This window comes from Streptomyces sp. NPDC007095 (assembly GCF_040634475.1).
In the GTDB taxonomy this organism is placed as follows: domain Bacteria; phylum Actinomycetota; class Actinomycetes; order Streptomycetales; family Streptomycetaceae; genus Streptomyces.
This window is the reverse complement of sequence record NZ_JBEYFS010000035.1, coordinates 20,557-64,560: the sequence shown is the minus strand read 5'-3', so window position 1 is coordinate 64,560 and position 44,004 is coordinate 20,557. Positions and strand designations below refer to the sequence as shown.

The following is a 44,004-nucleotide window of genomic DNA, read 5'->3' as shown; positions in this document are numbered from 1 at the left end:
TGGAGGCCTCCCGCATCTACCGCGATCTCACCCGCGCCGCAGGCGAGATGACGACAGCCCTCACTCTGCTCAGGACCTCCGTGGAAGGCCTCCGGCGTCCCGGCCCACCCCGTCACGACTGCGGATGCCGGCGAGGCCGCCGCTGGGCCCACCACATCCCCGCCGCCCCGACGGAGACGAGGGCCGCCCCCGCCGCGCCGAGCGGCAGAAGGTCACTCCCGGCGCCGGTCTTGGGCAACTGGTCGCCGCCGGGTGTCACCGGCTTGTTCTCGGTGTCGAGCAGCAGCGGAGTGGCCGGCGCGTTCGGCGACGGGTTCGTCGTACCGAAGGGCACCGGGCCCTGCTGCCAGAACGTCTTCTTTCCGTCGCTGTCCTGCACCGGCAGGCAGATCTTTCCGGTCTTGCTCAGATCGAAGGTCGCGGCGACGGCGTACGACTGCGACTTTCCGGCCGCGAGATTGCCGACATCGCACACGAATCCACTGTTCGAACCCTTGGGCAGATCCTTGTCCGCCATGACGGAACAGCCTTTGACGCTCTTGACCTTCAGGCCGTCGAATCCGACCACCAATAGCCGGATCTTTCCGCTGTCCTTGGTTCCCTCATTCTTCACCGTGGCGGTCAGCGCCGTTTCGTGCGTGCTGTTGTCCACCGAGATCTTCTCGGGCAGCGACGTGGTCAGCTTGACGCCCGCCGGTGCCGGGTCCACGGCCTTTCCCCCCTTGCTGCTCCCCGGTCCCTGGTCGTCCGCGACGGCGGTGAAGGAAAGGATCATCACGGCCGAGAAAGATGCCGTGAGCAGCGATCCCGCGATGGTCGTCGTGTGACGAGAACTCATGTTCGCCCCCCTTGGCTGCGCCTGAATTCGCAGTACTTGAAGAGGTACCACAAGATTTCTCCGCACTATGCTGGTACGGCATGAAGTGTGACCATTGTGTTTCTCCTGTGGCGGACGATTGTGGCGGGTGTTGAGGGGGTGCAGGGGTTTGACGGGGAATGCGAGTGGCGGTGTTCCGGGATTATTGGTGACGGGTCGATATCGGCTGGCCGAGAGTATTGGCCAGGGGGGAATGGGGCGGGTGTGGCGGGCCACCGACGAAATGCTCGACCGGCAGGTCGCCGTCAAGGAAATGCGGATCGACGGACTCGACCCGGAGGACACTCGAACCCGCCGCGAACGCACCCTGCGCGAAGCCAGGGCCACGGCCCGGATCGACCATCCCAATGTCGTGCGCATCTACGACGTCGTGGACCAGGGCGAGCGGCTGTGGATCGTCATGGAACTCGTCGCCGGCCGCTCCCTCGAACAGCTCGTGGTCGAGGACGGACCGCTCGACCCGCCCGCCGCGGCCCGTATCGGGCTCGAACTGGTCGCGGCGCTGCGCCAGGTGCACGCCGGGGGAGTACTGCACCGGGACATCAAGCCGGGCAACGTCCTGGTCGAGCGGCGGGGCCATCGGGTCGTCCTCACCGACTTCGGCATCGCCGCGCTCCAGGACGCGGAGGCGCTCACCATGGTCGGGATGCTGGTCGGCTCCCCGGACTACATGGCACCCGAGCGTGTCTCCGGACGCCCCCAGGGCCCGCCGTCCGACGTCTGGTCCCTGGGCGCGACGCTCTGCGCGGCCCTCGGCGGCCGCTCTCCGTTCTCCCGTTCGACCACCCTGGCGACGTTGCATGCGGTCCTGTACGAGGAGCCCGAACTCCCCACCACAGTCGGTGACTTGGGGGAGATCCTGGCCGCCCTGCTGGAGAAGGAGCCGTCGACCCGACCGGGTCTGGAGGAGCTGGAGACGGCGCTGCGCCCGATCGCGTTCCCCCGACCGGAAGAGACCGAATCCCCGGAAGCGGGGCCCGTACCCGAACCAGCGGAGGGAACACCGGAAGCACCGGAAGCACCGGAAGCACCGGAAGCACCGGAAGCACCGGAAGCGCCAGGGACACAGGAGACATCGGAAGCGTCAGAGACGCGGGAGGCACCGGAGGCACCAGAGGCATCCGAGACGCCAGTGGTGGGAGGGACGGCTGAGGCTCCGGATGCGCCGGAGATGCCGGAGACACCGGAATCCGCGCCGCCCCCCGTCCCCCCGTTCCATCAGGAGTCGCCCACGCGCGCGCTCCTGGACGTGAGCCTCATACGCGCCGCGCAACACCCCCCGCCCCAGCGGGACCCCGAACCGACCCCGGAACCGGACTCCGAGACGGACCCCGTACAGGACGCCATCCCGGAGCCCGCCCCCACACCCGATCCAACGCCCGAACCCACACCCACTGTCGAACCCACGCCCGCCCTCGAACCCACGCCCAAACCCGCCGCCGTCCCCCAACCCGCCCCTGAAACCACACCCACGCCCAAACCCGCCCCCGTCCCCCAACTCGCCCCTGAAGCCACACCCACACCCGCCCCCGTCCCCCAACCCGCCCCTGAAGCCACACCCAAACCCGCCGCCGTCCCCCAACTCGCCCCTGAAGCCACACCCACACCCGCCCCCGTCCCCAAACCCGCCCCCGAGCCCAGCGCACCCCCGGCGCTTCCCGAACCCCCCTCCCTCGCCACGCACACCACGGTCTCCCGCGCGGTGGTCATGCCGCCGGGCGAACTCCCCGGCCCCGCGGTGCCCTCCGTCCCACGCCGGGGCCGGCGCCGGATGGGCCTGGCGGCCGCCGGTGGTGTGGTGATCGTGGGAACCGTCGTCGGGCTCGTCATGGCGCAGACCGGCGGCTCCTCCCACGACACGACCGGCGCGTCCGTCTCTACCTCTACCTCCGCCTCCGCCTCGACCTCACCATCGGCCTCGTCGACGTCACCGAACTCCGCGCAGACCTCATCCACCGGCCCCTCCTCCCCACCCCCCACCGTCGAAGGCACATCACGCCCGCCGAGCCTGCCGGCGGGCGCCCGGAAGGAGGCCGGGCTGTACGCGTGGGTGCCGCCGCAGGGCTGGCAGCGGGTGGCGGAGAGCGGTTCCGAGGTGCACTACACCTCGCCCGACCGTGCGCAGGAGATCGTGGCCAACGCGACCCCGGCCCGGGGTGATCTGCTGGCGCAGTGGCAGCAGGCGGAGGTGGGCACCAGCAAGGGCCGCAACTACCGCAGGATCCGCCTGGAGCGCACCACGTTCCGCGGCGCGCCCGCGGTCGTGTGGGAGTACACCGTCACGGCCAGGGACCGGCTCTGGCACGTCCGACTGCTCGGTTTCCGCTCCGGCGGCACGTCGTACGAGATCAGCACCTGGTACCACCCCGACATCGAGGCGACCGCGCTCCCCGTCTACGACGAGGTCAAAAAGAGCTTCACGCCCCTGTGAACAGATGGGGAGGGGCCCGGCGGCAGCTGCCGCCCCCCGCCCCCCCCCAAGCCGAATACCCGCGAAGACCGGCCCCGGCGGGACGCCGGCCGCGGAAGGCACGGCGGCCGGCCCGCTTGATGACCACGGAACCGAGGACGACACCGGCGACCAGCAGCAGGAAGACCGCCGGGCCCCTCCCCGTTACCGATTCCGCCGGATTCGGCGTCCGGGTGCTCAGGCCTCCGACGTGGCGTCGACCGGTTCCCCGGCGCCCACCGGCGCGCTGACGCCCGCCGGCTCGGTCGCCGCGGAGCCGCCGAGCTTCTGCTTCACGAAGGCGATCACGAGCACGATCGCGGCGACGAGCAGCGACAGCAGTACGGTCTCGCGTCCGTCGTGTTCCGTGTCGGTCAGCATGTAGCCGAGGACGAAGACGATCAGTGCGGCCGTCGCCCAGGTCAGGTAGGGGTACAGCCACATCTTCACGACCAGCTTCTCCGGCGACTCGCGCTGGATGATCTTCCGCATCCGCAGCTGCGAGAAGCAGATGACCAGCCAGACGAACAGGGCGACCGCGCCGGAGGAGTTGACGAGGAAGAGGAAGACCGAGTCCGGGAACTTGTAGTTGAAGAAGACGGCGACGAAGCCGAAGACGACCGAGACGACGATCGCGGCCATCGGCACACCGCGCGAGGTGGTCTTCGCGAACACCTTGGGCGCGTCGCCGCGCTCGCCGAGCGAGAACGCCATCCGGGAGGCCGTGTAGAGCCCGGAGTTCAGGCAGGACAGCACGGAGGTCAGCACGATGAAGTTCATGATCTGACCGGCGTGCGCGATACCGAGGGAGTCGAGGGCGGCGACGTAGGAGCCCTTGTCCTTGATGGAGGGGTCGTTCCACGGCAGCAGGGACACGACCACGAGGATCGAGCCCAGGTAGAAGACGCCGATGCGCCAGATGATGCTGTTGGTGGACTTGGTGACGGCCCGCTGCGGGTCCTCGGACTCACCGGCGGCGAGGGTCGCGATCTCGCTGCCCATGAAGGAGAAGACGACCAGGAGCACACCGGTGAGGATCGCGCCGGGCCCGTGCGGCAGGAAGCCGCCGTGGTCGCTCAGATTCCCCAGGCCGGCCTTCGGGGCGTCGACACCCGGCAGCACGCCGAAGATCGCGAGCGCGCCGACGATGATGAACGCGCCGATCGCCACGACCTTGATCCCGGCGAACCAGAACTCGAACTCACCGTAGGAGCCGACGGAGACCAGGTTGGTCGCGGTGAGCACGATCATCACAATGAGCGCCCAGCCCCACTGCGGTACGCCGGGCATCCAGCTTTCGAGGATCTTGGCTCCCGCGGTCGCCTCGACGGCGAGCACGACCACCCAGAAGAACCAGTACAGCCAGCCGATCGAGAAACCGGCCCAGCGCCCGAGCGCGCGGTCCGCGTGCGCGGAGAACGAACCGGAGGTCGGGTTCGCGGCGGACATCTCGCCCAGCATCCGCATCACCAGCACCACGAGCGTGCCGACGAGGGCGTAGGAGAGGAGGATTCCGGGGCCCGCGGTGGCGATACCGGAGCTGGAGCCCACGAAGAGGCCGGCTCCGATGACGCCACCGATGGCGATCATGGTCAGATGGCGGTTCTTGAGTCCGGCCTGGAGGCCTGAACCGGGTTCTCCGGGGCCTCCGTGGCCGCTTGCGGCCTTTGTGGGGGTCGGCTGCGAGGTCATGAGGGGGATTCCTTTGCGCCGGGTGAGCAGATTTCCGTACGAGCGGTGTACGGACCCGAGCGAGTCCTTGTAGGGACCCTGTAACGAGCCGGTCCAGTGAATCGGAGGCAAAGGAATTCGTGAACCTTTGAATCCGGATCGTTACTTGAGGTTTCCTTGAGGTTTGTAGCCCTGCTCACAGTTTTCGCTGGCGGCACCCGGCGAGGCCGATCCGAAACAGCCGTGTCACACTCGGACCATGCGCGTGTATCTCGGCTCCGATCATGCCGGTTTCGAACTCAAGAACCACCTCGTCGAGTGGCTCAAGGCCGCCGGGCACGAGCCCGTCGACTGCGGGCCCCTCATCTACGACGCCCAGGACGACTACCCGCCGTTCTGCCTCCGCGCGGCGGAGCGTACGGCGGCCGACCCCGAGGCCCTCGGCATCGTGATCGGCGGCTCCGGCAACGGGGAGCAGATCGCGGCGAACAAGGTGGACGGGGTCCGTGCCGCGCTCGCCTGGAGCGAGGAGACGGCGTCGCTGGGCCGCCAGCACAACAACGCCAACGTGGTGGCGGTGGGTGCGCGTATGCACTCCGAGGAGGAGGCGACGAAGTTCGTGGAGGTGTTCCTCTCCACGCCCTTCTCCGGTGACGAGCGCCACATCCGCCGCATCGACATGCTCTCGGCCTACGAGAAGACCGGCGACCTCCCGCCCGTCCCACCCCACCACCCCCAGCAGGCCTGAGTCCTCGGCTGCGGGTGGGGGGGTGCTCGCACAGTTCCCCGCGTCCCTACGGGACCGGGGCTGCGCCCCGGATCCCCGCCCGCCCGAAGTTCTTCGGCCGCGGGCCGGTGGGGGCTGGTCGCGCAGTTCCCCGCGCCCCTGAAAGCCTTCAGCCTGCCCGGCGTTCCGGGACGAGCCTGGGGGCCGATGCCCCACCTGCCCCGGTCGGGCCGCATGTTCAGCCCGTCCGGCGTTCCGGGACGAGCCTGGGGGCCGATGCCCCACCCGCCCTGGTCGGGCCGCATGTTCAGCCCGTCCGGCGTTCCGGGACGAGCCTGGGGGCCGATGCCCCACCTGCCCCGGTCGGGCCGTATCTTCAGCCCGTCCGGCGTTCCGGGACGAGCCTGGGGGCCGATGCCCCACCCGCCCTGGCCGGGCCGCATGTTCAGCCCGTCCGGCGTTCCGGGACGAGCCTGGAGGCCGATGCCCCACCCGCCCCGGTCGGGCCGTATCTTCAGCCCGTCCGGCGTTTGAGGACGAGGCCGTTCAGGCCGATGCTGGGGTCCAGGGGGCGCAGCGCCCCTGGCGGGGGCTGGGGCGGAGCCCCAGAGGGATGGGACGGGTAGGGGCGGCGGGGGCGAGACACCCCTCCCCGAGCCGTCCGCGCCGTAGAAGACACTGCCGCACGAGGAGGACCCCGTGCCCGAGGGGCACACGATTCACCGGCTGGCCGAGGACTACCAGGCCAGGTTCGCAGGCGGGCCCACCCGCGTCACCAGCCCCCAGGGCAAGTTCACCGACGCCGCCGCCCTCCTCGACGGCACCCCCCTCGAACACGCCGACGCCCACGGCAAACACCTCTTCCTCGCCTTCCGCGCCGCCGACTGGATCCACATCCACCTCGGCCTCTTCGGCAAGGTGAACTTCGGCGACGCCCCCGCCCCGCCCCCCACCGACACGGTCCGCCTCCGCCTCGCGAACGCCACCTCGTACGTCGACCTCCGCGGCCCCACCACCTGCGCCCTGATCACGGACGAAGAGAAGCAGGCGATACACGCCCGCCTCGGCCCGGACCCCCTCCGCGCCGACGCGGACCCGTCGGCGGCGTACCGCCGCGTCTCCCGCAGCCGTACGACGATCGCCGCGCTCCTCATGGACCAGAAGATCATCGCGGGCGTCGGGAACGTCTACCGCGCAGAAGTCCTCTTCCGGCACGGCATCGATCCGTACCGCACGGGGAAGGACATCACCCCGACGCAGTGGGACGCGATCTGGACGGACCTGGTGGCACTCATGCGCGAGGGCGTCCGCAACAACCGCATCGACACCGTCCGCCCGGAACACACCCCGGAGGCCATGGGCCGCCCACCGCGCGTGGACGACCACGGCGGCGAGGTGTACGTGTACCGCAGGGCCAACCTGCCCTGCCACATCTGTGGCGGCGAGATCCGCACCGCCGGTCTCGCCGCCCGCAACCTCTTCTGGTGCCCGACCTGCCAGAACCGCTGAACCGGATTCGCCCCCCCGGGGGGCTAGAACCCGTGCGGCAACCAGGGCGCGACCGTCGACGAGAAGCCCACCGAGGCCTCCGCGAGCGCCCCCTGCCGCAGCTCCCGCACCCGCCCCGCCGCCGCGAGCGAGGCCAGGGACACCCCGCCGAGATACGCCGCCCCCAACTCCCGAACGGACAGCGCGAGATCGGCGGCGTCCGGCGTACGCACACAGGTCGCGCCCTTGGTGTCCCCGGTGAGCCGCCAACGCCCTTCGTTCCAGGGGCAGAACACGTCCTCCACCTCGAACACCACGTCCACCGGCGCCTGATACGTCCGCGCCTCCAACGCGGCACCGACGTCCACGAGCCGCACGTGCAACGCGTCCCGCATCCGCACCGCGCAGCGGCGGATGTCGGACACCATGTACTGCCACGCCTCGTCGACGGGGCGGCCGTAGGCGTGCACCGTGGACGTCAGGTCGATCTCGAAGAGGAACCGCCACAGCGCCGCGTGCGCTTCCGGGCCGAGCGCCTCCAGTTGGTCGAGGCGGACGGTGAACCCGGCCCCGCGGTGGTCGCCGTCCCGCTTGATCCGGTACCGGGCAAAACCGACGACCTCGTCGTCCCGCTCGGCGACCACGCACTGCAACGGCGACGCGCCGTCCCGCTCGCTCTCCGGGTCGAGCAGCATCGCCCGGTCCCAGCCGGGCCGCCGCGCCAGCATGCCGGGCCGACCCGGGACCAGCCGCGCGTACACCGCCTCGCAGGCGTCGAGTACGTCGGCCGGCGCGGCGTACCGCAGACGTACGTCATCGGTGCCGGGCGGTACGGACAGTCGTACCCGGGTCGTGTCGATCTCGACGTTGTACTGGTGGGTCGCGATGCCGTAGCCGAACCGGCCGTAGATCACCGGTTCCGACGCGGTCAGTACGGCCAGCGGTTCGCCCCATGAGCGGATGTCGTCCAGCTGCCGCCGCATCATCGACCTCAGCAGCCCGCGCCGCCGGTGGGTGGCAGCGACGCTCACCATCGTGATGCCCGCGGCCGGTACGGAGGCGCCGCCGGGGACGGTGACCCGGAAGGAGAACGCCCCCGAGGTGCCCACACACTGGTCGCCGTCCCAGATCCCCAGGGAACGGTCGTACTCTGTGAGCGCGTTCATCATTTCGCGCTCCTCGGACGACTCCGGTACGCCCCCGAACGCGCGGACCAGGCTGTCGTACCACGTGTTCCACTCGGGCTGCCGCAGCACCCGCAGGTCAGTCGTCATACGCCATGCCTACCAGGGCAATGCGGTACGAGCGAGGGAATTTCCCCCACATGCGGAGGCGCCGTTCACTGTGATGTTGAGCGCTCGGACGGGGGACAAGTGGGACCTCCCGTGCCAAGCACCTGGTCCGATGGATAGGGTCCCGAACTAATGGCAGCAGGACGAGTGCGGCGCGCGGAAGCCGAGACGTTCACAGCCCGGTTGAAGAAGCAGTGGCACCGGGCTCGCATCGGCGTGCGCAGATCCGCCGTCGACTACTTCCGCGGTGACGGTTCGGACTGGATCGCACTGGCCGGTCTGCTGCTGACCATCCCCGTGATCGCGGCCACGACACTGATGAACTCGGTCTGGTGCTCTCCGGCCGCGCTGGTCCTGCCGATCGTCGCGGGCGGCCTTCTTCTGCGCCCTGCCAGCCTGCTCGGCCTGTACGCGGCCGCCGCCACCGCGCTGATAGTGGAGTCCGTGAAGCTGGGCCCGTACACCGAGGGCCCCTCCCGGGTCACCCCGGGCGTGGTCCTGGTGGTCGCGGCCTGCGGCTTCTTCGGCCTGCTGATCGCCCAGTTCCGCAGCCGGGTCGGCGTGCCCTGGCGGCGCGGTGGCACCATGCTCTTCGACCTGCGCGAACGCATCCGGGTGCAGAGCAAGCTGCCGAGCCTGCCGTTGGGCTGGCACCGGGAGATGGCGTTGCGCCCGGCGGGCGGTCAGTCGTTCTCGGGGGACTTCGTCGTGGCCGCACGTACGAACGGCGGCCGAACCCTCGAAGTCGTCCTGACCGATGTGTCCGGAAAAGGCATGGATGCGGGGTCGCGCGCACTGCTCCTCTCCGGGGCCTTCGGCGGTCTCCTGGGATCGCTCCCGCCCCACGCCTTCCTCCCCGCCGCGAACGGCTACCTCCTGCGCCAGGACTGGGACGAGGGCTTCGCCACGTCGATCCACCTGGTCCTGGAGCTGGACTCCGGCGACTACGAACTCTTCTCCGCCGGGCACCCGCCGGGCCTTCAGCTCAGCGCGGGCAGCGGGCGCTGGGAGGAGAAGGCCGCGGAGGGTCCGCTCCTCGGGGTCTACGACGGTGCCCAGTTCGACCCCGTCAAGGGTTCTCTGCGGCCCGGGGACGTCCTGATGCTCTTCACGGACGGTCTGGTGGAAACCTCCGACCGTGACATCGTCGAGGGCATCGACCGCCTCACCGGCGAGGCCGACCGCTATGTCGCGGGCGGTTTCCACGGCGCCGCGTGGCACCTCATCGAGGCGGTCGCCAAGGACGTCAACGACGACCGGGCCCTCCTCCTGATCTGCCGAGAAGGCCCCACGGCAACCCGCTGACGACGGCCCTGGGTTCGGCCGCCGGCTTGCTGCGGGCCGGTGGGGGCTGGTCGCGCAGTTCCCCGCGTCCGGGCACGGGCCGTACATCCCGCCCTTTTTGTGAGGGTCCTTCGCCGGGGCGGTTGTCATGCTCGGTCTGACGGCGGTCACCGTCCCCACCCGCGCGGCGCTGCGGCGGGAGACACTGGAGGAGTGACGCAGACTCTCCTGACCCTGGCCGAAATAGAGGCCCTCGCCCGTGCGGCGCACGCCGCCCAGACCGACAAGGCGGGGCGGCCGTACGCCGAGCACCTGCAGGCAGTCGCGGACGGGGTCCGTGAGCGCGGGGGCGACGACGAGCAGATCGCGGCGGCCTGGCTGCACGACGCCGTCGAGGACGACGTGCTCTCCGAGGACTGGCTGCGCGAGGCCGCGCTGACCGGGCGGACGAAGGACATCGTGCTGGCGCTGACCAAACGCGAGGGAGAGCCCCCGGAGTCGTACGCGAAACGCATTCGTACGACTCCGGGAGCTCTCGTGGTCAAGGCCTCGGACCTGGCGCACAACGCCGATCCGGCCCGGCTCGCGGTCCTCGACGAGCACACCCGCGCGCGGCTGACCAAGAAGTACGCCGCGATGCGGGCGCTGCTGGGACTGCCGCCGGGCTGACGGTGGCCATGGCGGGTCGGCGGTGGTTACGCCGGACTGACGGTGGCTACGCCGGGGTCTTGGCCCGTTCGCGGGCCAGCTCCGTGGCGTCCCGCTTGAACGCCCACTCCATGCTGGGCTCCATCGCGAAGCGGAAGACCCGCCGGACCGGCGCCGTGCACAGCAGGGTGACGGCCACACCCGCGACGAGGGTCACGAAGATCTCGCCGAGCGGCCGGTGCAGCCACTTGTGGTCGAACCAGCCCCAGTAGTCGCCGCCCTTGACCAGGAAACCGTGCAGCAGATAGCCGTACAGCGTGCCCGCGCCGAGCGCCGTGAACCACATCCTGCGGCGCGGCACCCAGGCGAAGAAGCACGCGGTCAGCACCAGCGAGCAGCCGAGGAGGGCGAGCACCATCACGGGGCCGACCCACCAGGGGACACCCAGCTCCTGGGCACTGTCGCGGTGGTAGAACCAGCCGGGGTTCATCCGCGGTACCGCCCACCAGCTCACGACCAGCGCGGCGGCGAACACCGGCACCGACAGGATGCGCACCTCGCGGCGGCGCACCAGCTGGAAGTGCTCGGGCTTCATGCACAGGCCCAGCACGAAGAACGGCAGGAACTGGAGCGTCCGCTGCAGATCCAGGTCGTCACCGATGGACGGTGAGGTGGTCGCGAGCATGGCCACGAGGAGCGCGAGCGGAAGCGGCCAGCGGACCAGCTTCCACAGCGGCGTCGTCAGCCGCCAGATGAACAGCGCGCACAGGAACCAGGTGAGGAACCAGGGGTCGAGCAGGCTGACCGGCAGCGACGGATCGTCGTCGGCCCAGCGCTTGAAGAGGACGTACGCCACTTCGAAGACGACGTACGGCACGGCGACACCGGTGACGAGCCGCTTCAGCCGGTCGGCGCGCATGTCGAAACTGCGGGAGAAGTAGCCGGAGATGATGATGAACGCCGGCATGTGGAAGGCGTACACGACCATGTACGCGGCTTCGAGGACGCGGCTTTGACCCTTCAGCGGTTCCCAGGCATGGCCCATGGCCACGAGCACGATCGCCAGGTACTTGGCGTTGTCGAAGAAGGCGTCGCGCGGTTTGCCGGGCTGGGTGGCGGCGGCGGTGACGGCCGTGGTGCCGGCCGGCTTCGAAGTCCGGTCGGACGGTCGGCTCGGGGCTGAGCGCGAGGTCGGCACTTCCTCCACCGGCCGCTCCGCCGGGGGGAGCGGCGTTCGGCGGGGCCCGTTCGGGTGGAGCGAGTTCGTCACGGACCCTCCCACCAGGAACCGCGGGGGGCGGAGGGAGCGGGGGAGACGATCCAGGACCTTGCTGCTCTTGCGGGGGACGAGGCGGCTTGGAACATCTGAGGCACCCTAGCGTTGTCTGTGTGTCTTCGTAAAACTCCTGGCGTTATTCCTGCTTATCACGTGTGAGTTCGTCCGTGAGTAACGTTTCGAGCACCATGGATTCGAGGATTACCCCTTACTGCATGCGGCAGTTGCGGCGCTGTTCTGTCCGTATTCGTCACGACTAATTGGTGCATAACACTCGCGGGCGACTCTGGTGAAATGTCCAATCTTCGGCGTCTTCGGGTCATCTTCCGGGTGCCCTCCGGGGTTTCTTCGCCGTGCCTGTGGCGACAATTCGAAATTCCTGCGAACGGGATGTGTGGACACAGCAACGATCCCTCTGAATTTCCCATACCGGCGCACCGTCGAATTACCGTACGGGGTCGCGCAGTTGGTCCGCCCCGGGACGGCGGGGGAGGGCGGCTTCCCGGCGGTCCCGACCGACGATGTGTCACCTGCGGCATACGGGGGCCGGGTTGGTGGCACGATGGTTCTGGCGGGGGTGTGTGGGGCTGCACCCCCGGGCCGGGAGAGCGGACCGACCGTAGGGTGTGATCAGTTGTGGCCATCTCGCTGTCAGTGGTACTGCTGTTGGCGATCATCCTCGTGGTGCTGATCCGAGGGGGATCGATCAAGGCGGGGCCCGCCATCGTCGCGGTGCTCTTCGGCTTCTTCCTCGCGTCGACCGGAATGGCTCCGTCCATCCAACGGTTCCTCGACTCGATAGCGCAGACGATCAACTCGATCAGTTTCTGATCTCCCGGCGGGACGGGCCGACGTCTTCCCGCCCCCATTCGTGGACGCGGATCCCGACGGCCGCGCCCGGGGCCGACCGCGCTCTCCATGCCGGCTCGATCAGTGATCCGAGATCCGACCGGCCGACCGGCCGGGAAATCGATCGACGATCCCGACCGGTCGGCAAAACGATCGGCGATCCGACCGGTCGGCAAAACGATCGGCGATCCGACCGGCCGGGAAAATGCTCAGGGCCGGGCCGGAGGAGTGATCCTCCGGCCCGGCCCTGAGCCGCATGGAGCGGGCGACGGGAATCGAACCCGCGTAGCTAGTTTGGAAGATCGCGTATGCGGATGTGCGGTGACCTGGAGAGACGCTGACCTGCGCGTTTCTGAACTGGTTGCCGTGACTCCCCGTCGTTCCCCGTGCGGTACCCCCTCATCGGGCACGCAGGGGGCACGTGTGGCTCTCTGCCGCGTTCTCAGCCTCCTGTGCCCCAAACCGTCCGTCCAGGGCCCTACTCGGCTCTCATGCGGTGCTCTGAGCCGCTCTTCTGGTGCACAGGCTTTGAGGTCGGGCCTCATCCTTATCAGGTCAATCACAGCGTTCCTGCAACTCGGAATGATCCGTGCTCCCCGGAGAAGCGGCGGTCGGCGGGAGTCGCCCTCGTCCGGCCCGATCCGTCGGTGTTGGTGTCAGACGTTGGTGTCAGACATCACTCACGGACTTGACAGTCCTGGAAGTCCACGACGACTGCTACCCCGGCAGCAAGCATCTTCGCCACCACGAGCTCTGACAGTTCCTCATCGCAGATGACCTCGGCCATAGGCGGGTCACCTCTGCGTATCGGCAGATAGCCCATGTCGCTTCGGAAGAGGGCCCACCGTTCCCGCTCGGTGGTCCACATCCCTTCGTACTCAGACAAGTCCCGCTCGCTCATGAACACCCCCCTGAGCAGCAGATTAGCTCGCAACCTCAACCCACCACACTCCCCAGCTTCCTTCCCGTCCGCCGTCGACCCACACACCGTGGAGCGGGCGTGGTTCATGGCGTCCAGGTGGAGCGCGCCACTGTACGAACGACCTGGACGCCATGGGCCGCGTCTGCTCGGCTTTGCCTGGGTCGACGGTGGACGGGATGGGAGCACCCCCGCGCATCCCACTACGGACCCGCGGTCGGCGACGGCGCCCCCTCCATCCCGGTGCCGGCCGATCCCCCGCCGGAGGCATCGTCTTGACCGTAGGCCGCGCTATACGGTGATCGACTCATGGCCACCGGCCCTATCCACATGTGGGCGCGCGTCGGCGGCGGCAGCGCCGAGCGGGCCGAAGGCAGGAGCGCGGGCGCAGCCAGAGCCGGGAAGCGCGCCCGGCGGAGCGGAGCGCAGCCGGGGCTTGATGAGGTAGAGAAACCTGTAACAACCCGCGCCGGGTCACGCCGGGTCACGCGTCGAAGTCGTACTCCAGCACGTACGAGGCAGCGTCCAGCGTCATTTCGTTGATCTCAACGGGGCGGCCTTCGTCGGCGAACGCCGTACGACAGATGAGGATCACCGGCGTGCCTGCGGAGATGCTCAACTGTGCAGCCTCGTGCTTGGTGGGCATGCGTGAGCGGATCTCTTCGCGGAAGTGCACCGGCTTGTGTCCCAGTTCGGCGAGCCTGGCGTATGTGCCGCCTGGGCCTGTATCCACCTGGGTGATCGCTGATCCGGCAACCACCGAGCTAGGCAGATAGCTCGTTGCGAGAAGAACGGGCTTTCCGTCGAGGACGAACCGTCGGCGTCGCACGCACACCGTGTCTTCCTCGGTGAGGTCCAATACCTGCCCGATCGGCTCCGGTGCGGCCTCTTCTGTCACCGTCACCTGGTCCACCACGAGTGTGCGGTCCTCGATGTCTGCCGACCAGATTGATCGGCCGGTGCCCCACTGGTCCTGGGAGAGTCGCTGGATGCCCTTGCGCCGCAGAGGGCGGAATGCGCGAACGAACACCCCTGCACCCTTGCGCGACTCGGCAACGCCTTCGTTCTGGAGCACGCCGAGTGCCTGGCGGGCGGTCATGCGGGCCACGCCATGCGCGGCCATGAGGTCGTTCTCCCCTGGTAGCCGATCACCCGGACCGTACTCGCCTGCCTGGATCGCCTCTCGTAGGGAGTCCGCGATCCGCTGGTACTTCGGCCGACGGTCGTCGGTGCTGGCCATCTGAGAGCCCTCCTCTCTTCTCTAGACACCTTAGGGCACCTGTGTGCTGCCGCGCTCTGGACGTGTTGCCGCGCATCGCGAATTTCAACCTCTCTAGACATCTCTGTTGACGTCTCTAGAGACGTGCGCTCTACTGGAGATACCTAGAGAGGTTGCGAGTCGGCAATCTCCATGAACGAGGGATGTGCTCATGCCGTCTTTCAAGATCGATGTTTCGACCGCTGTCGTGTTCGTGGCCACGGCGCCGACGCCGAAGCTGATCAGTCAGAAGACCGGGGAGCGGGCGGTGGACCGGGAGACCGGTGCCGGGCTGTCCACGGTGGGCCTGCTCATCTCGGACGAGGGGGAGGGCAACCTCTACCAGGTGACCGTTCCCGAGACGGGCCTCCCCGAGGGCCTCGCGCCGGGCACGCCGGTGAAGGTGATCGGCCTGAAGGCGCGGGACTGGGAAAACGAGTTCAACGGCCAGAAGCGCCACGGCATCTCGTTCCGCGCGGTCGCCGTCACGGCCGGGGTCTGAGCCATGGCTGATCTGTCCCTGTGGCTGGAGGCGTCGGGCGCCTTAGCGGGTGCCGGTGGTCTGGGCTACGCGAAGTTCCGCGCTCCGCGCGTGTACTGGTCGCTGGTCGGACTGCCGGCGGCCTGGGGCCGCTTCACCCTGAGCTACCGGTCGACGATGGATGTGTGCGGGCTGACGGTGCAGCCGTCGGGTCTGCGGGCGTTCATGGTCCGCAACGTCGCCCGGCGCGAGGTGCAGCCGGTGCCGCCGAAGATCCGCCGGGTCCGCGGCACGTCCACCGGTCTGCGGGTCACCCTGCGGCTCCCCGCGGGCCTGGAACCGGCGGACGTGGTCGCCTCCTCGGAACGGCTGCGTCACGCCTGGGGCGTGCACTCGGTCACCGTGATCGAGACGAAGCCCGGGTTCGTGGAACTGCGGATGACCGGGTACGACGTGCTGCGGCGGGTGCGGATGCCGCGCAAGGCACAGCCTCACGACATGATCGTGCCGGTGGCTCTGCGCGAGGACGGGACCGCGTTCGTCCGCGACTACCGCAAGGTCCCGATGGCGCTCACGCTGGGCGCCAACCAGTCGGGCAAGTCCATGTTCCAGCGCAACCTGGTCAAGGGCCTGGCTCAACTGCCGGTGGCGCTGGCGGGGATCGACTGCAAGCGCGGTGTCGAACAGTCCGCCTACGCGCCGCGTCTGTCGGCCCTGGCCACCGATCCGGACCGTGCCGCCGCGCTGCTCGATGTGCTGGTGGCGGAGATGGAATCCCGGTTCGACCTGTTGAGCCTGTATGGCGTCTCGGACCTGTGGGAGCTTCCGGAGAAGGTACGGCCGGTGCCGATCGTGCTCCTCGTCGACGAGATCGCGGAACTCTTCCTGATCTCCTCGCGTAAGGATGAGGAGCGCCGCGAACGGCTGGTGACGGCGCTGATCCGGCTGGCGCAGATGGCCCGTGCCGCCGGGATCTACCTGGAGATCTGCGGGCAGCGCTTCGGCTCCGAGCTCGGCAAGGGCGCCACCATGCTCCGTGCTCAGCTCACCGGGCGTGTGGTGCACCGCGTCAACGACAAGCAGACCGCCGAAATGGGCCTCGGTGACGTCGCACCAGAGGCGGTCCCGATGGTCACGACGATCCCGCCGGACAAGGCCGGCCTGGCGGTCGCCGCCGACTCCTCCGGCGGCTGGTCCCGCATCCGCACGCCGATGACGACACAGGCGGAAGCCACGGCGGTGTGCCGGGAGTTCGCCCACCTGGTCCCGTACCTGCCCGCGCTCGACCCGTTCCGCCCGCACGTCCCGGCCGGCCCCGCGCCCGCGAGCGTGCCGCCGCTGGTCAAGCCGGTGCCGGTCACCGAGTAGCACACCGCCCCACCCCGGTTGGCGCGACCGCTTCGCGCCAGGTCCCTACCCGAGCCATGCCTGAAACAGGAGGACCACCCGATGTGCGAGCACTGCGAGGACTTCCACCGCACGGTGCTGCTGCTCGGCTCCCTCGCCCTGTACGCCGACCAGTACGGCGCCGACCACGCGTTCGTGGACGCGATCGGCCCGTCCATCGCGGCATCCCTTCCGGAGCCCCCGCCGGGCCTGTTCCCGCCCGGCTACGACCCGACCGACGGCCCCGAGTACCCCGGCGAGTGGTGACCCGTGGCCACGAAGAAGACACCCCCGCGCCCCGCCCCCACCGCGGCCCCGGCTCCCCCGAAGTGCGGTCCGTGCGACGGCACCGGAGAGGTTCCCGTCACGGTCCACGTGGGCCGCAAGCGCCGCGCCGTCGGCAAACAGGCCGGTATCTGCCTGGCCTGCTTCGGCACCGGCGAAGCCGCAACCGACTGAACTGCCGGGGCCGGGCGGCCGGACACCGCTCCCCGCCCGCCCCCGGCCCGACCCCCGCGAAGGAGGTGAGGACATGTCCCGCTCGATCCGTCCGGACGCCGTACTCGTACAGGCCGTGATCGCCGGTGCGCTGTCCTTCGCCCACCTGCACGACCTTGCCGAAGCCGCCGGACAGACCGGATGGAAGGCCTGGGCCTACCCCATCAGCGTCGATCTGCTGCTGGTCGCCGCTTGGCGCCGACTGCGCACGGCCCGCCGGGACCGGTCGGCGTGGACCTGGTTCGTGATCGCCCTGTTCGCCTCGCTCGGCGCGAACATCGCCACCGCCGGACTCCTCGACCTGCACAACGTCCCTGCCTGGCTGTGCATCCTCGTCGCCGGCTGGCCCGCGCTCGCCTTCCTCGGCGGCACCCTTCTCGTCCACGCACCCACCGACACCCCGGCCCCCGCCGAACCTCGTGCACAGCCTGTGGACGGACAACCGGCCGTGACCGAGGTCGACATGTACCGCGTCGACCCCCCGGCTCCGCCTGCGGCTCCGGGGCTTCCGGCCGCGCTGCCCGAACCTGCCGCGCCCGCGGTGACGGTGCCGGTCGCGCTCCTGGACCACGCCCGGAAGATCGCCGAGTCACACCGCGCCGCGACCGGGGCCCCGATGGCCGCAGATGCGCTCTCCGCACGGCTCGGGCTCCCCGGCCCGATGTCAGACGCGATCGCCGCCGAACTCCAGCTCACCTGACTAGAAGGGACAGAAATGCCCGTCTACCGGCGCTTCCGGAACGTGATCCGCATCGGCCCCGTCGAGGTCGGCACCTACTTCGACGGCCGCGGCCGCAACAGGCACACGGCGGCCTGCACCGCCCCCGGCTGCGGCTTCTCCACCGACTACAACGACCGCTCCGCCGCCGAACTCGCCGCCCGCACCCACCGCTGCCAGCCCTAGGGGATCACCGCCATGAACGTTCCGCTCTGGCTCGCCCTGGTCGCCGTCGGATACCTCGGCGTCAAGCTCGTCCGCCCGCCCTGGTGGCTGGTGGCCGTGCTCCTGCTCGGCGGCTACCTCATCGCCCACAGCGTCCTCGGCCCCGCCGTCGGCGCGGTCGTCAAGTAACCCCACTCGAAGGGAGAAAAGCTCGTGTTTACCCCGAAGTACCCGACCCCCGACACCGCCCCGCCCCCTGCACCGGCCCCGGCCGCGAACACCCCGGTGACCTCGGCCCCCGCTCCGGCCCCGGTGTCCCAGGCTCCGGCACGGCCCACCGTCCAGCTCACCCCCGGCACGGCTGTCGCTCTCGTCGGTGGCGGTACCGCGGTGGTCCTCGTCGTCGGCGCGGTTCTGGTCTCGCTGCTCCTGGCGGTCGCTATCACCGGCGTTTCCGTCGCCCTGGTCGCGGTGGTGCTGCGCCTGCTGCTCAAGGACCTGCACAACCGCTGAACGGCCCCCGGAGCGGCCTCGGTCGCCAAACTTCCGCCGCTCCGGGCGCCTGGACCTCTTCCAGATCTTTCGACCCGAAAGGGAAGCCCCATCATGCCTCAGCGCGCCCAGAACACGCCCGTCTGCCGTGACTGCGACGGCTTCGCCGCCGCCGCGATCACCACTGGTACCCGCAACCGCGACGGCTCCCGCACGACCCTGCGCGTCACCTGCCGGGCCTGCAAGGGCACCGGACACATCGCCTCCGCCGCCGTCCTCGTGCGCACGGGGCGGTGACCGATATGGCCGACCTGACCCCGACTCATGACTTCCCTGGCATCCGCATCGGACAGCACTCCAGTTCATCCGAGCCCTTCGCCGACTACGCCTGTGGCGGCTGCGGCGCGACCAACCAGGCCACCGGCAAGGACGACGTCAAAGCCTTGGTCCAGCACTACACGGACAACCACGGCCCCGCCCACAAGCGGAACGGGCGGTGATCGTGTGACCGACACCGCCACCCTGGCGGGTCTCGACCCGGCCACCCTCGGCGACGTGCTGAGGGTGGCCGGTGCCGACGACTTCGACCGCTGGCAAGACCAGATCCGCCGTACCGGCGGCTGCTCTGACCCGATTCGGCTCACCGGCGGCACGAAGACGATCGACCCGACGACCAAGACCGTGCTGCACTCCTACACGACCGAGCACGAGCCGGGCGGCATGCTCCGGGTGGCCTGCGGCAACCGCCGTGCCTCCCGCTGCCCGGCCTGCGCCTGGACCTACGCCGGTGACACCTACCACCTCATCCGCGCCGGACTGACCGGAGACCCGGACAAGGGCACCCCGCACACCGTGCGCGACCACCCCCGCGTCTTCGCCACCCTCACCGCCCCCTCGTTCGGCCCCGTCCACAACCGCCCCGGCAACCGGCCCTGCCGCTGCGGCCAGCGCCACCAGGAGGACGCTCCCGAACTCGGCACCCCGCTCGACTCCGCAACGTACGACTACGCGGGCGCGGTGCTGTGGAACAACCACGCCTCGGACCTGTGGCGCTACTTCACGATCTACCTGCGCCGTGAGATCGCCAAGCGTGCCGGTCTCACCCAGAAGGACGCCCGCGAACAGTCCCGGCTGTCCTTCGGCAAGGTCGCTGAGTACCAGAAGCGCGGGGCCGTCCACTTCCACGCCGTGATCCGCTTCGACGGACCGGACGGACCCGACACCCCGTCCCCCCACTGGGCCACCCTCGACCTGCTCACCGACGCGATCCGTGCCGCCGCTGCCCGCGTGGCTGTCGACGTACCCCCGGCCCGATACCGGCCGGACCCCGACCAACCGGCCCGCACTCAGCCGGCTCGCACGCTGCGATGGGGCACACAGCTCGACGTCCAGCGGATCAAGGCCTTCGGCGACGGCGAAGAACTCACCGAACAGGCCGTGGCCTCCTACGTCGCCAAGTACGCCGCCAAGGCAGCCGAGACAACCGGAGCCGTTGACCGCCGGATCGGGAACAAAGAAGCCCTCGTACTGCTCGACGTGCCCGACCACCCCCGCCGGCTGATCGAAGCCTGCCTCGACCTGCACGCCCTCTACCCCGACCGGAAGCTGCGGGACTGGGCTCACATGCTCGGCTTCCGCGGCCACTTCTCCACCAAGTCCCGCCGCTACTCCACCACTCTCGGCGCGCTGCGCCAGGTCCGTGCCGACTACCGCGCCGCCCAGCAACGCGCCGCCCTCGGCCTGCCCGATCCCGACGACAACCCGGAGGCAACCACCCTCGTGCTCTCCCACTGGACCTACGCCGGCCACGGCCACACCCCCGGCGAATCCTGGCTCGCCGCCAACATCCGCCGGGACATCCAACTGAACCGTGAGACAGCACGTGAAGCCCTTGCAGATCTGCGTCAGGAAGGAGATCACGACCATGAATGAGCGGTACCTCAGCGTTGACCAGGTCGCCGAAGTCCTGGGCACGACCGTGCGCTTCCCCCGGCGCCTGATCGAAGAGCGCCGCATCACCTACGTGAAGGTCGGCCGACACGTCCGCATCCCCGAGAGTGCCGTACGCGAGTACATCGCCGCCAACACGGTGCAGCCGCGTCGGCGTGGTGCCGTCCTCCGGGGGGTGGCTGCCTGATGGCAAGCAAGCGCCGACAGTTCGGCCGTGTCCGCAAGCTTCCGTCCGGCCGCTATCAGGCTCGCTATCTCGGCCCTGACGGACAACTCCGGCCCGCTCCGGAGACGTTCCGCACGAAGAAGGACGCGGACGACTGGTTGGCCGACAAGCAGACTGAGATGCGCCGTGGCGACTGGCACGACCCGGATGCCGGGAAGGTGGCGTTCGGCCCGTACGCCGCAGCCTGGATCAAGGAACGTGAACTGACCAGCACCACACGCCAGTTGTACGGCTCGCTTCTGCGTCACCACCTCGAACCCACTTTCGGGGCGGTCGACGTCGCCGAGATCTCGCCCCCGCTGGTGCGCCGCTGGCGTGCTGACAAGCTTGCGTCCGGCGCCGGACCGACCACCGTCGCCAAGGCGTACGCCCTCCTACGCGCGATCATGGGTACCGCCGTGGCCGATCAGATGATCAGGCGCAACCCGTGCACGATCAAGGGCGCGAGCACCGTGCACACCCCGGAACGGCCGACCGCCACCGTTCAGGAGGTCTACGACCTCGCCGACGCGATCCAGCCGCGTTACCGGGTGCTCGTGCTCATGGCCGGCTTCCTCGGCCTGCGCTGGGGCGAGCTGATCGGCCTGCACCGCCGGGATATCGACCTCGACCACGGCGCCGTACGCGTCCGCCGTGCAGTCGCCGAACTGTTCAGCGGGCAGCGTGAGATCAAGGCGCCCAAGAGCGCTGCGGGCAAGCGCACGGTGGCGATTCCGGGCGCGATCCTCGCGGACGTCCGCGCCCACCTGGAGCGGTACGCCGAGCCGGGCGCCGACGGCCGCGTCTTCATCGGCGCCAAGGGAGCGACCCCGCGCCGCAACCACTTCAACCGGCTGTGGCGCAAGGCCTGCTCGGACGCCGGAATCAAGGGCCTGCACTTCCATGATCTTCGGCACACGGGGAACACCCTGGCCGCGTCGACCGGGGCCAGCACGCGGGAGCTGATGTCCCGCATGGGCCACAGCACCGCTCGCGCCGCGCTGATCTACCAGCACGCGAGCGCCGACCGGGATCGGCTGATCGCCGACGCGGTGAGCGGTCTGGTCAAGAAGGGCCGGAAGCGGGCTCGGAAGGCAAAGAAGAAGCAAGATCCAAAGCCCGAGGGGCACGCGGGGGACACGCCGGACTGAACGGAGCCCCCGGAAACGATCAGGGCCAGGCGGAGGAATATTCCTCTGACCTGGCCCTGAGCCGTACAGAGCGGGCGACGGGAATCGAACCCGCGTAGCTAGTTTGGAAGACTAGGGCTCTACCATTGAGCTACGCCCGCACAGAGAGCGCCGCAGGTCAGTGACCCCGGCACAGGAGGCATCGTAGCGGGTCGCGCCCCATCCCCGCACACCCCGTTCCGCGACCCCACGGACGCTCGTGAAATGCGGCAGCCGCGCTGTCTCCGGGCATGTACCCTACGTGTCGCACCGACGGGGTGTGGCGCAGCTTGGTAGCGCGTCCGCTTTGGGAGCGGAAGGCCGTGGGTTCAAATCCCGCCACCCCGACCACCAGCCGGTTCCGGCGACACGTCAGGCCACGGATCAGGCGAGAGAACAGACGCCCCACGGCCGATGGCCGGGATCGCAAGATCGCCTTTTGGGGCGTGTACCGCCTGCGGTTACTATGCAGGTTGCGCGCCCGTGTGTCTGCACTGTTACGTCTCTCAAGGGCCGCGAATCCGCTGAGGCTCTGCCCGATCTCGGCAGAAACAAACAGCAGAACCCCGCAGCAGTACCCCCAAGAAGTCAGCCACAAGGAGACCGAACCGTGAAGAGCGCCGTGGAGAACCTGAACCCGACTCGGGTTCGGCTCACTGTTGAGGTGCCCTTCGAGGAGCTCAAGGACAGCCTCGACGCGGCGTACAAGAAGATCAACCAGCAGGTCACGGTGAAGGGCTTCCGGAAGGGCAAGATCCCGGCGCGCGTCATCGACCAGCGGTTCGGTCGCGGCGCCGTACTCGAAGAGGCCGTCAACGACGCGCTCCCGAAGTTCTACACCGAAGCGGTCAACGAGGCTGAGCTGAACGTCCTCGGCCAGCCCGAGGTCGACATCACGGAGCTGAAGGACGGCGAAACGCTGAACTTCACCGCCGAGGTCGACGTCCGCCCGACCATCGAGATCCCGGACTACTCCGGCATCGAGGTCGAGGTCGACGCAGTCGAGGTCACCGACGAGGACGTCGAGAAGGCCGTCGAGGAGCTCCGTGAGCGCTTCGCGTCCACCTCGCCGGTCGAGCGCGCCGCCGAGGACGGCGACGTCGTCACGATCGACCTGGAGGCCAAGGTCGACGGAGAGGTGCTGGAGGACGGCGTCGCCTCCGACGTCTCCTACACCATCGGCTCCGGTGAGCTGCTGGACGGCATCGACGAGGCCGTGAAGGGCCTGGAGGCCGGTGGCGAGGCCACCTTCGCCTCCGAGCTCAAGGGCGGCTCGGCGGCCGGTAAGGAGGCCGAGGTCACCGTCAAGGTCACCCAGGTCGCCGCGCGCGAACTGCCCGAGCTGGACGACGACTTCGCGCAGCTCGCCTCCGAGTTCGACACCCTCGACGAGCTCAAGGCGGACAGCCGCAAGCGCCTCGAGAACATGAAGCAGTACGACCAGGCCACGCAGGCCCAGGAGCGTGTCCTGGAGAAGCTGCTCGAGCTGGTCGAGGTCCCGGTCCCCGAGAAGCTGCTCGAGGACGAGATCAACACCCGTAAGCACAACCTCGAGCACCACCAGCTCGGCCAGATGGGCCTCGACCTCGCGAAGTACCTGGAGATCCAGGGCAAGACCGAGGAGGAGTTCGACGCCGAGACCAAGGAAGCGGCGATCAAGGGCATCAAGACCCAGTTCGTCCTGGACGAGCTCGTCAACAAGGAGAAGCTGAACGTCAACCAGGAGGAGCTCACCGAGCACCTCATGCGGCGTGCGGCCTCCTCCGGCATGTCCCCCGACCAGTTCGCCCAGGCGGTCGTCGAAGGCGGCCAGGTCCCGATGCTGGTCGGCGAGGTCGCCCGCGGCAAGGCCCTCGCGGTCGTCGTCGAGGCCGCCACGGTCAAGGACACGAACGGCGAGGTCGTCGACCTCGACGACGAGGAGGACGAGACCGAGTCGGCCACCGAGGTCGTCGCCGAGGTCACCGACGGTGACGAGGCCTCCGTCGAGGCTTCCGAGGAGAAGCCCGAGGCGTAAGCCCACGGCGCTTCAGCAGCTCTACGACGGGCCCCCGGGGACTTCTTGCCCCCGGGGGCCCGTCGGCCTTCCGGGGCGCGAGAAACTGCGCGAGCGACCCACGACGGGCCGCACCCGCCGTTGGACCGCCCGTGGCGGACGCGACCGCGGCTTTGTCCGCGGGGGAGGGGGCGGATCGCACAGTTCCCCGCGCCCCCGACGGGGCCGGAGCCCCGCCGAACCCCCTGTCCAACCCGGCGGAGCGCATGCGCTCACAGCGAACAGTTCCTTCTGCGGGATTCCCCGGAGGGACCCGCGCGTTAGGGTCCATGAATACGAGGGCAGGGGAGTCCCCGAAGCCGCCCCGGGCGGTTGTCGCACCGGGGTCCCACGCCCCCAGCAGAAGACGTGAGACGGCCCGGCGCCGTCGTAAGACGAGCAGGTGGATACGTGACGAATCTGATGCCCACAGCTGCCGGCGACCCTATCGGTGGTGGCCTCGGCGACCAGGTCTACAACCGACTGCTCGGCGAGCGGATCATCTTCCTCGGCCAGGCGGTCGACGATGACATCGCCAACAAGATCACGGCGCAGCTGCTGCTCCTTGCCTCCGACCCGGACAAGGACATCTACCTCTACATCAACAGCCCCGGCGGATCGATCACGGCCGGCATGGCGATCTACGACACCATGCAGTACATCAAGAACGACGTGGTGACGATCGCCATGGGCATGGCGGCCTCGATGGGTCAGTTCCTGCTCAGCGCGGGTACCCCCGGCAAGCGCTTCGCCCTGCCGAACGCCGAGATCCTGATCCACCAGCCCTCGGCCGGCCTGGCGGGCTCCGCCTCGGACATCAAGATCCACGCCGAGCGGCTGCTGCACACCAAGAAGCGGATGGCCGAGCTGACCTCCTTCCACACCGGTCAGACGGTCGAGCAGATCACTCGTGACTCGGACCGCGACCGTTGGTTCGACCCGATCGAGGCCAAGGAGTACGGCCTCATCGACGACATCATGCCCACCGCCGCCGGTATGCCGGGCGGTGGCGGCACCGGGGCGGCGTAAGCCCCTCAGCGCCCCCCAGGGCGGCGCGTGGCCCCTCTGCCGCTCCCGGGCACACCCAGTGCCCCGGAGCGGCGCAGAAGGCCCTCCAGCGCCCCCAGCCGACCGCCCCAGGCTCTTACAGGCTCTTCAGGAGACACAGTGAACGACTTCCCCGGCAGCGGCCTCTACGCCCGCACGCAGGCCGAGTACACCGGTCCTCGTGCGGAGTCCCGCTACGTCATCCCGCGCTTCGTCGAGCGCACCTCGCAGGGCGTGCGTGAGTACGACCCGTACGCGAAGCTGTTCGAGGAGCGCGTGATCTTCCTCGGCGTGCAGATCGACGACGCCTCCGCCAACGACGTCATGGCGCAGCTGCTGTGCCTGGAGTCGATGGACCCCGACCGTGACATCTCGGTCTACATCAACAGCCCCGGTGGCTCGTTTACGGCCCTCACGGCCATTTACGACACGATGCAGTTCGTGAAGCCCGACATCCAGACGGTCTGCATGGGTCAGGCCGCCTCGGCCGCCGCGATCCTGCTGGCCGCCGGTACGCCGGGCAAGCGCATGGCGCTTCCGAACGCCCGCGTGCTGATCCACCAGCCCTACAGCGAGACCGGCCGCGGCCAGGTCTCGGACCTCGAAATCGCCGCGAACGAGATCCTCCGTATGCGTGCGCAGCTGGAAGACATGCTGGCCAAGCACTCGACCACGCCGATCGAGAAGATCCGCGAGGACATCGAGCGCGACAAGATCCTCACCGCTGAGGACGCGCTCGCGTACGGCCTGATCGACCAGATCATCTCCACCCGCAAGATGAACAGTTCCGCGATCGTCTGACGTATCGCTGTATCGTCTGCCGCTCGTCTGTCGCCCGTTGGCGCGGTTCACGACAAAGTGAACCGCGCCAAGGGGGGCCCGAACGGGGGGCTCGGCAAGGTACCGTCGGACATAAGGCAGCACCAGGAGCCGCTGGACCTAGGCGTCTCCCAGGCGAAGGGGAAGCACACCGTGGCACGCATCGGTGACGGCGGCGATCTGCTCAAGTGCTCGTTCTGTGGCAAGAGCCAGAAGCAGGTCAAGAAGCTCATCGCAGGCCCCGGTGTGTACATCTGCGACGAGTGCATCGATCTCTGCAACGAGATCATCGAAGAAGAACTCGCGGAAACGAGCGAGGTCCGCTGGGAGGAGCTCCCGAAGCCCCGCGAGATCTACGAGTTCCTCGAGGGGTACGTGGTCGGCCAGGAGTCGGCCAAGAAAGCCCTCTCGGTCGCGGTGTACAACCACTACAAGCGGGTCCAGGCCGGTGAGAACGGCGGCGGTCAGAACCGGGACGACGCCATCGAGTTGGCGAAGTCCAACATCCTCCTGCTGGGCCCCACGGGCTCCGGCAAGACTCTGCTCGCCCAGACGCTCGCGCGCATGCTCAACGTCCCGTTCGCCATCGCCGACGCGACGGCACTGACGGAGGCGGGGTACGTCGGCGAGGACGTCGAGAACATCCTGCTGAAGCTCATCCAGGCGGCCGACTACGACGTCAAGAAGGCCGAGACGGGCATCATCTACATCGACGAGATCGACAAGGTGGCCCGTAAGAGCGAAAACCCGTCGATCACGCGGGACGTGTCCGGCGAGGGCGTCCAGCAGGCGCTGCTCAAGATCCTGGAGGGCACGACGGCCTCCGTTCCGCCCCAGGGCGGACGCAAGCACCCCCACCAGGAGTTCATCCAGATCGACACGACGAACGTCCTGTTCATCGTGGGTGGCGCCTTCGCGGGCCTGGAGAAGCTCATCGAGTCGAGGGCGGGTGCCAAGGGCATCGGCTTCGGCGCGACGATCCGCTCCAAGCGCGAGCTCGAGTCCAAGGACCAGTTCGAGGCCGTCATGCCCGAGGACCTGGTGAAGTTCGGCATGATCCCCGAGTTCATCGGCCGGCTGCCCGTCATCACCTCGGTCCACAACCTCGACCGGCCGGCGCTCCTCCAGATCCTCGTGGAGCCTCGCAACGCGCTCGTGAAGCAGTACCAGCGCCTGTTCGAACTCGACGGCGTGGAGCTGGACTTCGAGCGCGAGGCCCTGGAAGCCATCGCCGACCAGGCGATCCTCCGCCAGACCGGCGCGCGCGGCCTGCGCGCCATCATGGAGGAGGTCCTCCAGGCGGTGATGTACGAGGTTCCCTCGCGGAAGGACGTGGCGAGGGTCGTCATCACGGCGGACGTCGTCCTGTCCAACGTCAACCCGACGCTGATCCCGCGCGACGCCCGCGGGCGCGGCCCGGGCGAGCAGAAGACGGCGTAGGCGGTACGTATACGCGAAGAGGGGCGCTCGGCGGATGTCGTCGGGCGCCCCTCTTTTTTTGCCGTACGAGGTACGGGTGCGTACCCGTACCTCGTACGGGGAGCGGGAAGCAGCCCATCATGTCCGACGCGAACATCCGTTTCTCCGCCGAGGTGTGCGATCGGCTCGCTGAGATAGCGGCTGCCTACAGACTTTCGCCGCGCGCCTACCTGGCCCGCCTCGCCCACACCCTGCTCACTTCCGAGGAGCGGGCCGAGCGAGCGGCGGCCCGCTGAGTCCCGTCGGCTGCCCTTGCGGTTGTGCAGGAAGACACCGAGGTAACCGCACATACCCGGTATCCGGCCGAACCGACCCCTGACCGCCCTGACGGCGCAATCGTCGTCACCGCCGATCCGGAACGCTGGAAGGACCTGCCCGTCCGGATGCTCGACCTCGCCCCCAGGGTTTCGCAGGAGGGGGAAGTGAGGCTTGGCAGCCTGGCAGGTGACCGCCGACTTCCTCGCTCTGATGGTGGCGAAGCTCCGCGTTGGCTTCCGATACGCCGCTGTAGTTCGTGGCGGATCTCGTGGCGTACTTCGCCGGACTGGTCACGATGGAAAGCGCCAAGTCCACGACAAATCCTGGAATCGGACTCCGTCCCGTGATCTAGTGGCGCCGCCCGCATCGGTCATTCGTTCGCATGGCCGGTGAGCTGAAAACGCGAGGGTGCTACATGAGGATGCGCATGATCAAGCGGGTTCTGGTAGCGGCGAGTGTGGTTACGGCAGCCGGGGTTGTGCCGCTGGTGACGGCGACGTCGGCAAGCGCCGACCAGAGCCGCTGCGTGAACTACATAGGTGGCCACGGCTACTTGGTTGGCCCCAAGGTCAAGGGAGCATGCAGCCATGCCGCTTGGCATGCGGGCAGCGTGGTGGCGAACCCGGCCTGCCTCTCGGGGCTGGTGAACATACACGTCGATCTGTCAGACGCACAGGCTGCCTGTCTCCGCGCCTGACAACGGCAGAGCGGCAGGAGCAGGGGCGCCCGGCAACGCTCGCCGGGCGCCCTCATCCTGGTTCAGCAGCTACTTTGCGACGCGCACGTCGTTGCGGAGCTTGGCGGCGAGGGACGCCACGTCATCGATCGAGCCCCCGTTGCCGGAGGCCAGGCCGGCGAGGCTGAATGCCGACACCTGTGCGACGGTGCTGTGGTCGCCCCAAATGCAGAAAGGCACCGTGATGGTCTTCGCGGCGCCGGCGCCTGTGGACGACGAACTGGTGTTGTCGATCTGCGCCACCTGGCACTTCATGATGCCGTTGGAGAAGCCTGACGGGTTGACCGTCTCCGGGCTGCCGAGCAGCTTGCCCTTGGTGCTGTCACCGCTCTGGTTCTTCTCGGACTCCGACTTGACCTTGGCGAACATGGCGTCCACGGCGGTCTCGGGGTCGTCGATGGTGCCGTAGACACCCTTGAAGGACAGGCTCTTCTGGGACAGGCCGGTGCCGTTCGTGTAGCTCCCGTTGGCGCCCTTCGCGTTCTTCACGCCGAACTTCTGGAAGTCCGCGACATCGCTGTCGCTGACGGTGTCAGAAGAGGATTCGCTTTCCGCCTTCTTGTACGTACCGTTGATCACCGTCGCCTGCGCGACCAGCTTGTGCGGGCCGTCGTCCGCGACCGAACCACTGCCGCTGCTGCTGCCACCGATGACGAGATACGCCGCCACGGCGATCGCGGCGACGACCGCGACCGAGCCGATGATGAGCGCCGTCTTCTTCTTGCCGCCGCCGGGCGCGGGCGGCTGCGGGGCGCCGTAGGGCTGCTGGCCGTAGGGGGGCTGCTGGCCGTAAGGGGGCTGCTGACCGTACGGGGGAGTCTGCGGCGGGACACCCTGGGGAGCCTGCTGGGGGTAGCCGTAGCCGGGCTGCGGAGGAGCCTGCTGCGGATAGCCGTAACCGGGCTGGGGTGCCTGCGGCGGCTGGCCGTAGGGGCCCTGCTGCCCCGGCTGACCGTACGGCCCGGGCTGCTGGGGCGGCCCACCGTACGGGCCCGGCTGGTTGTAGCTCATCTCTGGGTTCCCCTCCAGATGCTTATGTGTTCCTGACATCTTGACGGAAGGCCGAAGAGTGCGGGACACGTGGGGTCTATTGATGCCTAGTTGTTGACAGGCTGTGCCAGATGTTCGACGTACTGGTCGAACTTGGCGGACGAGTGCGCGCCGGCGGAAGCGGCGTAGTACGTCTTCGACCACACATTTTCCGTTGTGCCGCGTGAACGTCGTATGGCCCTAGCTGTAGCACCTTTGAGTTGCTTGGCCAGGTTTGCCACGGAAACGCAGGCCGGATAGCTGACGGTTACGTGGATATGGTCGGCCTCGCCGTGAAACTCCTCGACCTCCGCGTCGAGTTGCCGCGCCGCCTCACGCATCGTGTGTTCGGTGAGCGATAGCAGCTCGCTGGTCAGAACGGGCCGGCGTCGCATCGTGGTCAACGCCAGGTGCACGCGGAGCTCGTGCGACTCCCGGATCGTGCCTCGTCTGGGATCTTCACGCTTCCGTGCGGGTCGCTTCGAGGGGTGAGCCGCTCGCCAAGCGTCCAGCTCCGCCGGTGTCCACGTGGGAGTCCGGCCGGTGTACACGGGTTGCGGAAAACCATTCCCCTTCCGGGAGTTGAGGACGTAAATCGCCTCTGGCGATATGCCGAGATGCTCGGCGGCCTGTACTGGCGTCAGTCGACGATCCATCACGAGGTTCACCGTATGACAGACAAGTTCACCTTGTCTGTCATACGGTGAATGCGCTGATCGCCCCTCCAGCCGAGGCGAGTCGAGCCGTGACGGGGGAGTGCGTGACGGTGAAGAGCAAGGCCAAGGCGGCGGGCAGGTCGGTCAAGGATCCTGCTGACGCCGGGCGCACATACCGCCTCTACCCAGCACCTCGACAGGCTCAGCGGCTCAGCGAGTGGGGGCACACCTGTCGCACCGTCTGGAACGTGGCCCTGGAACAACGGATCTACGTATGCAGGCAACGGCGCATCCGCCTCCGGGCCGACGAGCAGTGCCGCTACCTCACCAGGGCGCGGCACGACCTGCCGTGGATCGGAGACCTGCCTTCCCAGGCGCCGCAGCAGGTCCTCAGGCATCTCGACCGGGCCTACGACAATTTCTGGAATGCGGAGCATCCGGCAGGATTCCCCCGATTCAAGAAGCGCACGGCGCGCCTGGCGATCCCGCTCCCGGGCAGGCCGTGCGCGTGACGAGGCTGAACCGCAGGTGGGCCTGCGTTCGCATCCCCAAGTTCGGGGATGTCAAGTTCAGGTTGACGCGCCCGCTCGGTGGTCGGATCAAGAACGCATCGATCCGTACAGACAGCTCGGGCCGCTGGTACGTCGGCTTCGGCCTGCACATCGGGAGGACGGCAACGCCACCGAATGGGCATCCGCCGGTTGGAGTGGACTTCGGGGTGAAGCAAACGGCGTACCTGTCGGACGAGACGGAGTCACGGCTCATGCCCCAGGCGCTGACCGAGGGCGAGAAGCAGAGGCTGACCGGACTCGAACGCCGCAAGGAGCGGCAGATCGCGCAAGCCAAGAAGCATCGAGGAGGCGGATACGGCAACCGCTTACGAAGGACGCTCCGCGCCATCGCGGAACTCAAGGCCCGACAGGCTCGTCGACGCCTGGACTTCATACATATGCTCACTACAGACTTGGCCAAGAACCACGGCCTGGTCGCCATCGAAGATCTTCGTGTGAAGCAGATGACGCGGAGCGCGACCGGTACGCGCGCCGCACCCGGCGTGCACGTCTCTCAGAAAGCCGCTCTGAACCGGGCCATCCTCGACAATCTGCCGGGGGAGCGGCGCCGCCAGCTCGTCTACAGATGCCCGGCCTACGATCCGACCTCTCTCTGGTGCACCCTGCGAGGACCTCGCAGACATGCGGTGTCTGCCACCTTTGGGGCCCTGCGTCGCGCGTCAGCCGCGACAGGTTCGTCTGTACCGGGTGCGGGCACACCGACGACGCGGATCACAATGCCTCGGTCGTCATTCTCCGTCGTGTCCTTCGTGGTCCGACGGGCACCACCAGTGCCGCAGGACATTGCGGTGAACGGCACGCACCCGCAGGCCATGCCCGGCCTGCGATGCCCCGCACCCGTGCCGGGCGCACGCGTGAACCCCTGAACCCCTCATCCGGGACGGTCCGCCTTCCAGTGGATATCGAGGGCTACGAGGAATCTCGGCAGGTCACTGCAGGGAGGATGTCAAGAAAGAATCGCGTTTCGGGACACGGGCGCGGCACCTCTAAACTGAGCCCGTGACCGAGAACTCTCAGCAGCCGCAATCAGAGCCCACTCCCGAACTGCCGACCCAGTACGCGCCGGCCGACGTAGAGGGGACGCTGTACGAGCGCTGGGTAGAACGCGGTTACTTCGAGGCGGACGCGAAGAGCGACAAGCCGCCCTACACCGTCGTCATCCCGCCGCCGAACGTCACGGGCAGCCTGCACCTCGGGCACGCCTTCGAGCACACCCTCATCGACGCCCTCACCCGCCGCAAGCGCATGCAGGGCTACGAGACGCTGTGGCAGCCCGGCATGGACCACGCCGGCATCGCCACGCAGAACGTCGTCGAGCGGGAGTTGGGCAAGGAGGGCAAGTCCCGCCACGACCTGGGCCGGGAGGCCTTCGTCGAGCGTGTCTGGCAGTGGAAGGCCGAGTCCGGCGGACAGATCTCCGGCCAGATGCGCCGCCTCGGCGACGGTGTCGCCTGGTCCCGCGAGCGCTTCACCATGGACGAGGGGCTGTCCCAGGCCGTCCAGACCATCTTCAAGAAGCTCTACGACGACGAGCTGATCTACCGCGCCGAGCGCATCATCAACTGGTGTCCGCGCTGCCTCACGGCGATCTCGGACATCGAGGTCGAGTACCAGGACGACGACGGCGAGCTGGTCTCCATGAAGTACGGGGAGGGGGACGACACGATCGTCGTCGCCACCACCCGTGCCGAGACCATGCTCGGTGACACGGCCGTCGCCGTGCACCCCGACGACGAGCGCTACAAGCACCTCGTCGGCAAGAACATCCGCCTCCCGCTCACCGAGCGTTTCATCCCGGTTGTCGCGGACACCCACGTCGACCCGGAGTTCGGCACGGGCGCGGTCAAGGTCACCCCGGCCCACGACCCGAACGACTTCGAGATCGGCCAGCGCCACAACCTGCCGAACATCGCCGTGATGGACGAGCACGCGGTCATCACGGTCCCGGGTCCGTTCCAGGGCCTGGACCGGCTGGAGGCCCGCTCCGCCATCGTCGCCGCGCTGCGCGCCGAGGGCCGGATCGTCGCCGAGAAGCGGCCGTACGTCCACTCGGTCGGCCACTGCTCGCGCTGCAAGACCACCATCGAGCCGCGGCTGTCCATGCAGTGGTGGGTCAAGGTCGGCCCGCTCGCCAAGGCCGCCGGTGACGCGGTCCGTGACGGCCGGGTCAAGATCCACCCGCAGGAGATGGAGAAGCGGTACTTCGACTGGGTCGACAACCTCCACGACTGGTGCATCTCGCGGCAGTTGTGGTGGGGCCACCGCATTCCGGTCTGGTACGGCCCGAACGGCGAGGTCGTCTGCGTCGGCCCCGACGACGAGGCCCCGACCGGCGAGGGCTGGCACCAGGACACCGACGTCCTCGACACCTGGTTCTCCTCCGGCCTGTGGCCCTTCTCGACCCTCGGCTGGCCCGAACAGACCGAGTCGCTCGCGAAGTTCTACCCGAACTCCGTCCTGGTCACCGGCTACGACATCCTCTTCTTCTGGGTCGCCCGGATGATGATGTTCGGCCTGTACGCGATGGACGGCACCCCGCCGTTCCACACCATCGCCCTGCACGGCATGGTCCGCGATCAGTTCGGCAAGAAGATGTCGAAGTCCTTCGGCAACGCGGTCAACCCGCTGGACTGGATGGACAAGTACGGCTCGGACGCGCTCCGGTTCACACTCGCGCGCGGCGCCAACCCCGGTGTCGACGTCCCGATCGGCGAGGACTGGGTCCAGGGCTCGCGCAACTTCGCCAACAAGATCTGGAACGCCACCCGCTTCGCGCTGATGAACGGCGCGACGGTGGAGGGCCCGCTGCCGGACGCCTCGGAGATGTCGGCGACCGACCGCTGGATCCTCTCCCGTCTCAACGCGACGGTCGCCGAAGTCGACGCGCTCTACGACGACTTCCAGTTCGCCAAGCTCTCGGACGTCCTGTTCCACTTCGCGTGGGACGAGGTCTTCGACTGGTACGTCGAGCTGTCCAAGACGACGTTCATGGCGGGCGGCGAGCCGGCGAAGGTCTCCGGGCGTGTCCTGGGCGAGGTCCTCGACGTCACCCTCCGCCTCCTCCACCCGATCGTCCCCTTCGTCACCGAGACGCTGTGGACGACGCTGACCGGCGGTGAGTCGGTCGTCATCGCCGAGTGGCCGACCGACTCCGGTTTCCGCGACGCGGGCGCCGAGCGTGAGATCGAGACACTTCAGCAGGTCATCACGGAGGTCCGCCGCTTCCGTGCCGACCAGGGGCTGCAGCCCGGCCAGCGCGTTCCGGCCCGCCTCACGCTGGACGGCACCGCCCTCGCCCCGCACGAGGCGGCCATCCGCCAGCTGCTGCGGCTGCAGCCGGAGGGCGAGGCCTTCGCGGCCACGGCGACGCTTCCCGTCGCCGGGGCCACGGTGGCGCTCGACCTCTCCGGCACGATCGATGTCGCGGCCGAGCGCAAGCGGCTCGCCAAGGACCTCGCCGCCGCCGAGAAGGAGAAGGCCCAGGCGAACGCCAAGCTCGGCAACGAGGCGTTCCTGGCCAAGGCGCCGGACCAGGTCGTGGACAAGATCCGTACCCGGCTCGCCAAGGCGGACGAGGACATCGCCCGCATCCAGGCCCAGCTGGAACGCCTCCCGGAGGCGTAACGGCTCCGTCGTAGCTGAACGAAGGCCCTCGGGACCTCACTGGTCCTGGGGGCCTTCGACGTCCGTCGTCTGCGGATGGGTGGGGGCCGGCCGCGCGGTTCCCCGCGCCCCTGAGGCGGGGCTTCGCCCCGCATCCCCCGCCCACCCGGATTCGTGTGGCTGCGGGCCGGTGCGGGCTTGGCAAGCCTGGGCGCAGGGGCGCAGCCCCGTGCCCCAGCGGCACGGGGAACCGCGCGACCGGCCCCCACTCGCCCGTAGCCGAAGATCCCGTTGCCGAAGAACCCGTAGTCGAAGATCCCGTAGTCGAAGATCCCGTAGCCGAAGAACCCGCCTCGGGGGTCTGGGGGCGGAGCCCTCAGGGAGGGGACGGGTAGGGGCGGCGGGGGCGAGAGACCCGGGGCGGGTTCGGCTCCGTAGACTGGCAGCGTGAGTGAGCTCCCCCCGCACGACAGCAGCGAGTCAGACGAGCCGGACCCCAGCGACCCGCACGGTCTCTTCGACGAGATCGTCGCGGCCGAGACCGACCGCGACCCCGACCTCGCGGTGATCGAGGCCGGCAGCCGCACCCTGCGCGCCCAGGGCGCCGACGCGGGCCGGCAGGCCGACGTGCCCGCGCGCCCGGCCGACCCCGAGGTCGACAAGGCGCTGCGCGAGGTGGAGGCCGAGCTCGCCGGCCGATGGGGCGAGACCAAGCTGGAGCCCTCCGTCAGCCGGATCGCCGCGCTGATGGACGTCCTGGGCGAGCCTCAGCGCGCGTACCCCTCGATCCACATCACGGGCACGAACGGCAAGACCTCCACCGCCCGCATGATCGAGGCCCTCCTCGGCGCCTTCGAGCTGCGTACCGGCCGGTACACCAGCCCCCACGTCCAGTCGATCACCGAGCGGATCAGCCTCGACGGCGCCCCGATCCCCGCCGAGCGGTTCATCGAGACGTACAACGACATCAAGCCGTACATCGAGATGGTCGACGCACAGCAGGAGTACCGGCTGTCGTTCTTCGAGGTGCTCACCGGCATGGCGTACGCCGCCTTCGCCGACACCCCCGTCGACGTCGCCGTCGTCGAGGTCGGCATGGGCGGCAGCTGGGACGCCACCAACGTGATCGACGGGGACGTCGCCGTCGTCACCCCCATCGACCTCGACCACACCGACCGGCTCGGCGAGACGCCCGGCGAGATCGCCACCGAGAAGGCCGGCATCATCAAGCAGGACGCGACCGTGATCCTGGCTCAGCAGCCGGTGGACGCGGCCCAGGTGCTGCTGAAGAAGGCCGTGGAAGTCGACGCGACCGTGGCCCGGGAGGGCCTGGAGTTCGGGGTCGTCGCCCGGCAGGTCGCCGTCGGCGGGCAGCTCATCACACTGCGCGGGCTCGGCGGTGAGTACGAGGAGATCTTCCTGCCGCTGCACGGCCCCTACCAGGCGCACAACGCCGCCGTGGCGCTCGCCGCGGTCGAGGCGTTCTTCGGCGTCGGCGCGGCGCACGCCCAGCGGCTCGACATCGACACCGTGCGCAAGGCCTTCGCCTCCGTCACCTCGCCGGGCCGCCTCGAGGTCGTGCGGCGCTCGCCGACCGTCGTCCTGGACGCCGCGCACAACCCGGCGGGCGCCCGTGCCACCGCCGAGGCCGTGGGCGAGGCCTTCGACTTCAGCCGGCTGATCGGCGTCGTCGGCGCGAGCGGCGACAAGAACGTGCGGGGGCTGCTCGAAGCCTTCGAGCCGATCTTCGCCGAGGTCGTGATCACCCAGAACTCCAGCCATCGCGCGATGGACGCCGACGAGCTCGCCGGTATCGCCGTCGAGATCTTCGGCGACGAGCGGGTGCAGGTGGAGCCGCGGCTCGACGACGCGATCGAGGCGGCGATCACGCTGGCCGAGGAGGAGGGCGAGTACGCGGGCGGCGGCGTTCTCGTGACCGGCTCCGTCATCACCGTCGGCGAGGCCCGACTGCTCCTGAGGAGGGGCTGACCGCTGTGCGTACGCTCTGTGCTTCCACTCTGATCGGCGAGTTCTTCGTCATCGGCTTCGCCGGGCTCGTCGCCATGAAGGATCCCGATCTGTCCCTGGCCACGGTGTGGACGGTCAGCGGGATCTTCATGGCGGTGAGTGTGCTGCTCTGCGGGATGATCACCCGGCCCGGGGGTGTCCAGCTCGGCTGGGCCCTGCAGATCGCGCTGATCGCCGGCGGTTTCGTCGTGGGGTCGATGTTCTTCCTGGGGGCGGTCTTCGCCGCGCTGTGGTGGGCCTCGGTGCACTACGGGCGGAAGATCGACGAGGCCAAGGCGAGGTTCGCTGCGCAGGCGGAGGCGGGCGGGAACCCGGCGTAGGCTTTTTCGCCCTGCGCAACCAGCCCCCACCCGCCCGCAGTTGAAGAACCCCGAAGAACCCGGTGGAACCCCGAACGCCCCGCCCACCTGACTCTGCGTAACACCCATCCAGACACGCCCTGTAGCCTCGGTCACCCGCACACTTGTGACCCGAAGGAGCCACCACCGTGAGCCAGCGCACCCTCGTCCTCCTCAAGCCCGACGCCGTCCGTCGCGGCCTGACCGGCGAGATCATCAGCCGCATCGAGCGCAAGGCCGGCTGGCAGATCACCGCGCTGGAACTGCGCACGCTGGACCAGGACACGCTGGAGCAGCACTACGGCGAGCACAAGGGCAAGCCGTTCTACGAGCCGCTGGTGGAGTTCATGGCGTCCGGCCCGGTCGTGGCGCTGGTCGTCGAGGGCGAGCGGGTCATCGAGGGCGTGCGCGCGCTCGCCGGCCCCACCGACCCCATCGCCGCCGCCCCCGGTTCCATCCGCGGCGACTACGGTGTGATCGTCCGCGAGAACCTGATCCACGCCTCCGACTCCGAGGAGTCCGCCGAGCGCGAGCTGAAGATCTTCTTCCCCGGCCGCGTCTGACACCTCCTCGCAGTCGCGTCCGAGTCACTTCCCGGACACTTCCGAGTCGCGCCCGAGCCGCCGTCCAAGTCGCGTCGACGCCGCACAGACATCACGATTCCAAGATGTTCTTGTAACGGCTTGCAAAGGCTTGTAAAGGACTTACGTCCCGGCCCGATGCCTGATCAGGGACGGCCGTGGAAATTCCGGCCGTCCCGCGGCATATGCGTGCCGATCGGGGGAACGCGTGCCCCCGTTGGGCCGTCTCCACAAGCGGGGCGGCGCCACGCATGCTGACAATGGCGAAGACCCTCGCGCAGTGTTCGTGCAGGCGCGTCTACGATGGAGACCTTCACGTCACTGCACCCACCTCGCCGTTCCTAAAAAGCCGTCAAAGCTCCGCTTGGGAAGGCCAGACGAATCCTGATGGGGAACTCAATGTCGTTCATCGGCCGTGACATGGCTGTCGACCTCGGGACCGCCAACACGCTGGTGTACGTCAGGGGTCGCGGGATCGTACTCAACGAGCCGTCCGTCGTCGCGATCAACACCAACACCGGTGGCATCCTCGCGGTCGGCGCGGAGGCGAAGAAGATGATCGGACGGACCCCCGGCAACATCGTTGCCGTGCGTCCGCTGAAGGACGGTGTCATCGCCGACTTCGAGATCACCGAGCGTATGCTCCGCTACTTCATCCTGAAGATCCACAAGCGGCGCTATCTCGCCCGTCCCCGTGTCGTCGTCTGTGTGCCCTCGGGTATCACGGGTGTCGAGCGCCGTGCCGTCATCGAGGCGTCGTCCCAGGCCGGCGCTCGCCAGGTGCACATCATCGAGGAGCCCATGGCCGCGGCCATCGGCTCCGGCCTGCCGGTCCACGAGGCCACCGGCAACATGGTGGTGGACATCGGCGGCGGCACCACGGAGGTCGCGGTCATCTCGCTCGGCGGCATCGTCACCGCCCAGTCCATCCGCGTCGCGGGCGACGAGCTGGACAACGCGATCATCCAGCACATCAAGAAGGAGTACAGCCTCCTCCTCGGTGAGCGCACCGCCGAACAGATCAAGATCACGATCGGCTCGGCGTACGACCTGGACAACGACGAGCACACCGAGATCCGCGGCCGGGATCTCGTCTCCGGGCTGCCCAAGACCGTTGTCATCTCCGCGGCCGAGGTGCGCAAGGCGATCGAGGAACCGGTCAACGCGATCGTCGACGCCGTGAAGACGACGCTCGACAAGTGCCCGCCGGAGCTGTCGGGTGACGTGATGGACCGCGGAATCGTTCTGACGGGCGGCGGGGCGCTGCTGCGCGGCCTCGACGAGCGCCTGCGCCGCGAGACCGGTATGCCGATCCACATCGCCGAGGACCCGCTGGACAGCGTGGCGCTCGGCTCCGGCAAGTGCGTCGAGGAATTCGAGGCGCTCCAGCAGGTTCTGGACGCCCAGCCGCGCAGATGAGGTAACTCTTCGATTCCGCCGTACGGGATGATCGCTTCTCGTACGGCGGATCGTTGATATTGAGGCATAAGCTCCCCCATAACACCCTTGGGCGTCAGCACTCGCTCGGGGTGCGTTCCTGTTGACACCGACGAGGAAGGCACGGCCGCCGCACGTGAGGGACACACGAGAGAGCCGGCTGCTCCTGGTGCTGCTGATCGCCATCGCGTTCGCTTTGATCACGGTGGACATCCGTGGTGGACAGGACTCACCGGTCCAGGGTGCCCGCCAGGCCGCCGCGGCGGTCTTCGGCCCGATCGAGAACGGGGTGTCCTCCGCGGTCGACCCCGTCGGCAACGCGATCGCCGCGGTCCGCGACTCGGACAGCCGACATGATCGAATCGCCCAACTCGAGCACGACAACACGGCGCTGAAGGCCAAGCTCGGCAGTGACGACCGCAATCGCAGCCGTCTCAACCAGCTCGACAAGATGCTGAAGATGGCCGGCGCCGGGCAGTACGGCATCAAGGGCGCCGAGGTCATCGCCATAGGAGCCGCCCAGGGCTTCTCCTGGACCGTGACCATCGACGTCGGCAGCAACGACGGTATCCAGCGCGACATGACGGTCCTGAACGGCGACGGGCTCGTCGGCCGCGTCACCACCGTCGGTCCGGACACCGCCACGGTGCTGCTCGCCAACGACCCCGATTTCACCGTCGGTACGCGGATGGAGTCCAGCGACGAGCTCGGATTCGCCTCCGGTCAGGGTGACCGCCCGCTGCGGGTGGAGATGCTCAACGGCAAGGCGAAGATCAAGAAGGGGGACCGGCTGGTCACCTTCGGCTCGCAGGCCGACAAGCCCTTCGTGCCCGGCGTCCCGGTCGGCGTGGTCTCCCGTGTCGACCCGTCGGGCGGCGACCTGACCCGCACGATCTATGTCACGCCGTACGTCTCGTTCTCGAAGCTCGACATCGTCGGTGTCGTCGTAGAGGCCCCCCGCAAGGACCCACGCGACACGGTGCTGCCGGCCAAGCCCAAACCGACGCCCACGCCGACCGTGACCGTGACGGTCACCCCCTCGGCGTCCGAGCCCGTCACCGGCCAGACGCCGTAGGAGCTGAATCCCCATGCGTTTCAATCGGATGCTGCTCTCCGCCACTCTGGTGGTGGTCGCCCTGGTGATCCAGGTGAGCGTCCTCGCCCGTCTCCACCTCCCGGGCGCCGTCCCGGACCTCGTCCTGCTCACCGTGCTGGCCCTCGCCATGGTCTACGGCCACGTCGGCGGCGCCCTCATCGGCTTCGCCGCCGGTCTGCTCGCCGACCTCGCCCCGCCCGCCGACCACGCCGCCGGGCGCTACGCCCTCGTGCTGTGCGTCATCGGCTACCTCGCGGGGCTGGCGAAGCCGGAGAACGGCCAGCTCAAGTCGGCGACCGGCCCGATGGCCGTGGTCGTCGCCGCCGCGATCGGCTCCACCCTGCTGTACGCCGGTGTCGGCGCCCTCGTCGGCGACACCGCCGCCCGCCATGTGGGCCTGGGCAGCCTGCTGTTCACGGCCGCCCTGTACGACCTGCTGCTCGCGCCGTTCGTGGTCCCGGGACTGATGGCCCTGGCCCGGCGCTCCGAGAGCAATCCGCTCGCCGATTCCAACAGCGCCAAGGCCGCCGACGTCTCCTCGGGCTGGCTGGCCTCCGGCACCGGCCTGCGCATCGGCAGCCAGCGCGGCCACCGGGTCAAGGCCGCCCGGGCGCGCGTCGCCCGCGCGGGGCGCATCAAGGGGGTCAAGCGCCTGTGAGGGCAAGACAGTTGTCCGACCCCGGGGTCGAGGTCTCCAGGTTCGCCGTGTACTCGTATGACTCGTACGCATGTGGCGCCCCGTACGCAGATGGCTCGCGCGCCCGTGTCCCGTACCCACTCTGAGAGGGGGAGGCAGCACCAGTGACCAACATTCCCGAGACCGGCAGGACCCCACGGGTACAGATCCGACTCGTCGTCCTCCAGATCCTCGTCCTCTCCCTCCTCGGCACCCTCGGCGGCCGCCTCTGGTACCTCCAGATCCGCAACGGCCAGGAGTACGCCAAGGAAGCCTCCGGCAACCACGTCCAGCAGGTCGTCCAGCCCGCCGTACGCGGCTCGATCCTCGACGCGCGCGGAGTGCCGATCGCCGACAACGAGACCCGGCTCGTGGTCTCCGCCTCGCGCACCGATCTGCTGAAGATGAAGGACGACGGCAAGGCGGTCCTGACGAAGCTGGCCGGCGTGCTGGACATGAAGCCCGAGGACGTCATCCAGAAGGTCCGGCTGTGTGACGCGAAGACGCCGCAGCCCTGCTGGAACGGCTCCCCGTACCAGCCCATCCCCATCACCGACGAGGCCACCGCCAAGCAGGCCCTGCAGATCCGTGAGCGCTCCGAGGACTTCCCCGGCATCAGCGCCGAGCCCGAGGCCGTACGCCGCTACGCCGCCCCCGGCAAGGCCAACACCGCTCAGGTCCTCGGCTATCTCTCGCCCGTCACGGACGCCGAGATCACCCAGGCCAAGGACAGCAGCTCGCCCTACCTCCGCTCCGACCAGGTCGGCCGCTCCGGCCTAGAGCGCCAGTACGACAAGGAGTTGCGCGGCAAGGCAGGCGTCACCCGTTACGAGGTCGACAACCTCGGCCGCGTGATCGGCAAGGCCAAGAGCGACGCGGCCCAGTCCGGCTCCAACCTCGTCACCAGCATCGACTCCCGCGTCCAGCGGGTCGCCGAGTACGAGCTGGACACGGCGATGAAGACCGCCCGCCAGCAGTTCGACAAGATCACCGGCGAGAACTACAAGGCCGACTCGGGCGCCGTCGTGGTGATGGAGGCCAAGACCGGCCGGATCGTCGCCATGGCGTCCGCCCCGACGTACGACCCGAATGCCTGGGTCGGCGGCATCTCCGCCAAGGACTACAAGGCCCTCACCGGGAAGGACTCCGACTACCCGCTGCTCAACAGGGCCATACAGGGTCAGTCCGCGCCCGGTTCGACCTTCAAGGTGGTCTCCACGGCCGCCGCGGTCGAGGCCGGCTACGAGTGGGACGGCGGCTACCCCTGCACCAGCTCGTACTCGGTGGGCGGCCAGGTCTTCAAGAACTTCGAGGGCGAGAACTTCGGCCCCATCTCGCTCGGCCGGGCCCTCGAGGTCTCCTGCGACACCGTCTTCTACGGCCTCGCGGACAACGAGTGGAAGAAGGACGGCGGCATCAACCCCAAGAAGGGGGAGCCGAAGGACTACTTCTTCAAGGCCGCGCACCAGTTCGGCCTCGGCAAGGAGACCGGCGTCGACCTGCCCAACGAGGTCACCGGCCGCGTCCCGGACCGCCAGTGGAAGCAGAGCTACTGGAAGGCCAACAAGGACGTCTGGTGCAAGACCGGCAAGAAGGACGGCGACTACGTCCAGAGGATCGCGTACGAGAACTGCCTCGAGGGCAACAAGATGCGCGAGGGTGACGAGATCAACTACTCCATCGGTCAGGGCGACACCCTCGTCACCCCGATCCAGGAGGCCATGATCTACGGGGCGCTCGCCAACGGCGGCACCATCCACGCGCCGACCATCGGCAAGGCGATCGTCAGCGCCGACGGCAAGACCGTCCAGGAGATCAAGCCCAAGGTCAGCGGCAAGCTCCCGATCAGCAAGGACACGCTCAAGGGCATGAACTCGGCCCTCGAAGGCGTCGTCACCCGCGGTACCGCCGCCTGGAAGTTCGGCGGCTGGCCGCAGGACAAGATCACGCTGCACGCCAAGACCGGTACCGCCGAGGTCTACGGCAAGCAGACCACGTCCTGGTTCGCCACCTACACCAAGGACTACACGGTCGTCATGACCATCGCCCAGGCCGGTACGGGTTCCGGTGCCTCCGGTGAGGCCGTGCGCAACATCTACAACGCGCTCTACGGCGTTCAGGCCGACGGTTCCATCGACAACTCGAAGGCCCTCCTCCCCACCCCTCAGAAGGGCCTCCCGAAGATCCAGACGGACGGATCGATCGACACTCCGGAGATCTCCAAGGACCCGGTCAAGGACCTCCAGGCCAGCGAGTCGCCCTCGCCCGGGGCCACCGACCAGCAATTGCCCGCGGGCACCACGCCGTCCCCGACGGCCAGTAACCGGAACACCCGAAGGCGTACGGACCGTCCGAAGAAGCGGCGGGGGACGAGGATCCTGACATGACCGGAGCGAACAACTTCTCCGTCTCCGGCTACGGCCCCGCCCGCGGCGGTATGTCACGGCTCTTCGCCCGTGACTCCCTGGCCCGCCGCCTGGACTGGCCGATACTGCTCTCGGCCCTCGCGCTCTCCCTGATCGGCTCGGCCCTCGTCTACTCGGCGACCCGCAACCGCACCGAGATCAACCAGGGCGACCCGTACTACTTCCTCATCCGCCACCTCATGAACACCGGCATCGGCTTCGGCCTGATGGTCGGCACGATCTGGCTGGGCCACCGGACCCTGCGCACGGCGGTCCCGATCCTGTACGGCCTCTCGGTCTTCATGATCCTGCTGGTGCTGACCCCGCTCGGCGCGACGATCAACGGCCAGCGCAACTGGCTCGTCGCGGGCGGTCTGTCACTCCAGCCCGCCGAGTTCATCAAGATCACGATCATCCTGGGCATGGCGATGCTGCTGGCCACCCGGGTGGACGCGGGCGACAAGCAGTACCCCGACCACCGCACGGTGCTGCAGGCGCTGGGCCTCGCGGCCGTCCCGATGATGGTCGTGCTGCTCATGCCCGACCTGGGCACGATCATGGTCGCGGTCATCATCGTGCTCGGTGTGCTGCTCGCCTCAGGCGCCTCCAACCGCTGGGTGTTCGGTCTCCTCGGCGCCGGTGCGCTGGGCGCGGTGGCGATCTGGCAGCTCAAGATCCTCGACGAGTACCAGATCAACCGCTTCGCCGCCTTCGCCAACCCCGACCTCGACCCGGCAGGCGTCGGCTACAACACCAACCAGGCCCGTATCGCCATCGGCTCCGGCGGCCTCTTCGGCACCGGCCTGGGCCACGGCTCCCAGACCACGGGCCAGTTCGTCCCGGAACAGCAGACAGACTTCGTCTTCACGGTCGCGGGCGAGGAACTGGGCTTCGTGGGAGCCGGCCTGATCCTGCTCCTGCTGGGCGTCGTCCTGTGGCGGGCCTGCCGCATCGCCCGCGAGACCACCGAGCTGTACGGCACGATCGTCGCCGCCGGCATCATCGCCTGGTTCGCCTTCCAGGCCTTCGAGAACATCGGCATGACCCTCGGCATCATGCCGGTCGCGGGCCTTCCCCTGCCCTTCGTCTCCTACGGCGGTTCGTCGATGTTCGCGGTGTGGGTGGCGGTGGGGTTGTTGCAGTCGATCAGAGTCCAGCGCCCCATGTCGGCGTAGGCCTCCGGCGGTTGGGCGGAAGGGGTGCGTTGCCGGCGGGGGTTCCTTGTCTGCGGGCGTGTGGGGGTTGGTCGCGCGGTTTCCCGCGCTCCTGAACCGGGGCTTCGCCTGTGCACCCGGTCGGTGCTTCGGCTGTGGGCGTGTGGGGGTTGGTCGCGCGGTTTCCCGCGCTCCTGAACCGGGGCTTCGCCTGTGCACCCGGTCGGTGCTTCGGCTGTGGGCGTGTGGGGGT

General features: G+C 68.7%; 44 protein-coding genes, 2 tRNA genes and 1 pseudogene. 38 read left to right on the top strand and 9 right to left on the bottom strand.

The genetic code is table 11. From position 1 onward, the window contains the following. Positions 1–112: 112 nt before the first annotated feature. The gene (locus tag ABZ656_RS14810; RefSeq protein ID WP_360267979.1) at positions 113–838 is read right to left on the bottom strand and encodes an LPXTG cell wall anchor domain-containing protein; all 726 of its coding nucleotides are present in this window, start codon (positions 836–838) and stop codon (positions 113–115) included. Positions 839–1,022: 184 nt separating this feature from the next. Between ABZ656_RS14810 and ABZ656_RS14805 the strand changes: the two genes are divergently transcribed. Continuing rightward, on the top strand, positions 1,023–3,308 hold the full coding sequence (locus ABZ656_RS14805) for a protein kinase (protein ID WP_360267976.1): 2,286 nt from the start codon (positions 1,023–1,025) through the stop codon (positions 3,306–3,308). 216 nt (positions 3,309–3,524) lie between these two features. Here the strand turns inward: ABZ656_RS14805 and ABZ656_RS14800 are convergent, their stop codons facing one another. Beyond that, positions 3,525–5,018 (bottom strand): amino acid permease, encoded by a 1,494-nt coding sequence (locus ABZ656_RS14800; RefSeq protein ID WP_360267973.1) that lies wholly within the window; start codon positions 5,016–5,018, stop codon positions 3,525–3,527. A 238-nt stretch (positions 5,019–5,256) separates the two neighbouring features. Between ABZ656_RS14800 and ABZ656_RS14795 the strand changes: the two genes are divergently transcribed. Both ABZ656_RS14795 and ABZ656_RS14790 read left to right on the top strand, forming a co-directional pair. Further along, positions 5,257–5,745, top strand: coding sequence for a ribose-5-phosphate isomerase (locus ABZ656_RS14795; RefSeq protein ID WP_067370189.1), 489 nt, complete (start codon positions 5,257–5,259; stop codon positions 5,743–5,745). Positions 5,746–6,423: 678 nt separating this feature from the next. Further along, positions 6,424–7,233 (top strand): DNA-formamidopyrimidine glycosylase family protein, encoded by an 810-nt coding sequence (locus tag ABZ656_RS14790; protein WP_360267969.1) that lies wholly within the window; start codon positions 6,424–6,426, stop codon positions 7,231–7,233. 23 nt (positions 7,234–7,256) lie between these two features. On the opposite strand, the gene ABZ656_RS14785 is transcribed toward ABZ656_RS14790, so the two are convergent. Continuing rightward, entirely contained in the window at positions 7,257–8,486 is a 1,230-nt protein-coding gene (locus ABZ656_RS14785; protein ID WP_101405165.1) for a GNAT family N-acetyltransferase, read from the bottom strand. A 150-nt stretch (positions 8,487–8,636) separates the two neighbouring features. Between ABZ656_RS14785 and ABZ656_RS14780 the strand changes: the two genes are divergently transcribed. Continuing rightward, entirely contained in the window at positions 8,637–9,809 is a 1,173-nt protein-coding gene (locus tag ABZ656_RS14780) for a PP2C family protein-serine/threonine phosphatase (RefSeq protein ID WP_101405166.1), read from the top strand. 192 nt (positions 9,810–10,001) lie between these two features. Further along, a complete protein-coding gene (locus tag ABZ656_RS14775; RefSeq protein ID WP_360267965.1) occupies positions 10,002–10,457 on the top strand; it encodes an HD domain-containing protein in 456 nt (151 codons plus the stop codon). Between the two features lie 46 nt (positions 10,458–10,503). Here the strand turns inward: ABZ656_RS14775 and ABZ656_RS14770 are convergent, their stop codons facing one another. Continuing rightward, positions 10,504–11,706, bottom strand: coding sequence for an acyltransferase family protein (locus ABZ656_RS14770; RefSeq protein WP_101405167.1), 1,203 nt, complete (start codon positions 11,704–11,706; stop codon positions 10,504–10,506). Between the two features lie 642 nt (positions 11,707–12,348). Here ABZ656_RS14770 and ABZ656_RS14765 point away from each other — a divergent pair. Continuing rightward, positions 12,349–12,543, top strand: a complete 195-nt coding sequence (locus tag ABZ656_RS14765) for a hypothetical protein (RefSeq protein ID WP_054231893.1) — start codon at positions 12,349–12,351, stop codon at positions 12,541–12,543. Between the two features lie 694 nt (positions 12,544–13,237). Here the strand turns inward: ABZ656_RS14765 and ABZ656_RS14760 are convergent. Next, positions 13,238–13,570, bottom strand: coding sequence for a hypothetical protein (locus tag ABZ656_RS14760; RefSeq protein ID WP_360267962.1), 333 nt, complete (start codon positions 13,568–13,570; stop codon positions 13,238–13,240). Between the two features lie 394 nt (positions 13,571–13,964). Continuing rightward, positions 13,965–14,720: a GntR family transcriptional regulator gene (locus ABZ656_RS14755; protein ID WP_360267959.1), complete on the bottom strand. Its 756-nt coding sequence runs from the start codon at positions 14,718–14,720 to the stop codon at positions 13,965–13,967. 190 nt (positions 14,721–14,910) lie between these two features. On the opposite strand from ABZ656_RS14755, the gene ABZ656_RS14750 reads away from it, so the two are divergent. The 13 genes from ABZ656_RS14750 (at position 14,911) to ABZ656_RS14690 (ending at position 21,784) form a co-directional block, all read left to right on the top strand. After that, complete coding sequence (locus tag ABZ656_RS14750) at positions 14,911–15,240, top strand: hypothetical protein (RefSeq protein WP_360267956.1); 330 nt, start codon at positions 14,911–14,913, stop codon at positions 15,238–15,240. A 3-nt stretch (positions 15,241–15,243) separates the two neighbouring features. Further along, positions 15,244–16,587: an FtsK/SpoIIIE domain-containing protein gene (locus ABZ656_RS14745; protein ID WP_360267953.1), complete on the top strand. Its 1,344-nt coding sequence runs from the start codon at positions 15,244–15,246 to the stop codon at positions 16,585–16,587. An 81-nt stretch (positions 16,588–16,668) separates the two neighbouring features. Continuing rightward, complete coding sequence (locus tag ABZ656_RS14740) at positions 16,669–16,872, top strand: hypothetical protein (protein WP_360267950.1); 204 nt, start codon at positions 16,669–16,671, stop codon at positions 16,870–16,872. 3 nt (positions 16,873–16,875) lie between these two features. Beyond that, positions 16,876–17,064 (top strand): hypothetical protein, encoded by a 189-nt coding sequence (locus ABZ656_RS14735; RefSeq protein WP_360267947.1) that lies wholly within the window; start codon positions 16,876–16,878, stop codon positions 17,062–17,064. A gap of 73 nt (positions 17,065–17,137) precedes the next feature. Beyond that, complete coding sequence (locus ABZ656_RS14730; protein ID WP_360267944.1) at positions 17,138–17,803, top strand: DUF2637 domain-containing protein; 666 nt, start codon at positions 17,138–17,140, stop codon at positions 17,801–17,803. A gap of 15 nt (positions 17,804–17,818) precedes the next feature. Beyond that, positions 17,819–18,007: a mobile element transfer protein gene (locus ABZ656_RS14725; RefSeq protein WP_266642906.1), complete on the top strand. Its 189-nt coding sequence runs from the start codon at positions 17,819–17,821 to the stop codon at positions 18,005–18,007. A 12-nt stretch (positions 18,008–18,019) separates the two neighbouring features. After that, complete coding sequence (locus ABZ656_RS14720) at positions 18,020–18,175, top strand: hypothetical protein (protein WP_360267941.1); 156 nt, start codon at positions 18,020–18,022, stop codon at positions 18,173–18,175. Positions 18,176–18,199: 24 nt separating this feature from the next. Beyond that, entirely contained in the window at positions 18,200–18,499 is a 300-nt protein-coding gene (locus tag ABZ656_RS14715) for a SpdD protein (RefSeq protein WP_360267938.1), read from the top strand. A 93-nt stretch (positions 18,500–18,592) separates the two neighbouring features. Then, positions 18,593–18,775, top strand: coding sequence for a hypothetical protein (locus ABZ656_RS14710; RefSeq protein WP_360267935.1), 183 nt, complete (start codon positions 18,593–18,595; stop codon positions 18,773–18,775). A gap of 5 nt (positions 18,776–18,780) precedes the next feature. Further along, complete coding sequence (locus ABZ656_RS14705) at positions 18,781–18,978, top strand: hypothetical protein (RefSeq protein ID WP_360267932.1); 198 nt, start codon at positions 18,781–18,783, stop codon at positions 18,976–18,978. A gap of 4 nt (positions 18,979–18,982) precedes the next feature. After that, positions 18,983–20,410 carry a replication initiator protein RepSA gene (gene repSA, locus ABZ656_RS14700; RefSeq protein WP_360267929.1) on the top strand — a complete coding sequence of 476 codons (1,428 nt, stop codon included), beginning with the start codon at positions 18,983–18,985 and terminating at the stop codon, positions 20,408–20,410. Continuing rightward, positions 20,403–20,615 carry a helix-turn-helix domain-containing protein gene (locus tag ABZ656_RS14695; RefSeq protein WP_360267926.1) on the top strand — a complete coding sequence of 71 codons (213 nt, stop codon included), beginning with the start codon at positions 20,403–20,405 and terminating at the stop codon, positions 20,613–20,615. Before repSA ends, ABZ656_RS14695 begins: the two co-directional genes overlap by 8 nt. Beyond that, complete coding sequence (locus tag ABZ656_RS14690; RefSeq protein WP_360267923.1) at positions 20,615–21,784, top strand: site-specific integrase; 1,170 nt, start codon at positions 20,615–20,617, stop codon at positions 21,782–21,784. Before ABZ656_RS14695 ends, ABZ656_RS14690 begins: the two co-directional genes overlap by 1 nt. A gap of 69 nt (positions 21,785–21,853) precedes the next feature. Here the strand turns inward: ABZ656_RS14690 and ABZ656_RS14685 are convergent. Next, positions 21,854–21,924 (bottom strand) — tRNA-Gly (locus ABZ656_RS14685). A 152-nt stretch (positions 21,925–22,076) separates the two neighbouring features. Between ABZ656_RS14685 and ABZ656_RS14680 the strand changes: the two genes are divergently transcribed. From ABZ656_RS14680 to ABZ656_RS14650, 7 genes are all read left to right on the top strand, one after another. Next, positions 22,077–22,153: transfer RNA gene (locus ABZ656_RS14680), tRNA-Pro, on the top strand. Between the two features lie 259 nt (positions 22,154–22,412). After that, positions 22,413–23,819 carry a trigger factor gene (tig, locus tag ABZ656_RS14675; RefSeq protein WP_360267920.1) on the top strand — a complete coding sequence of 469 codons (1,407 nt, stop codon included), beginning with the start codon at positions 22,413–22,415 and terminating at the stop codon, positions 23,817–23,819. A 441-nt stretch (positions 23,820–24,260) separates the two neighbouring features. Beyond that, positions 24,261–24,866 (top strand): ATP-dependent Clp protease proteolytic subunit, encoded by a 606-nt coding sequence (locus ABZ656_RS14670; RefSeq protein ID WP_060897745.1) that lies wholly within the window; start codon positions 24,261–24,263, stop codon positions 24,864–24,866. Positions 24,867–25,004: 138 nt separating this feature from the next. Beyond that, a complete protein-coding gene (locus ABZ656_RS14665) occupies positions 25,005–25,685 on the top strand; it encodes an ATP-dependent Clp protease proteolytic subunit (protein WP_054231896.1) in 681 nt (226 codons plus the stop codon). A 171-nt stretch (positions 25,686–25,856) separates the two neighbouring features. After that, positions 25,857–27,143, top strand: coding sequence for an ATP-dependent Clp protease ATP-binding subunit ClpX (clpX, locus tag ABZ656_RS14660; protein WP_054231969.1), 1,287 nt, complete (start codon positions 25,857–25,859; stop codon positions 27,141–27,143). A 119-nt stretch (positions 27,144–27,262) separates the two neighbouring features. Beyond that, positions 27,263–27,418: a hypothetical protein gene (locus ABZ656_RS14655; RefSeq protein WP_180362416.1), complete on the top strand. Its 156-nt coding sequence runs from the start codon at positions 27,263–27,265 to the stop codon at positions 27,416–27,418. Positions 27,419–27,822: 404 nt separating this feature from the next. Further along, entirely contained in the window at positions 27,823–28,137 is a 315-nt protein-coding gene (locus ABZ656_RS14650) for a hypothetical protein (RefSeq protein ID WP_360267916.1), read from the top strand. A 69-nt stretch (positions 28,138–28,206) separates the two neighbouring features. On the opposite strand, the gene ABZ656_RS14645 is transcribed toward ABZ656_RS14650, so the two are convergent. Together ABZ656_RS14645 and tnpA are read right to left on the bottom strand one after the other, a co-directional pair. Next, complete coding sequence (locus tag ABZ656_RS14645) at positions 28,207–29,187, bottom strand: hypothetical protein (protein WP_360267914.1); 981 nt, start codon at positions 29,185–29,187, stop codon at positions 28,207–28,209. Positions 29,188–29,273: 86 nt separating this feature from the next. Next, positions 29,274–29,621, bottom strand: coding sequence for an IS200/IS605 family transposase (gene tnpA / locus ABZ656_RS14640; RefSeq protein ID WP_180362516.1), 348 nt, complete (start codon positions 29,619–29,621; stop codon positions 29,274–29,276). A gap of 344 nt (positions 29,622–29,965) precedes the next feature. Between tnpA and ABZ656_RS14635 the strand changes: the two genes are divergently transcribed. The 12 genes and pseudogenes from ABZ656_RS14635 (at position 29,966) to rodA (ending at position 43,772) form a co-directional block, all read left to right on the top strand. After that, on the top strand, positions 29,966–30,373 hold the full coding sequence (locus ABZ656_RS14635; RefSeq protein ID WP_360267912.1) for a transposase: 408 nt from the start codon (positions 29,966–29,968) through the stop codon (positions 30,371–30,373). Next, positions 30,364–30,828, top strand: a pseudogene (locus ABZ656_RS14630) (transposase); the annotation flags it as partial. The gene ABZ656_RS14635 and the pseudogene ABZ656_RS14630, both read left to right, overlap by 10 nt. A gap of 170 nt (positions 30,829–30,998) precedes the next feature. After that, positions 30,999–31,436, top strand: a complete 438-nt coding sequence (locus ABZ656_RS14625; protein ID WP_360267982.1) for a zinc ribbon domain-containing protein — start codon at positions 30,999–31,001, stop codon at positions 31,434–31,436. Further along, complete coding sequence (locus ABZ656_RS14620; RefSeq protein ID WP_101405174.1) at positions 31,433–34,057, top strand: valine--tRNA ligase; 2,625 nt, start codon at positions 31,433–31,435, stop codon at positions 34,055–34,057. The genes ABZ656_RS14625 and ABZ656_RS14620 overlap by 4 nt, the downstream gene beginning before the upstream one ends. A gap of 426 nt (positions 34,058–34,483) precedes the next feature. Further along, on the top strand, positions 34,484–36,025 hold the full coding sequence (locus ABZ656_RS14615) for a folylpolyglutamate synthase/dihydrofolate synthase family protein (protein ID WP_101405175.1): 1,542 nt from the start codon (positions 34,484–34,486) through the stop codon (positions 36,023–36,025). A 5-nt stretch (positions 36,026–36,030) separates the two neighbouring features. After that, the gene (locus ABZ656_RS14610; RefSeq protein ID WP_101405176.1) at positions 36,031–36,384 is read left to right on the top strand and encodes a DUF4233 domain-containing protein; all 354 of its coding nucleotides are present in this window, start codon (positions 36,031–36,033) and stop codon (positions 36,382–36,384) included. 167 nt (positions 36,385–36,551) lie between these two features. Then, on the top strand, positions 36,552–36,965 hold the full coding sequence (gene ndk, locus ABZ656_RS14605) for a nucleoside-diphosphate kinase (RefSeq protein ID WP_054231901.1): 414 nt from the start codon (positions 36,552–36,554) through the stop codon (positions 36,963–36,965). Positions 36,966–37,382: 417 nt separating this feature from the next. After that, entirely contained in the window at positions 37,383–38,402 is a 1,020-nt protein-coding gene (locus ABZ656_RS14600; RefSeq protein ID WP_037747701.1) for a rod shape-determining protein, read from the top strand. A 154-nt stretch (positions 38,403–38,556) separates the two neighbouring features. Then, on the top strand, positions 38,557–39,495 hold the full coding sequence (mreC, locus tag ABZ656_RS14595; protein WP_101405177.1) for a rod shape-determining protein MreC: 939 nt from the start codon (positions 38,557–38,559) through the stop codon (positions 39,493–39,495). Positions 39,496–39,508: 13 nt separating this feature from the next. Then, positions 39,509–40,174 carry a rod shape-determining protein MreD gene (gene mreD / locus ABZ656_RS14590; protein ID WP_101405178.1) on the top strand — a complete coding sequence of 222 codons (666 nt, stop codon included), beginning with the start codon at positions 39,509–39,511 and terminating at the stop codon, positions 40,172–40,174. A gap of 143 nt (positions 40,175–40,317) precedes the next feature. Beyond that, entirely contained in the window at positions 40,318–42,579 is a 2,262-nt protein-coding gene (gene mrdA, locus ABZ656_RS14585) for a penicillin-binding protein 2 (RefSeq protein WP_101405179.1), read from the top strand. After that, entirely contained in the window at positions 42,576–43,772 is a 1,197-nt protein-coding gene (gene rodA, locus ABZ656_RS14580; RefSeq protein WP_101405180.1) for a rod shape-determining protein RodA, read from the top strand. Before mrdA ends, rodA begins: the two co-directional genes overlap by 4 nt. Positions 43,773–44,004: the final 232 nt, after the last annotated feature.

Excerpts from the sequence above, each read along its gene's own strand:
- mreD (WP_101405178.1), top strand. The coding sequence starts at position 39,509 with ATGCGTTTCAATCGGATGCTGCTCTCCGCCACTCTGGTGGTGGTCGCC.
- ABZ656_RS14740 (WP_360267950.1), top strand. The coding sequence starts at position 16,669 with ATGTGCGAGCACTGCGAGGACTTCCACCGCACGGTGCTGCTGCTCGGC.
- ABZ656_RS14645 (WP_360267914.1), bottom strand. The coding sequence starts at position 29,187 with ATGAGCTACAACCAGCCGGGCCCGTACGGTGGGCCGCCCCAGCAGCCC.
- ABZ656_RS14810 (WP_360267979.1), bottom strand. The coding sequence starts at position 838 with ATGAGTTCTCGTCACACGACGACCATCGCGGGATCGCTGCTCACGGCA.
- ABZ656_RS14670 (WP_060897745.1), top strand. The coding sequence starts at position 24,261 with ATGCCCACAGCTGCCGGCGACCCTATCGGTGGTGGCCTCGGCGACCAG.
- ABZ656_RS14650 (WP_360267916.1), top strand. The coding sequence starts at position 27,823 with ATGGCCGGTGAGCTGAAAACGCGAGGGTGCTACATGAGGATGCGCATG.
- ABZ656_RS14655 (WP_180362416.1), top strand. The coding sequence starts at position 27,263 with ATGTCCGACGCGAACATCCGTTTCTCCGCCGAGGTGTGCGATCGGCTC.
- ABZ656_RS14780 (WP_101405166.1), top strand. The coding sequence starts at position 8,637 with ATGGCAGCAGGACGAGTGCGGCGCGCGGAAGCCGAGACGTTCACAGCC.
- ABZ656_RS14705 (WP_360267932.1), top strand. The coding sequence starts at position 18,781 with ATGGCCGACCTGACCCCGACTCATGACTTCCCTGGCATCCGCATCGGA.
- ABZ656_RS14625 (WP_360267982.1), top strand. The coding sequence starts at position 30,999 with ATGCCCGGCCTACGATCCGACCTCTCTCTGGTGCACCCTGCGAGGACC.
- ABZ656_RS14795 (WP_067370189.1), top strand. The coding sequence starts at position 5,257 with ATGCGCGTGTATCTCGGCTCCGATCATGCCGGTTTCGAACTCAAGAAC.
- ABZ656_RS14745 (WP_360267953.1), top strand. The coding sequence starts at position 15,244 with ATGGCTGATCTGTCCCTGTGGCTGGAGGCGTCGGGCGCCTTAGCGGGT.
- ABZ656_RS14785 (WP_101405165.1), bottom strand. The coding sequence starts at position 8,486 with ATGACGACTGACCTGCGGGTGCTGCGGCAGCCCGAGTGGAACACGTGG.
- ABZ656_RS14725 (WP_266642906.1), top strand. The coding sequence starts at position 17,819 with ATGCCCGTCTACCGGCGCTTCCGGAACGTGATCCGCATCGGCCCCGTC.
- ABZ656_RS14760 (WP_360267962.1), bottom strand. The coding sequence starts at position 13,570 with ATGAACCACGCCCGCTCCACGGTGTGTGGGTCGACGGCGGACGGGAAG.
- ABZ656_RS14730 (WP_360267944.1), top strand. The coding sequence starts at position 17,138 with ATGTCCCGCTCGATCCGTCCGGACGCCGTACTCGTACAGGCCGTGATC.
- ABZ656_RS14690 (WP_360267923.1), top strand. The coding sequence starts at position 20,615 with ATGGCAAGCAAGCGCCGACAGTTCGGCCGTGTCCGCAAGCTTCCGTCC.
- ABZ656_RS14720 (WP_360267941.1), top strand. The coding sequence starts at position 18,020 with ATGAACGTTCCGCTCTGGCTCGCCCTGGTCGCCGTCGGATACCTCGGC.
- rodA (WP_101405180.1), top strand. The coding sequence starts at position 42,576 with ATGACCGGAGCGAACAACTTCTCCGTCTCCGGCTACGGCCCCGCCCGC.
- ABZ656_RS14695 (WP_360267926.1), top strand. The coding sequence starts at position 20,403 with ATGAATGAGCGGTACCTCAGCGTTGACCAGGTCGCCGAAGTCCTGGGC.
- ABZ656_RS14600 (WP_037747701.1), top strand. The coding sequence starts at position 37,383 with ATGTCGTTCATCGGCCGTGACATGGCTGTCGACCTCGGGACCGCCAAC.
- ABZ656_RS14755 (WP_360267959.1), bottom strand. The coding sequence starts at position 14,720 with ATGGCCAGCACCGACGACCGTCGGCCGAAGTACCAGCGGATCGCGGAC.
- ABZ656_RS14710 (WP_360267935.1), top strand. The coding sequence starts at position 18,593 with ATGCCTCAGCGCGCCCAGAACACGCCCGTCTGCCGTGACTGCGACGGC.
- ABZ656_RS14750 (WP_360267956.1), top strand. The coding sequence starts at position 14,911 with ATGCCGTCTTTCAAGATCGATGTTTCGACCGCTGTCGTGTTCGTGGCC.
- ABZ656_RS14800 (WP_360267973.1), bottom strand. The coding sequence starts at position 5,018 with ATGACCTCGCAGCCGACCCCCACAAAGGCCGCAAGCGGCCACGGAGGC.